The organism is Croceitalea marina (genome assembly GCF_042684265.1).
Classification (GTDB): Bacteria; Bacteroidota; Bacteroidia; order Flavobacteriales; family Flavobacteriaceae; genus Croceitalea; species Croceitalea marina.
Genome location: NZ_JBHULB010000083.1, coordinates 112,577 through 170,247 on the forward strand (window position 1 = coordinate 112,577; position 57,671 = coordinate 170,247).

Consider the following 57,671-nt stretch of genomic DNA (forward strand, 5'->3'; position numbering starts at 1 on the left):
CCTTCCCTTAAACGTTTTACTACCTGTGGGTACTTTGCCAAGAAATCCTCTTTTGGTTCTTTAGACCCCCTTATTCGGCCTTTGTACTTTCCTTTCGCTTTGGCGATGGCAATTCCCTCACGTTGACGTTCTAACATTGTCTCCCTCTCCATTTCTGAAATATTAGCCAGTACTGAAACAATTAATTTAAAAGCTTGATTAGGTTTTTTACCTACTAATGACTCAAGACCTAGATTGTCTACTTTTACAACAACCATGTTTCTCTCAAAATGTTTTAAGGTATTTAGAACATCAAGTAAGTTACGCCCCAGCCTATCGATGGAGCTTACGGATAGATAATCAATTTGCTTGTCCAAAATAAGTTCTTTACCTCTGTCCCGACGGACAAAAGGGATTGTACCGCTGCAAACATCAATAAATAACTTTTCGTCAGGGTGTTGTTTTATTAGCTGTCTTTCTAGTTTTTGGTCAGGAGTACTTACCCTAATATATCTTGCTTTCATGTGCCAAACTTAGGGAGGGTATTAAAGACACGCCAATTTATTCGATCTAGGCAAGTTTTTACTCGATCAGGTGTACGACTTTAGGGCATAGTCTAAAATTAGCCATTTAAAAGCTTTAGGGCACGAGCCATAACCTCATCATTATTAATTATGATTAAGTAAAGTTTTCCACGTGTTCTTGTCATAATTTGAGAAAGCATCTTAATTGGATGATAAAAAGGGGCTCTTGCATAACCCCTAAGGCTTAACTTATTATCTATGTATTGAAAATGATAGTCTACCACCGCTATTACCTTTTCAAACTCTTGGCCTATTACCCCATGGGCATTATCTGATAGACCTTGGGAGAACTTTTCATATTTATACTTTTCTTTTTTATCAGGGGTATAATTTATCATTATCCACCCTTGGGAGCACAGGTGTTCGATGTGGAATTTAGCGTGATCATATTCTTTAAAATACTTCAATATTACATTTCCACCTTGAATCTTGGGAACAGAGGTGTTTTGATTGAGCAAAGCTTTAATAAAGAAAGAAATCTCCTTATTGGTTCTTATGGTTTTTGTCAGTTCATATATTTTAGATTCTGTAGATTTTTTTATTTGAAGATGGTTTTTATTGTTGATTTCCCACGTCCTTAAACATTGTTCCATATCATAGGAGAATATGCATTTACCAAGGTTTTTCTTTACTTCTGTGATAACATAATCCAGTTGATTTGGATACATCCTTTGCGCCTCATCCACTATAACTATATCGTAGTCCGAAAAATTGATGCTCCAAGTTATCTTGGCAGGAACTATATTCCACCCAACCTCATCATTTAAAAGATGCTGCCCAGAATTTAAGTTAGCGCAATGAACGACTACAACTCTTCTTGACTCCTTTATATAGTCCTTAGCTATATCATATATTAATAATGTTTTTCCTGTACCCGCTTCTCCCTTAATAGACACGAAGGCTTCCTTTTCACTTGATAAATCAGCTAAGGCACTTTTTTTAATGAGTTCTTGCTGTTGAGTCAAAAAGTATTCCTCGTTTAAAAATTTATGAGAAGAATTAAAAGGGGACACTAGATAATTAGCAGGATTAAAAAGCTCATTAACATCCTCTACATGTTCAGGGTCTTGATTAAGGAGTAATTCGACCACGTCATTATTTGTCAACTCAATTACGTTATTATGTTCATCCAGAACATAAAATTTTCTCTCATCCGAAATAAAGGTTGTTTGGCTTATTTCTTTTCCCAAAAAATCAAGGTAGTATCTATTTCTTAATAACTGCTTTTTGATTTTCTCTGGAGTGCCTATTTTTTTTACTTCAATATTTACAACTTTAGTCTTTCCAAATCTTAGGAGATCAAACTCTTTACCGATTTGTGGGATGCTAAAGCCCACAACAAATCCATCATAAATGTCAACATCTCCATATATCAAACACAGTTCATTTACCATTAGTGACATGTCATCTAATTCATCAGATTTAATTGAAACAGAATGATATTTCAAATATTCTTCAAATAGAGGTCTGGCTAAATTTTGGTAAGCTTGTATAAGGGATAAAAGGTTAGTTTGAATCATTGTTAATATGAGGAAGGCTTTAAACTATACTAAAAAAGAAAAATAGATATTCAATAAATAAGGGGAGTCTTACAAAATTAGAAAAATAATAGTTTTAACATACCTTGGACTAAAAGTTTATAAAGGATATGAAATTCACATTCTCAATCTTGGATTTCTGTTGGCAATGCAATATTCCGTAATCCTTGACAAGCTAGTTTTTACAAGGATTTTCGAGGGTATGAATTATCTTGAATTGTGCCAAAAAGAATTTCTGGAATTCTTAAATGGAATTCTCTTCAAGTTTCTTAACGGATGAAATAAGCGAATTTAGGTTATTGGGAAAATTATGTTTTTTTGGGTGACCTAAATCATATGTTCTTTTCGATTCATAATCCAAAGCCACATAGAATTTTCTATCCATGTAAACAGTTTTGTTTTCAATTGGAAGATTGAATTTGATGGTCAATTTGAAAAGCCCATTAATATAGTTGACAGTAATTTCATTGAGATATTTATTTAGAAATTTTTGTTTCTCATTATATGGGTAACTTTTATGGAGCACCTTATCTCTAGCTGACCAATAGGTTCTCAAATCATCCATATTTGATAAAACCCCATTATACTTATAGCCAGTTATGTTTTCAAAGTCTTCCTCAATTTGCCCCCTTAGATTTGAGTTCATGGACAAAGCTTTGATTTGCTTATCAATATTCTTAATCTTTAAACTTACTTCCGCCTTTTCTTTTGTTATTCTTTCCTTTTCTGGTCTTAATTCTGATTCCGTCAATTCTCCTGATACTGCGAAATGAATAGCCCTACTCCATTCACTGTTAAGTTTTTCCTTTCGATTTTCAAGGGCTTTTAGTTCATTCGTTAGAAGCTCAATGTTATTTTCATAATCACCATTACGCCTATTTAGAAGACTATCTAGTAAAATCTGCCCATCTGAAATGTAAACCCAAATAAATCTTTCAATATAGCTCTTCCTAATATCTCTATTTTTACAACTACCATTTCTTTTGGTGTTGCACCTGTAAACATCCTCGTTTCTGTTATCCGACCGACCATTGTATCTGGAACCGCAATAAGAACAATATAAAAGACCGCCAAGCAAATATTTATGCCAAGTTCTTTTACCAGTGTAACTTTTAAGCTGTTCAAATGCTAAACTGGATTCATTATATGTCATTTCATCTATGATTGCCAAATGAGGGACTTCTATCTCTCTTGAAGAAATAAGCTCCCTTTTTCTATCGACTACTCTCCAGTCATTATGAGTTCTAAAACCATAGTAAAGTTTGTTGTTTAGGATTCCATAAACGGTAGTTCTATCCCATTTCTTGGAATACCTTGTTTTGTCTGGATCGTACATGGTTTGCACGCCCATATCCATTAATTTGTTAGCTATTGATGTTACACCCATTCCACCTATATGCCACTCGAACATTTTTCTGACCCATTTTGCTTGTTCTTCATCTATAGTAAGCCTTTTGTTTTCGTCAGTTGTATATCCATATGGTGCTATTCCGTGTGCCTTACCGTCATCAAAATTCTTCCTTATAGCCTGTTTTACATTTTGTTTGGTTAAATCGACGTAAAATTCACCCATAACGCCCAGCATATTATCCATGAGTTTTTCCAAAGCGTCGGCACTATTGAATTTCTTGTCTGCATAATATATGTCAACGTTATGTTTCTTACATACCATTTGGATTTCCATCTTCGGTATGTTCCCCCTGTATAATCGGAACATTTCACGACCCCAAAGTATTTTTATCTTGGAATCCTTCTTAACTATATCCTGCAATAGTTGGTACATGGCTGGACGTTCCGTAGCTGGAAGAGTTCCAGAATACCCTTCATCTTTATAAATCTGATAGTCCAGTCCCTTTGCTTTTGCAAAAGTTTTACCTTGTTCTATTTGCTGGGGTATAGAAATGTCTATATCATCTTTCTCCTGACTTATACGAGCATATATGGCCACCACGTCCTTCATATTCAAGGAATTTCATCAAGTTTGTTTGGATAAAGATAATGGATTATCTAATTTAACGGCACATTAGTAGGTTATGCTTTGGCCTCACCGATACCCTTAAATTGCATCAATTGCTTAATGGTAAGTTTTCCAAGTTCATTAAGGCTGTTTTCCGTAGCTGCCAGAATTCTTTTCGAAAGATCTACGGCACTTTCATCTCTACTACCGGATCCTATCAAAATAGCGATAAGTTCGGCATCAGATAAAACTGAACGCCCTTTTTGCACCAATTTTTCCCTAGGCTTATCATCATCTGCCCAATCTTTGATTGAAAAGGAAGTGGACTTCTTTTGCATCTGTTAAAGATAATGGGATTGTTCGAATTTAATCGCAAAAAACGATTTGACACCTAACTCTTGAGTTTGAGCTTTATACTTTGTATCTTCAAAATGAAATTTATAATACAATGAAATCACTTTTAGAGACCTATGCCTACGAAGAAATTAAAGATCGAATGGAGAAACTCAATGAAAATTCTGAGCGTTTGTGGGGTAAAATGACCGTAGGGCAAATGGCTTGGCATTGCCAATACCCTTTAAAATTGGCTATTGACAATAGAGAAAACAATTCTAAAGGAAACTGGTTTATAAAGACTTTTTTTAAAAAGTCGCTATATAACGATAAACCTTGGCGTAAAAACCTACCCACCGCCCCACAATTAAAAGCAAAAGAGCCAAAAGAATTTAAAGCTGAGTACAACAAGTTAAGAGGTTTGGTTGATGAGTTCGCAAAATTAGACTCAAGAGTAACCTGGTACCCGCATCCTGCTTTTGGCACATTTACTAAAGAACAGTGGGGGCGAATGCAATACAAGCATCTAGATCATCATTTAAAGCAATTTGGGGTTTAAGGTTTGCCCACTAACCCATAACCTCAGAGATTTCGTCGAAATTTAGACCTCCATAATTACCTGAGCTCATCAATAATAACGCTTTGTTCTCGAAATCTTGATTAAAAAGAAACCCTTTAAAAGCCTCTGGGTCAGTAAAGACCTGTAATTCCTTTTTCTGGAAGGCATCAGCTATCTGCTTTTCTGTCACTTCGTCAAGTCTTTTTATTTTAACAGCATCGGGTGAGTAAAAAACCACAGCCTCATCTGCAGCGTTTAATGCTCCCTTATACTCTTTCAAAAATTCAGCATTTAAACTACTATAGGTGTGAAGCTCCAAACACGCCAAAAGTCTTCTCTCAGGATATTGCTCTTTAACCGCATTAGTTGTGGCCTCAACTTTACTTGGCGAATGGGCAAAATCCTTAAAGGCAACACTTGTCTCATTCTCAGCAATTTTCTCCATCCTTTTTGATGCCCCTTTAAACGTGGCAATGGCCTCATAAAAGTCAAGTTCATCAACCCCCATATTTTGACATATCCATTTTGCCCCGGCTAAATTATTAAGGTTATGTTTACCAAACACCTCAATGGGCATAGGTCCTTCAGGGGTCTCTAAAAATGTAACACCGTTCTCTACACTATACTCAGGGGTTTGGTAAGGCATCTTTCTAATGGTATTCTCCGAGCTCTCTACCACTTGCTTTAAATCATGGTCTTCTTGATTATAGGTTACGCTTCCACCCTTAACAATACTATCTACAAATAATTTGAACTGTTCAACATAGTTTTCATACGTTGGAAAAACATTTATATGATCCCAAGCAATGCCGCTTAAGAGTGCAATATTGGGTCGATACAAATGAAATTTAGGTCTACGGTCTATTGGAGATGACAGGTACTCATCACCCTCTAAAACGATAAAATCGTTCTTATCAGTAAGATGAACCATACAATCAAAACCCTCTAACTGGGCCCCTACCATATAATCTACATCAATATTGTGATAATTGAGCACGTGTAAAATCATTGAGGTAATGGTAGTTTTGCCGTGGCTACCCCCGATTACAACGCGCGTCTTATTTTTAGATTGCTCAAATAAAAAATCAGGGTAAGAATATATTTTAACCCCCAGTTCTTGTGCTCTTAGCAACTCAGGATTATCTGTTTTAGCGTGCATACCTAAGATGACAGCATCTAAATTTTCATGAATTTTGTCTGGATACCAGCCAAATTGTTCTGGCAAAAGTCCTTTGTTATTCAACCTGCTTTTAGATGGTTCATAAATAACATCATCACTGCCCGTTACTTTATATCCTTTCTCTGCAAGAGCCAAGGCCAGATTGTGCATTGCAGCACCACCAATGGCTATAAAATGTATTTTCATTAAAGTTTTATTTCGGTTTAAAGATAACAAAGCCACACAGTATTTTTAATAATTCATATCTTGAAAAAAAATAAAAACATGAACTTATCAACTATACCTTCTAAAGAAATAATGCCCGGTTATCACGGCAAACTAGTCCATTCAGAATCGATGACCTGGGTTTTTTGGGATGTGGACGAAGGAGCGGAGGTACCTGAGCACCATCATATTCATGAGCAAATAATGCATGTTGTTGAGGGAACTTTTGAGTTTACTTTGGATGGAACTACAAAGACTTATGAACCCGGAGATGTTGTAATCATACCATCTAACATTCCGCATAGTGGAAAGGCCTTAACCACCTGTAAGCTCATGGATATTTTTAGCCCTGCAAGAGACGAGTACAGATAGGTTAATTACAGTACCTTACCATTAAAAATGATGATTTTGTAAATTTTGTTTAGTTTTATCGACAAACCAACAAATTTTTAACAAATGAAATCAAAAATCTTTTTAGTAGTTCGAATTTTATTAGGACTATTTGTTCTAGTATTTGGACTCAACAAGTTTTTAAACTTTTTACCCGCTTTTGAACTGACCGGAGATGCACTCAATTATTTTGGCGCATTGGCTAAAAGTCAAACACTAAACCTGGTCGGAATTGTTGAAGTGGTAGCTGGTCTTGCCCTTATTTTTAATAAATGGGGAGCTTTACTAACCGTTATTCTAATGAGTGTTTCGGTAAACGCCGTACTTTTTCACGCTACTTTAGATCCCGCTAATATTGGCCCGGCCATTGGATTGCTTTTACTGAATGTAATTACTTTAATTGGTTATAAAGATAGTTACTCGGCAATGCTGAAAGGATAAAGAACTTAATAAAAAAGCCTCTCAAATTGAGAGGCTTTTTTTATTTAAAAACTCATTCGGTCTTTAAACAGGTAAGACTGCCTTCTTGAAACTTCTACCTCATCATCATTTTGCATCGTAAGTTTTAATTTTCCATTAAACCACGGAACTACAGTAGCGATAAAATTGGTATTAACTATCTGTTGGCGATTAGCCCTAAAAAAAGAACCTTCTGGTAATTTCTCTTCAATCTGGTTTAATGATTTATATAGCATTGGTCTATGCCCTTGAAAAAATACGCGGGTATAATTACCAACGATTTCAAAATGGGAGATTTCGCCAATTTTTACCAACCAACACTGCTCTCCATCTTTTATAAAAATTTGACTGCTCTCGGTAAGCTTGGCAGAAGAACCATTTTCTTCTTCTTTAGCCGCTATCTTAGATTTTACCTTTTCAATAGCCGCAGCAAAACGCTTGTCATTGATTGGTTTAAGCAAATAGTCTAAGGCGTTATATTCAAACGACTTAATCGCATATTCATCAAAAGCGGTCGTAAAAACCGTTATGGGTACATCATCAAGCATTTCTAAAAGTTCGAAACCATCTTTCTCGGGCATATTTATATCTAAAAACAACAAATCAGGATGTGTTTTTTGTATCAACTCATAACCCAGATCTACATTTTCTGCCTCACCTATCAGCTCAATATCAGAGTGGCTTTTTAATAGCTCTTTTAACTCATTACGAGCTAAGCGCGAATCTTCAACTATTACCGCTTTTATACTCATATCTGTGGAATATTTATTTCTGCAACCACCTCTTCACCTACCTCACTAAGACTAAAGCTTGCTTTTTCTCCGTATAATAATCTTAGTCTTTGTTTGATATTTTTCAGCCCTAATTGTGTAGAATTCTCTGCAATTTGAAGCTTACCCGTATTGGAAACAAGTATATTCAAAATATCTTCCGATTTTGCTATTTGAAGTTTTATAATTCCTCCATTCTTTAAATTGGCAATACCGTGTTTTGCAGCGTTCTCAACTAAAAGTTGAATAATCATAGGCGGTATTTTTGAATCAAGCACCTTGTCATCAATATCTTTCTCAAATTGCAGCCTATCTTCCATTTGTATTTTAGATAGACTAATATAGTTTTCGACCATTTCAAGCTCATCTTTGATCGGTATCGCATCCACCGAATTTTTCGCCATGGCGAATTGTAACATTTCAGAAAGCTTTGTAATCATTTCACTAGACTTGTCAACATCTTCCAACATTAAGCCCCGAATATTATTTAGACTATTGAACATAAAATGAGGATTAACCTGCCCTCTTAAGGTATTTAACTGTGCTTCTTTTAGCGTTGCGTTTAGTTCTAGTTTTTCGAGATTGTTTTTGTTCGCCTTTAAGACCAGATTAACCCCATAGTAAATAGCGGTCCAACCAAAAATCGTAAAAAAGACATTAAAAAGGGCCAAGCCAAAGCTCATATTCTCCTTGATAAAAGCAAGCTCACTTTCCGTTCGCTCCCAAATACTTTCATAGAGATACTCTACTGAAATTACTAATCCAAAGTATGAAATACTGCATACTAAAAAGGCTCCTAGTAATTTTAGCACTTTTTTATTCTCATTAAAACTTAGGCCCACATTTTTCCTTAAGTAAGCTCTGTACAGCGAAGTTGTCAAAATACCGAGAAGTGTAGCAGTTAAAAATGAATATATCATATACTTTGTACTGAACCCGAAAGGGAAAACAAATATGAAACCATTAGTTACACCCCAACCCGCTAATTGTAATAACCAAAAAAGACGCTCTTTGTTCTTAGCTTTCATTCTTTTATTGATTTTGAACTATTAAGGGCAGATTTATCTTAATCTGAACTCCAGAATCGGTACTTCTCTTTTTAAATTCCGCAGAAGTTTTATACAATAATTTTAGACGCTGCTTAATTCTTTTCATCAATACAGTATCCAAATTAGATTCTGTAAAATCATTGTATTCTATTCTCAGTTTTAAAAAATTCGAAATTTTGTCAACATGGAATATAATATTTTTTTGCTCCTTGGATTTTGGACTATCGCTTTTAGTGCCAACCTCACAAAGATTCACCAATAGCATCGGCGGAATTTCGTGATGAAGTAAGCGTTGTTCTATATTACACCTTATATCAAGTTTAGATTCGGATATCGTTTTAATTAGGTTGGCATAGTTCTCTACAAGTTCTACTTCGTCTTTTAAACTGACCTTATTTACGTTGTTTTTGGTCAACGAATAGCGCAATACTTCAGATAATTGTGTCAGTAGCGACCTAGATTTGCTTACATCAAGAGGCATTAATGCTTTTATTCCATTAAGGGCATTTACAATAAAATCTGGGTTTAAGTGACCCCGTAATGTATTGAGCTGTGCTTGTTTGATAGACTCTTTTAGTTGAAGTTTATCTGCCCGTATTTTATTTAATCTAATAAAATACTTAATCGTCAAATAAATAACAGTCCAAACAAAAATCAAAAGTAGTGAGCCTAAATAGGTCGGGGCACTATTTTCGCCAGCAACAGGTGCCGAAATATCTAAATTCGGATTATCTAATAGTACATCCATTAAAAAGCGAGACAACCTACCTAACTGACGAGGCAGCTTTATCATTAATAATGCCGCCAAGGCCACTCCAACAATAATTTTAAATACATTAAAAAAATTGAAGTTAGCTACACTATTTGTCTTTTTTAGGTAAAATCGTAGTAGTCCCGTTGGTAAAATCCCAACAATACACATTGAAATGTAAAAAATAGTTTTCTCTATTATACCTCCATCTGTTCGCAATGTTAGAAAGACCAATAAAAAAAAGGAACCCCAACCCAAAAGCTGAAGCACCCAAAAAATCTGGTTATAATTCTTTTGTTTTAAGGTCATAAATTAAAGGTTATAGCACCAAACCAAAAAAATGTAATATGAATCCTGCGAATTTACCTAAATAGTAAAACAATAAGATGAACAAGACGGTATAAAAAACTTTCTGCAATGTTAGTATTTCCTTCTTAATCATTTAGACCTAATTGATTATGTGATATAACATTTGGCCAAAAAAATAGCCCAATCCTCCAAAGAACAAAGTAAATCCTAATAGCATCAAGGTTGACTTGATAGGACTCTTTTTTAGCGATTTTGCCTCACAAGCCATTTGTTTTCTCCCCTGCTTTGAAAAACCTAGAATAGTGAAGCCTAAACCTGACAAGCCCAGGACTAATACCTGGGCAATATCTTTTGTTAGAATTTGACTGAAAATTGCACTTAGCATGAGCATTCCTCCCGCTATCCAAAGTGAAGTTCTTGTCTTATTCATAATTAAGCATTTAAAGTTTTTGCTTTGTCTTCTTTATGAGAAACAGACAATCCGATTAAGGCAAGGCCAATGTATAAGGGAAGAAAGTTCGTCATAAGGCTATTACTTATTACATTAAATAGGCCTACTAAAAGGGTTAAAAATCCTATTATAAATACTACCTGCTTTATGTTATTAGAGTTTTTCATTGTTATGGTTTTTAATGGTTATTATTAAAGTAAAATGGCTAATACTGCTTCTATTATAAGTTTTGCAAGTGTTATCATTACTAGTTGTTTTTGTTTGATTATGAAGTAAAAGTATGCCCAAACGAATGGTTTTGAAAGTAAATTATGACCAACGGTCAAACGGACTTACCGAACGGTAATTAGCGATTACCGAATTGAAAATTGTAATGTATCTCAACAAAAAAGGGAGCCAAATGGCTCCCTTGCAACAAGTTATGGTTGGTTATTTAGTTTTTTAAAGGTGTAGGAATTTGATCCTGGCCTAAATGCTTTGCATAGAACCCCATCATAGCCTTGTATAGTGCAATTGAGTTCTCTTCTTTAGCAAAACCATGGCCTTCGTCATATTTTACCATATAAGGCACATCATAACCTTTTCCTCTAAGAGCACTAACAATCTGGTCAGATTCGTCAATATTTACTCGTGGGTCATTGGCACCCTGAACTACGAATAAAGGCTTCTTTATTTTATCTATTTGATATACCGGTGAAACTTCTTCCATGATTTTCTTTTCTTCTGCGATATCTTCGTCATACCAAATTTCTTTGATAATCTTCAAATAAGGCTTCCAATAAGGCGGAATGGTTTTCATAAAGGTGAATAAGTTGGAAACTCCCACATAATCTACACCACAAGCATATAAATCAGGTGTTTTGGTCATACCTCGAAGTACCGCATAGCCACCATGACTACCGCCGTAGATAGCTGCTTTTTTAGCATCTACCCAACCTTGGTCGATTACATATTTTAAGCCGTCTTCAACATCATCCATGGCTTTTCTACCTATTTGTTTGAAACCTGATTCCAAAAATTCTTTTCCGTAACCTCCGGAAATTCTGAAATTAACCTGTAAGGTGGCATACCCACGGCTGGCAAACAATTGCGCTTCTGGATTAAAGCCCCACGAATCTCGAATACCTTGTGGTCCTCCATGCGGATTTACAATTACCGGTACTTTCTCACCGGCCAAAGCGGCTTTAGGTAAGGTGATATAGCCATGAATTGTTAAACCATCCCTACTTTTAAAAGTAATAGGGCGCATTTCAGACATATCTTCCTCTTTTAATTGAGGCATTAAATTGTACAAAAACTTGAACTCATCTTTTTTAACGTCATAAGAATGGTATTCACCATACAAACGGTCGCTCTGTAGAAAGATCAAAAGATTATTCTCATCATCTGTAGCATCAGCTATGCTGTACTGTTTGCCCGGGAATTTAGTAGTAATTCGCTTGTGCAGTTTTTTATAAGAATCGCTCACAGGAAGAATTACACTTTTTTCACCCTCATAAGAAACAAAGTCCAGTTCGTAGCCTCTTTTTCTTGAAAGACTCATATTAGAGACGTCAAAATTTTCATTTGAAAAAACTTCCTTAATAACCTTTTCTTCCTTTAAATCATAAAGAACTATTTTAGACTTATCGCTTTCTATGTTAGACACCATATAAGCATCATGAGGATTTTCTGTGGCATAGTCAAAGTTCAATATTCCAAAAGCATCTTTCCAGCTTAAACTCTTAATTACTTCAAAACCACCTTTACCATCTTCATAATATAAGTCTTGTTCTACGCCATCCCTGATTTTTGTATAAGCTTTAAGGTTGCCGTCTTTATCAAAATTATACCCCGCAATAGGGTTCGCAGGATCATCGTTTTTGAACAATTGTTTTAGTTCTCCACTAACTACATTTACTTTAAAAGGTTCAAAAACCTGTTTATTGTTCTTATTCATCAGTACAATAATATGGTCTTTGTCTTCTTTCAAAAGGTCGGAAAACTGTGCTTGAACCCCATCAAAAGGAGTTAAATCTTTAAGATTACTACCATCTAAATTAATGGCGTAAACATGGTAATTTTCGTCACCGCCCTTGTCCATAAGGTAAACCAACCTTTCATTGTTGATCCAACCGTAACCTCTAACTAATTCTTCTTTTTCTTCGATAGCTCTTTTGGCTTCGCCGGTCGCCACATTTTTTACATAAATATGGCGCTTTCCATTTTCATCTTTCTCACGGTAAGACATGTATTTTCCGTCAGGTGAAAATCGAAAGGTGGAAGCTTTAGGTTTGGCAAAATAATCTTCAACTGTATATCTGTAATTTCCTTCATCAAGGCTTGCCAGCTTTTGCAAATCCATATCCGATGAAACCAATTCTGGATTACCGGGAATCGTTTTTACCGTTTTTTCTAAATTTAAAGGAAACTCCATTCCACCTTGATAAAAAGTGCCATTTACAGCTCCACCATCTGCAGTACCAACATACTTAATACCCGCCTGCTTGAATACGATTGTGAGTTGATTATCAGAAAATATAGTCTCATCCATAGGAATATCTGTAGCGCCTTGCGATGGGCTGTCCATTGTAGATTTTAATACCCCATCTTCATTAGATACATTAAAGATTAATGGCATCTCCATTCCTTGAACCGATAAGGTCCCTTTCCAAGAACCGGAAATATCTTGTGCATAACTGCTAACTCCTATTAGAAGGAAAACAGCCGTTGCAAATAAATTTGAAAGCTTTGTTCTCATAAATGTGTTTTTAATTGTTGAATATTTTTTAGAATGCTATATATGAGTGTATTATGAGCTCAATATGTTACATTCAGTTACATTTTGTTCAAATATATTTTGAAGTTGAACAACTACGAAGTGAATTATGGCGAACGGTAAATTGCTAAATCTAAGCGGAGAAAACTACTACTTTAAATCGGGAGGGTATTTAGAAAATGCTTTTTTGACGATATTCTTGAGCTGTTCTTCTCGATATAAGGGTGTGGTGTTCTCTTTAAAACTACTTTCTGTATCTGCCTGCCAAAAGAGTGCATTTTTGCTAGCATCTACAAAATCAAACAAAATCTGCCGCTGTACACCCGAATTACCTACAGGAATACCAATCGACAAACCACCACCCACATTTCTGCCTCCACCACCAACACCAACACCAACATTGTTCCCTGAATTTGATTGAAATACCGCACTTTTAATATTGATCAAGAATTCGGGTTCTTCGGAAAGCAGGTATCCCTTAGACTGCAAAGTGGAATCCAAAATATTCAGTAGACGTTTCTCGTCTAGCTGGCTTAAGCCAGACTGCATATCCTCAAAATAGTTGTAGGTAGTGTAGTTAGAAAAATCTGTGCCTTTATCATAATCATAGTTGACGCGAACCGCATTGCACGAAACCAAAACACACAAAATAACTATGTAAAGCAAATTCTTCATTGCAGCTGAATCTACTTAAAATTACAAATTAATAGGGTTGGTATTTTAAAAAGGGGGAATTATTCGTTTAACAACTTCCAAAGCATATCTTTCAACTCTTGTATCCCTTTTTGGGCCACTGAAGAGATAAACATATACGGTACATTTAAATCTTTATCTAAAATTGCCTTCATCTCCCCCATAAGTTCATCATCCAACATATCACTTTTAGAAATCGCAATAATCCGCTGTTTATCTACCAGTTCGGGGTTATATCTGCGCAGCTCATCCAAGAGAATTTCATACTCTTTGGTAATGTCTTTACTATCCGCAGGAATTAAAAACAACAAAGTTGCATTACGCTCAATATGACGCAAAAAGTAGTGCCCTAAACCTTTACCCTCGGCAGCACCTTCGATAATACCAGGTATATCGGCCATGACGAAACTTTGAAAATCGCGATATTCAACAATGCCAAGATTGGGTTTTAGCGTTGTAAACTCATAATCGGCAATCTTTGGCTTTGCAGAAGTTATTACCGAAAGTAGTGTTGATTTACCCGCGTTTGGAAACCCGACCAAACCAACATCGGCCAATAATTTCAATTCTAAGATTATGCTTTGTTCTTGACCAGGTATTCCGGGTTGGGCATAACGGGGCGTTTGGTTCGTTGATGTCTTAAAATGCCAATTACCGCGACCGCCCATACCACCTTCCGCTACAATTTTCTCTTCACCGTTTTCTGTTATTTCAAAAAGAATCTCATTGCTTTCGGCATCGCGCACAACAGTACCTAAAGGTACATCCATATAAATATCTTGCCCATCGGCACCACTACTTCTATTTTTACTGCCATGTTCACCATGGCCCGCCTTAAAATGTTTTTTGAACTTGTAGGTGACCAAAGTCCATAGATTACTGTTACCTCTTATAATAACATGACCCCCTCGACCGCCATCACCACCATCAGGGCCGCCCTTGGTAATATATTTCTCTCGATGTAGATGCACAGAGCCCTTGCCTCCATTACCTGAGCTTACAAAAGCCTTTACATAATCAACAAAATTACCTTCGGTCATAGTTGTATTTTAAATTCAGACTATTCGAAGTCCAAGGAATCATCAAAGTAAAATGTATAAATCAAATAGCAAGCGCAGCCTATTAAGAATACCAAAATTGTAAGAATCACCAGCAAACAACTCTTAAATGCATATTTTGGCGTTATTACTTTATCTGGCATTCCATTATAATTAAGAATTGCTTAAAGGGCGTCAATCACTTTGGCCAAACGGCCAGTAATCTCTACAATATCCCCTATTCCATTTACAGCGTGAAATTTGCCCTGTTTTGAATAATAGTCTTTTAAAGGCGCTGTCTTTTGGTTGTACTCATCAAATCGGTTACGAATTTTACTTTCATCTTGATCATCGCTACGACCACTTTCCTTTCCGCGTTCTAACAATCGAGCAACTAAAATATCATCTTCCGCTTCTAAAGCTATAGTAGCATCGACCTGCATGTCTTTAGATTCTAAAAAATTATCCAAAGCTTCCGCTTGGGCAGCTGTTCTGGGGAAACCGTCAAATATAAACCCGGCAGCGTCGCTGTTTTTTTCAACCTCATCCTTCAACATACTTATGGTTACCTCATCGGGCACCAAATCTCCTCTATCAATATAAGACTTAGCCAACTTTCCTAATTGGGTATCGTTCTTCATGTTATAGCGAAAAACATCTCCCGTAGAAATATGTTTTAAATTATACTTTTCCTTTAAAAACCCAGCTTGGGTTCCTTTACCTGCACCAGGCTTTCCAAAAAGCACTAGGTTAATCATATGGGTTTGGTTTAGTTGATATACTTCTTTTAAATTTCTGCCTAACTCATTGTAATCCAATCCGTAACCAACTATAAATCGGTTAGGGATATCGAGTCCGATATAGTCAATGGTGTACTCTCCATTATAGACTTCAGATTTATAGAATAATGAGGCGATTTTAAACTCTTTTACATTGGTTTTAGAAAACAAATGCACCAGTTGTTGCAACGTACGACCAGTATCGATGATGTCTTCTAAAATAATAACACTTCTACCTTCAATATCTTCAGAAACATCAAGCAAGGTTTCTACGATACCTGTAGAGGTCAATCCTTGATAACTGCTCAGTTTCACAAAAGACACTTCGCACGGAAATTGATATGCCTTTAAAAAATCTGCAACGAACATAAAAGACCCATTTAAGACACCTACAAAAATCGGAACTTCGTCTTTATAGTCACGAGCAATTTCATCTGCCATTTTTTGTACGGCGGCCAAAATTTCAGCTTCGCTCAGATACGGTTTAAAAAGCTTGTCGTGTAGCTTAATCAAAGTGTTCTTGTTTTTTTTAACAGTTGGCAAAGATAGCATTTTTTAGACGTGCTTTTTGCCGTAAACCTTCACCCTTTTGGGAATTCGATGTATTTTTGTTCATATTCCAAGTAGATTTAACATGCACTATTTTTCTTCGGATTTTAAACTAGGTATTCTCGGTGGAGGACAACTGGGTAAAATGCTATTGTATGAAACCCGAAAATGGGACATTCAGACCAAAGTTTTAGACACTTCAAAAGAGGCTCCCTGCAAAATTGCCTGTAATGAATTTGTGTTGGGTAGTTTGATGGACTTTGATACCGTTTACAATTTTGGAAAAGACGTAAATATCCTGACCATAGAAATCGAAAATGTAAACACCGATGCTTTAGAAAAACTAGAAGAAGAAGGGGTGAAAGTCTACCCGCAACCAAGTGCATTGCGTATAATTCAGAACAAAGCAACGCAAAAACTGTTTTATACCGACAACGACATTCCCACTTCACCATTTACTAGGTTTGCCTATACCTCAGAAATTGAGGATAGTATTTCAAATGGCGGTTTAGAGCTTCCTTTTGTATGGAAAAGTGCTCAGTTCGGTTATGACGGACAGGGTGTAAAAGTTGTGCGCTCGGTTTCTGATTTAGAAGGCCTGCCCAATGTAGAATGTATTGCGGAGCAAATGGTGAATTTCAAAAACGAATTGGCCGTAATCGTTGCACGTAGTACAAAAGGTGAAATTAAAACCTATCCCGTTGTTGAGATGGAATTTCATCCAGAAGCCAATCAAGTGGAATATGTTATCTGCCCCGCTCGAATTGATGAAAAAGTAGCACAAAAAGCACGAGAAGTAGCGCTTAAAGTGGCCGATAAAATTCAGCATGTGGGATTATTGGCCGTAGAACTGTTTCAAACACAAGAAGATACGATTTTAGTGAACGAGGTAGCGCCAAGGCCTCATAACAGTGGCCATTACAGTATAGAAGCTAGTTATACCAATCAATTTGAACAACATATTCGTGCTATTTTAGGGCTTCCCCTTGGGAATACCGATAGTAAAGTTGCGGGAGTGATGGTGAATTTGGTAGGCGCAGAAAACCATACCGGAAATGTGGTCTATGAAAACATAGAAGAGATTATTCAATTAGACGGTGTAACCCCTCATATTTATGGAAAGAAACAAACGAGACCTTTTCGTAAAATGGGACATGTGACCATCGTAGATGAAGACATGACGAGGGCAAGGGAAGTTGCTCAAAAAGTAAAAGAAAAAATTAAGGTAGTATCAAAAGGCTAGTAAATCCCTGTTTCAGGGGTATTAGTGACCCAAGACAAAGCATATTTTTTTGCATGAAATTTAGTTTTATGAATATTGGAAAACGTTATCGACTAGAAGAAAAATTCAATAAGGCCGATCAAGACTTAAAGGCAGGAAAAATAGAGGCAGCTGTAGAGGCATTTGAAGCTATTTTAAAAGAAGACCCAACATTCGGAAAAGCCTATAACCATTTAGGCTGGGTCTTTGAAACCAAGGTAAGAGATTTTGAAAATGCCGAAAAAAACTACAAGTTAGCGCTAGAACATAGCCCGGCATATACAGCTGTATATAAGAACTATGCTATACTTTTATCTACTTTGGGAAGATTTGATGATTTAAAATCACTTTTGGAGAAGGCCAAAGATATTCCTGGAATGGATAAATATACGCTCTACAACGAATACGCCATCATGTATGAACAATTGGAAGAGTACAATATGGCTGTTAATTATTACCGAGATGCCGCAAAAGCTACTATGAATGACAAAATTATGAGAGCCGCTATGGACTCCATAGAACGATGTAATATAAAAATGAGTCTTTAATAACTTAAAAAATGAGCAAAGTAGCCGTAGTAATGGGCAGCACCAGTGACCTTCCGGTCATGCAAGATGCCATTGATATTCTAAAAGGTTTTGATATAGAAGTTGATGTTGACATCGTTTCTGCACATAGAACCCCAGAGAAATTGTTCGATTTTAGTAAAAATGCCCATAAAAATGGGTATGCTGTTATTATTGCCGGTGCTGGTGGGGCCGCACATTTACCGGGAATGGTCGCTTCACTGTCTCCTTTACCCGTTATTGGGGTTCCGGTAAAAAGCTCTAACTCAATTGATGGGTGGGATTCTGTGCTTTCAATTCTACAAATGCCAAGTGGTGTTCCGGTAGCTACCGTAGCACTTAATGGCGCAAAGAATGCAGGTATTCTGGCAGCGCAAATATTAGGGGCCTCTGACAAATGTGTGCTGGATAAGGTTGTTTTATATAAAGAAGGCCTGAAACAGAAAGTAATTGATGGGGCAAAGTCCTTAAATAAGTAAGTATGAAAAAAATCATTTTCTTTTTGATGCTCGTGTTTTTGTCATGTCAATCCGAACGAAATGTTGAGGAAATAAAATTGACCAAACCCACAATGGTCTCTATTTCTCCAGATAGCATTGCTTTGAATGAGTTACAAGAAAAGTGGGACGCAGAAGACTTTATGTCTGTTATAGACGACGTTATGTGGTATCATAGCGAACTAATGATGGTGGTGGATAGTTTTGATATTGAACAACTTAATACCGAAAAGAGAAAGATAAAATTAATAGGAGGTGAAAATTATTGGCAGATCGATATGGACACCACTGAACTGAAATGGCGATATATTTATTTTGATGGTTCAGATTTTTTAGAAAGAGATGCAATCACCATGAAAGACCTTCTAAGCGAGAATTAAAAATTTCAACTTAAAACCTAATGCACAACCCACTTCTTAAACCTTTTGAACAGGCCCCTTTTTCGCTAATAAAAAATGAACATTTTAAGCCTGCCTTTGTAGCTGCAATCGAAGAAGCTCGTAAAGAGATAGATGCTATAATTACGAACAAAAATGCACCAACTTTTAAAAATACAATCGCTGCGCTAGATTATTCAGGATATCAATTAGATAGGGTGTCAAGTGTGTTTTTTAATTTAAACTCTGCAGAAACCAATGAAGAAATTCAAAAAATAGCGCAAGAAGTTTCTCCCCTATTATCAGAATTCAGTAATGATATTACACTAAACGAAGAGTTGTTCAAACGTGTGAAAACAGTTTATGATCAACGTGAAAAATTAAATTTAACCGTTGAAGAAAGTACACTTTTAAGTAAGCGCTATAAAAGTTTTAGTCGCAACGGAGCCAACTTGTCTGACGACAAAAAGAAGCGTCTTCGTGAAATCGATGCAAAACTTGCCAAGCTCAAATTAAAATTTGGTGAAAACATTTTAGCGGAGACCAACAAATATCAAATGCACCTCACCAATGAATCAGATTTGGACGGACTGCCCGAAGGTGCGAAAGAAGCCGCTACGCAATTGGCCAAATCAAAAGAAAAAGATGGATGGCTAATCACTTTAGATTACCCAAGCTATATTCCCTTCATGAAATATGCTAAAAATCGTGAGCTTCGAAAAGAGCTTTCTATGGCTTTTGGCAGTAAGGCATTTAAAAATGATGCGCTTGACAATCAAGAGAATGTCCTGAAAATTGCCAATTTAAGGCATGAGCGCGCCAATCTGTTAGGGTACAAAACTCACGCCCATTTTGTTTTGGAAGAACGTATGGCAGAAACTCCAGAAAAAGTAACTTCTTTTTTAGATGAATTGCTCACTAAAGCAAAACCAGCGGCCCAAAACGAATTTTACGAACTCGAACAATTTGCTAAAGATTTAGATGGAATTGAACGTTTACAAAAATGGGATGGCGCTTATTATTCTGAAAAGCTCAAACAAAAACTTTTTAATCTTGATGATGAAAAGCTCAAACCTTATTTTAAGCTTGAAAATGTCATAGCCGGGGTATTTAAAGTGGCCGAAAAATTATTCGGACTAACTTTTAAAGAGGTTTTTAATGTAGACAAGTATCATGACGAGGTAAAGACCTATGAGGTTTACGACGATAAAAACAACTTTATCTCCCTTTTTTATGCAGATTTTCATCCAAGACCGGGCAAACGAGGTGGCGCGTGGATGACTTCTTTTAAGTCACAGTTTCGAAAAAATGGAGAAGATAGCAGACCCCATATTTCAAATGTTTGCAATTTTACACCTTCAACGGCAACAAAACCATCCTTATTGACCTTTAATGAAGTAACCACCCTCTTTCATGAATTTGGTCACGGATTGCACGGCATGTTGGCAAATACAACTTACCCAAGTCTTTCGGGAACATCGGTTTATTGGGATTTTGTTGAGCTCCCCAGTCAGGTGTTGGAAAATTGGTGCTATGAAAAAGAAGCACTGGAACTCTTCGCTACCCACTATGAAACAGGTGAGTTAATACCGATGGAATTGGTTCAAAAAATAAAAGCATCTGCTGCTTTTCAAGAAGGTATGGCCACACTGCGCCAAATCAGTTTTGGAAAGTTGGATATGGAATGGCATGCAAAAAATACTTCTAAAATAAAAGATGTAAAAGTCTTTGAGAACAAAGCTTTCGAAGGAACCCAATTATATCCAGATACACCAGAAACATGTATGAGCACGGCATTTGCACATATTTTTCAAGGCGGATATTCCTCCGGCTATTATAGTTACAAATGGGCAGAAGTTTTAGATGCCGATGCCTTCGCCTACTTTAAAGAGCACGGTATATTTAATAAGTCGATCGCTACAAAGTTTAAAGAACATGTACTCTCAAAAGGCGGGACTGAAAACCCGATGACCCTATACAAACGTTTCAGGGGTTCTGAACCTAAGATTAAAGCTTTGTTAGAAAGGGCAGGCCTATTAAGTGTTTAAAACTTATATTGTTAACACTTACCTAAAATTTAAGACTGTGAACATTCTGTGATTTCTTTACGAGTCATTTGTTTTAAAATGATTGTTTAATCAATTACATTTGAATCTCCAATGAAAAATATGCCAGCACACGAACTTCATCCGGAAACTTGGGTCGATCAATACGCGGATTATCTTTTTAATTATGCCGTATCTAGAGTAAGCGACTCTGAAATTGCCAAAGACTTGGTACAAGAAACCTTTTTTGCCGGGTTAAAATCTGCAAAAAACTATAAGGGTGATGCTGCGGAACGCACATGGTTGATTGCCATCCTCAAAAGAAAAGTAATCGATCATTATAGAAAAATCAATTCTAAAAAAGGTAAGGCTGAAGTGCGAATGAACTACAACAGCTCAAGTGAAGAAAGTGAGGGCGATTGGCTAGAGGAGCGTGTTGCAGACCCTTTTAGCAAAGGTGGAGATGATACAATTGAAAATGAAGAACTGGGTCTGGCTATACAAGATTGCCTTTCAAAATTACCCAAAAAACAGTCTTTGGTATTCACCATGAAAACGATTCAAGGTATAAGCACGGAAGATATTTGTAATGAGTTGGGAATAAATCCGTCAAACCTTTGGGTAATGATCCATAGGGCCAGAACCGCCCTTATGGGATGTATGAATCAAAATTGGTTTTAAAATATGAAAATATCTTGCGATAAAGCGGCGGAAATTTGCACCAAAAGTCAGTATGAGGAAGCTTCTTGGTGGCAAGTTTTAAAGCTTAAACTTCACATATCATACTGCAAAAGCTGTGCAAAGTTCTCTGCTAAGAACGCGAAGTTTACCTCCTTATGTGAGTCAGCAAAATTAGAGGCTTTAAAAGAAAAGGATAAAGAGTCGATGAAAGAGGCGCTTAAAAAACAGTTATAGCATAGTTATCAATCCATTTCCTTTTTTGAGCAATCGATTCTAAAGGCTTCTATTTTTAAATTTAGAATTGCTTGAGTTTTAAGAAGGAAATACCCATTCAGCATATAATTATCTCATAAATCAATCAGCGAAGAAATAGTGTTTAAACTTCAGTTAGCGTCCACTAATTCAAAATAACGTAGTTCATATTTCTGCTCGTATAGCTTACCTACCTTAAAATCTGAACTAAACATAGATTCGTAAACGGCATCTTTTGTGATTTCACCATTATCTGGCCCAATTTTGTCTTGAATCAGCATTTTAATTTCATCTTCAGCAAGCCCTTTTCTAATAAAACTATTGCTAAAGTCATGGGGTTTCACTTGTTCGTAGAATGCCTTCGTACATCTAAAGAGAAGTTGATTTCCATGTAGTTCATAGCCTTCTAAAGGAAGTGTATTGTTTGTTTCATCGTTTCTAAGATAATAGGTAGCTCCATTTTTTTTCAGCACCAATAAAGGTGGAATTTCAGTGCTACTAGAAGCGTTATTTTCTGCGCTAAAACCAGTATAAGAAGAAAGGCTTTCCACAATACGCTTTGCAAAGTCGTAGCCAAAATCTATTTTGTTAAAGGTAGAATCGTTTTGGGCCACAAGTATTGAAGGGCAGTTTAGCGTAAAGCGATATTCATAGCCATCGCTGTTCGTTTCCGTAATTCTTGCAATAAAAATATCTGACTTATCATTTAAAGAATCTCTCATCCGATCATAAACCGCTCTTGTCTCATATATCGATTTTAATTCTACCGGTCTGCCATGCTTACGAAGATCTCCGATTTCAAAAGTTTTAAAACTTCTGGCCAATTTTGCATCAATCAACTTATTAAACCTGTAGACGCGCAGCCCGTGATAACCACCACCCTCGCCAGGGAGATAGTTCATCCAACTTATTTTTAATTTAATTTTATCTTGATTTGTTTTTAAAACCTCACCATCATCAATCAAAACATAGGGTTTTTTATCATCTAGAATAAGGGCGTAGCCTTCTTCAGAAAGGTCAACATCTTTTAAAAAAGCTGTCTTTCTACCAGACTTTAATTTTTCGACAGAGCCATTAATTTCTTTCTTTAATAATGATGTGCAACCCTTAACCAACAAAAATATGATTACGAGTACACTAAGAATTATTAGTACGGTTTTTAGTTTCATTATTTTATTTATTCCGATAGCAAATTTTAATGTAATCCATTTTACAAGTACTTTCTTGCTTTTAAAAACTTGACCATCTTAGGATGGATTTCATGTCTTGGTAATTTACGGATGGGCTTTGTTTTTGCTCCATTTTTAGCTAAAAAGGAGACCATTTCGACATTATTTTGCATCACTGCCGCACAAATTGGGGTTCTTTTAAAGTTCATGATGGAACCTGACTTTATTTCAATATTCGCCCCTTCATCTAAAAGAAATTGTGTCAATTCTTTACTTCCTGTTTCCACTGCGACTTGAAGAATACTTTTTCTATTGCCGCTAATGCGGTCAACTTGAGCCCCGAGACCAATTAGATATTTCATCATAGCTATATTTTCATTCTCACAGGCCGCCATTAGCGGTACTAAGCTCATAGCATTATCTGACTCAACAAAATTGATGTCGGCTCCATAGCGCAAAAGACAATCAATCAGCTCTTTGTTTTCTTTTGCAACTGCTATGGCCAAAGGAGAACCACCAATGGTTACAAAGTTAGGAGACACCCCTTTTCGCAAATAGTCTTCAATAGTATCTATATTGCCTGCATAGGAGGCTTGCCATATTTCACGATTTATATCTTTTAGCTCTTTCTGGGAGTAATTAGTCTTTTCTTGAGTTATCGCTACCGGTTGAATTGATTTTTCAGCTTCTTCCTTTTTGGTGACAGGCCAAAAAACAGAAACATCCTTATCGTGTTGATTAGATTTTAGATAGGCCAAACTTCTCTCAAAATACTTTTGTACCGATTTATCTAGATAATCTTTATAACCTTTTACAGCTTCCTTTTTTTTAAGCGATAACGAAGCCATAGCGTAAGCACTTATCTGCTCGGGTAGATAGCCTTGACTTTGCATTTGCCAGCCGAAACCATCACCTTGCCCCGATCGAAATTGAAACTTGGCATTAGCAATAAAGATTCCGAAACCAAAAGCGATTGCAGTAAGATCTGTAAGGTATTCGTCATTTTCAAGTATACGATGCTCCCCCAATAATTTTTCATGTGCCAATTCATGACTGATGGTGGCAATTAGACTTTCAGGATGTTTCAATTGTCCTTTTTCAATTCTAATAATAGCCTTCCCTCCTTTTTTTTGAAAGGTACCTGCAGCACCGGAAGACCTTCCCAAAATATCGGCCGAAGTGCTTAACAGGGTGCCATCATCCAAATAACGATTTTCTTCCGAATAAAACTCAAGTAAAACTTTTTCGTTAGAAATATTCATTACATCTAGGCAACGCTCAAAAACAAATAGGGCATCCGCTTCAGTACCATCAAAATCAACACCAAAAAAGTCTCTGGTTGGAGTTACCGTAGAAATATTAAGCAAAAAGGCTTCCCCAAGACTTTCTTTTAAAAAAGTAAGGGATTCTTCTACCCAAAGCTGGTCTTCAAGAGTAATCGGTAATTTTGGTTTTCTTTTCCAAAACATGAAGTGGTAATTTTAAAAAAGTTACAACAAAAGCATTACAACGATATTTGCTCTATTGCCGCCTCAAGCTCTGCAATCCCTTTGTTATCTTCTGCTCTCAAGAGCATAGTTAACCCAAAACCGTTCATCAAAGTCAAGTAATAATGTTCTTTATATTTTGTTTTATTGTCTAATCTAACACCTGTTAATTTGTAAAATGTAGTACCTCCAACACGTTCTTTTTGGTATTCATCAGAATCTAAAGTAACTGTTGAATTTGCATTAGACTCTTTAATAGTCTGGTCAATATAATCTTCCAAAGTATTAATTACATTCCCTTCTACTGCATTTAGATTTTCTGCAAACAGAAAAATTGTTGGATTATCTTTTTGCCCCAACGCAATGTCTTTTTTATTGAGCATAAACAGATATGAATTTTTTACTTCACCATGCGGGATTGCCATACGCTCCTTTATCTTGTAAACGCGTTGGGCAAATGACGTAAAATCTGGTTTGTTGGTCTTAGTCCATTGTTCAGCAAAATTATCATCATAGTGCCAATCTTTTGGAATTTCCCATTCCATTCCAAAAAACTTATTGATATAAACACCTTCTTGTACCAATCCCCAATCAAAATTATCACGAACTTCATTACAACTAACACCTATAAAAAAGATTGCCAACGATAAGATTACTTTAAAATTTTTCATATTTACTTTTTAAATTTTGGTTGAAATTAAAATTTAGATTATTGCAGAAAATCACTGAAAACCATGAAATTTCGACTACTTTCTACGGAGAATTCTTCATATTAACTAATCTTCATTAAAAATTAGCCTTTAGGGCACCTCAATAAAATATTTTTCTTCTAAAGCCTCTTCTTGCCAAAAACCTTTTTCAAAAACCCAGTATGGGCGGTCTTGATATAGTGAACGATAATCTCCCCAAGAATATTGAAAGAAGTACTCTTCTTGTTTGTCTACAATAAAAACACTGCCGAAAAGATAGGCAGAGGTAGTTCCACTAACTCGACCAGTATGCAATTCTACCTTCTCAACTGTAATTGAAGTACCCACAGGGATTTCTGCTATAATTTTCAATTCAGAATTCATTCCGAAACCAGTGCCATCTTCGAGATGATAATTGTAGTCTTCATAAACCGTAGGAGTTGGGTATTTGAGAATCTGTGTTTTTACTTTGGTGGTGATTTTTTGTTTAGTAATTTCCTCAAAAGGTGCTTCATTGGAGACATCTCTCTTTTTGGTCCTAAAAACCAAATAAAATGACGTAATCACAATGCCAACCGTAAGAACAAAGGCAATACTACAACCAACTACAATTTTCTTCATTTCTATCTTAAGCCAGGCCCACCAATAGTGGATTTCACAAACTTGTCAAACTCTTTTCTAAAAAGCGTTTTATCAATTTTATCCCTAAGTGATGAACATTCATTTATCTGTTTTACCACTCATAGTTTAAACCTATTTGACCCACAATGCTATGGGCAACTAAAATTGATATTTTGGCTACTTTCTTCATGGTCTTACATTTGATCTAAAAGCTGCTGTTTTTTGGCTTGAAATTCTTCTTCCGAAATCAAGTCATCCTCAAAAAGCTCTTTTAATTCTTTTAATTTTGAACGGACATCTATTTTTTCAGGTGGTTTTTGCTGTTGCCCCATTGTGTTGCCCATATTCATTCCTGCGAACATACCCATAGTAGCGCCAGCTGCTCCTTCATTTTTAGCTGCATCTCGCATCGCCTTTAATTTCTGAAGTTCTGCAAAATCTACCCCAGCAATGTTAGCCGCTTTAACATCTGCTTGCACATTGCTTATTTCGCCAATTCGTTGGTTGGTTTCTTTATCAAAAGAAGTTCCCTCTATTCTAAAGTCCAATAATTTAAATCCAAGGTCTTCAAAAATTTGAACCGATTTTAATTGCGCTTCTTTTGCGATCAACTCTATATTAGAATCTATTTCTGCAAATGAGAATTTTGCGTTTGCCAAGTAGTTCGATATCGGTTGAGTAATTCTGGAAAGAAAAATCTCTTGCAGCTCATCAACAAAATAATCTAATTTACCGGACAAAACGTTTACAAAAAAGCTTTTAGGCTCGGTGATTCTTATAGAATAATTACCAAAACCCCTTAAATTTACCGGAAAGCCATAAACTGGATCATTATAGGTTATCGGTATGCGCGTGCCCCAACGAATATTCAACATGTCGGACCTACGGTAAAACCATATTCCCGTCTTATGCTCGCTTTCAAAAGCGTTCATAAACTTTTTAATGGTTGTCCAAAAAGGTTTGTTGCTCGTTTTTAAATCATGTATGCCTTCTTCTTCAAACACACCTTCAACCTTACCTTCATAAGTGAAAATACAGCCCTGGCCGGGTTGTAAAATTATTTTTGACGCATTCTTCAACTCGTCTCCCCTATCTGTAAATTTGTAGAAAAGCTGAAAATCTCTTGGGTTCTCCCATTGGATTACCGAACGCATTTGATTTTTTAAATTCATACTTGTTAATTTAGAAGGATGGATTTCTTTTTCTTAAAAATCGATATCATCCGCTAGGTCCACGGCATCGTTTTTATAGTGTTCTTTCCAGTGTTTATCCCATTTATCGATTGCGCCAGAAACTTCTTTATAACGTTCCATATATTCAGGGCTGGTATGATGAAAATCAGAATTAGCGTAGCTACTATAATGCATACTCAACTGGCTCCAATCATGAAGGTTTAAACCATACTCTTCTAATACCGTAACCGCATCAATACCATGTTCAGAGGCAACGGACTGGTGACTAAAAATCTTTTGGTAGGTATCAAAATCCGGTGCTTTTTGTAAAAGACTATCTATTGATGAACCCGCATCTTGAGACACACCTGCAAACTTTCCAACTTTAGGATTGGTAAAAAATCCACTATAGACCGTCGCCATATTCATATCTTGAGCCATAATATCCCCCAATTTGCCGGCCCATTCGTCATTGGTCTTTTGCCATACCGGTAACTCTAACCCTAAAATTTCGCAGACTTCTTCTGCACTCATGCCTTGTGCTATATTACCACAGGCAGCTCCCCAATCTTCAAAAGTTACTCCATTAATTGCTTCCATATTTTAAATCTATTTTGTTTGTATTTCTTTATAATTTTCAAATTCTTGTCGTTTTCTCTCCATATCTTGCTCAAGTCTATCAGCCGCATCGGCATTAAGGTTTATCCGCTCTTTAAAAAAACTCTCCCAATAGGCAAAATAGGCGTCTTCATAAGTTGACCAATAGGCCTCCGGTGCTTTTCCTCTATACTCTTGAATCGCATTTACTGCTCTCTGCATTTTTTCAAAGCCTTTATTCATTCTCATAGCTGCAATATTGTCTACGATACCCCACCCTATCTTAACGAATTTAGTTTCGGGTTCAATTGTGTTCACGGCATTGCAGTAAGTACACGTAATGTATTGCGCCCTAAAAATATTCTTCTGAATCTCTATATCTGCATCACATTGAGCGCATTGCGCCTTCTTGTCGGCTATCTGAATTGCGTGATCGTAAAATAATTGCGATAATTCACCTTCCAATTTTCGCTGAAACTTTTCTAACGCGTCAATAAGTTTATGCCTAAGATCATAAGCCTTATCACTTTCATCGCTCGCAAAATCTCCAACAGCCTCCATTGCGGGACCGACTTTGGCATCCCAGGTTTCATCTATCTTTTCAATGAGACTATACATTTGGGCTTTCATACCGCCCCATGAACGCATTACCGTTTGATATTCATAATCGGTTTCTACCAATTGCTCTTTACAGGCTTCTTCGGCATATCTAAGCGAATCGTTAAAACGTTCCTCTATTTTAAATAAGAATCCATCCCACCTTTTTACGAGTTCTTCTTGTGTTGCCATAATTAAGAATCTGCATTAAAACTGCTTACATTTTCCATAAAGCTGGTTTTACAATAATCGCATTTGACCAAGTTTGTATTTTTCGGTCTTGGAGCCCCACAAGTGGAACAGCTTTTTGAGGCAGCACCTGTTTCAGTGCGCTGCCCTTGGCTGTGCATCTGACTTTTAGATTCTTCTGCGTTCTTAGTGATTTTTTTAAACGGGTTGGACATTTATACGGTTCTAATTGAAATGCAAATTACATTGCGTGAAAACTTTACACATCCCTGTATTCGGGGTTTATACAAAATATACTAACGGGCAAATTATCAAACTTGTGTTTTAATGCTGTAGTAAAATCAAAAAAAGAGGTAACACTCCACCAAGTGGTACTTCATTAACGAACCTTATCGAAGAATTTAATACAAGTATTTGTTCAAATCAAAATACTTAAAGAGACATTTTTTGATGAAGAGTGAAAAACACTTAATGAAATCGTTTTGTGTTTCAGCAAGTTCTAACTAAAAATCAGAATAGTTTTTCTGTAAAAACTAATATCCCTAAATAAAGCAAAGGAATCCCTTCTACCCAAAAAGAAGAAAAGTAGTTGGTTTGTTCTTTTGTTGTTTTTTTTAGTACGACCAAGAGTACTAGTGAAAGTAACAAGTCGATAACTATAATTTTAATACTGATACTGTCCTTAAAAAACAGTAGAACGGCATAGAATACGGTTAGTACATATCCTACAGTTTTGGTTTTTTCTACGCCTATTCGTTGAGGCATGGTTTTTAATTCTGGCTTGTCAAATTTTAAATCCCTTATCTCAAAAGGTAAGAGCAAAATCAAGACTAAAAGAAAACGCTGCAGCAATAAAATGCCTATATCCCAAGTAACTTTTATATCATTATCGACTAAGGGGAGTACTACGGTACAGCCCATCCAGACCAAAGCGACCAAAAAAGTCTTAAGACCAGCTAAACTTCTTAGGTTTTTTGCTTTAGGTAATAATGGAATGGCATAAAGAACCGAAACCCCTAGTAGCGTCATTATCGCAAACCAAAGGTTATAACCCAATTGTAGAAAAAAATATGCCGAAAAAGCAAAAGCAAGAAAGCTAAACCCTTGGATTAGTTTATGGTATGGATTTGAAACAATCAGATACTTTTCGGCCTCCACCCCATACTTTATAAAGTTGTAGCACACAATAGTACCAAAAAACAGAAAACTTGCAAGCTGCCAATTTGTTGAAGTTTCAATGATTTGCAGGGTAGAAAAATATAAAGTGACAACAGCCAAAGCCACATGTATACTAGCATCTAAATAAAAGTCGAAAGCTTGTCTTAAAAAGCGCATTAAACAAAATTAGACAAACTAACATTAAGGTTCATTTCCGGTTAAAAACTTTGCTTTCTTGAAGAATGTAAATAGCTATTTTGATAGAATTAATACCTAATTTTGTGGACTTTATTTGATAAAAGATGAATACAGACGCATTTGCTTTACGCCACATTGGTGTTCAAGAGAAAGATTTAAAAAAAATGTTCGAAATCGTTGGAGTCAATGATTTAGACGAACTTATAAATGAGACCATTCCTGAGGATATTAGACTCAAAGAACAACTAAATCTTCCTGAGGCGGTAAGCGAGCATGAGTTTTTGACGCTGCTTCAAAATTTATCGAATAAGAACAAGGTATTTAAATCATACATCGGTCTAGGTTACCATGAAAGTTTGACCCCTTCGGTGATTAAAAGAAACATTCTTGAAAACCCGGGATGGTATACAGCCTACACACCATACCAAGCTGAAATTGCACAAGGAAGACTGGAAGCTTTACTCAACTACCAAACAATGGTATGTGATCTTACAGGCATGGAACTGGCCAATGCATCTTTATTGGACGAAAGTACGGCAGCCGCTGAAGCAATGACCATGCTTTTTGATGTTCGCACAAGACAGCAGAAAAAAGAGGGTGTTTTAAAATTCTTTGTTTCAGAGGAAATATTGCCACAAACGCTCAGTCTATTGGAAACCCGTTCTACTCCGCTGGGAATTCAGCTCGTTATCGGAAATCATGAGAATTTTAAATTTGAAAAAGATTTTTATGGAGCTATTTTACAATATCCTGGCAAACACGGCCAAGTCCATGATTACAGTGACTTTGTAAAAAAAGCACAAGAAAATGAAATTAAAGTTGCTGTAGCAGCGGATATCTTGAGTTTGGTATTGTTGACACCACCGGGAGAATGGGGTGTTGATGTGGTAGTAGGTACTACACAGCGTTTTGGTATTCCATTAGGCTATGGTGGCCCACATGCTGCATTTTTTGCCACGAAAGAGGCCTATAAACGTAATATACCAGGACGTATTATTGGAATGACCAAAGATACAGACGGCAACCCTGCCCTAAGAATGGCACTACAAACCCGTGAACAGCATATTAAAAGAGATAAAGCAACTTCAAATATTTGTACCGCTCAGGTTCTTCTTGCGGTAATGGCAGGAATGTACGCTGTCTATCATGGCCCAGAAGGATTAAAATATATCGCAAATAAGGTACATACAAACACCAAAAAAGTAGCTCAAAAACTTGTTGATTTAGGTTTTGAGCAATTGAATTCCAACTATTTTGATACTTTAGAAGTTAAAGTAGGTACAGTTCATTCACTTCGTACTATCTCAGAATCAAAGGGAATAAACTTTAACTATATCGATGATGAGACAATTTCTATCTCATTGAACGAAGCGTTTTCCGACAAGGACATCAAGCCATTAATTTCATGTTTTAGTGATTCACAACGCCTAGATGAAGATAATGACAACGAAACCTATAAAAATGTTATTCCCGAAGGTTTAAAACGTACCTCGTCTTTTCTACAACAACCTGTCTTTAATGCCTATCACTCTGAAACTGAGTTGATGCGCTATATCAAAAAACTAGAACGCAAAGATTTAGCGTTGAACCATTCCATGATTTCATTGGGCAGCTGTACAATGAAATTGAATGCAGCTTCTGAAATGTTACCGCTAAGCTGGGCAAATTGGGGAAATATTCATCCGTTTGTACCATTAAACCAAGCTGAGGGTTATCAATTGGTGCTAAAGGAACTTGAAGAGCAGCTTAATGTAATTACAGGTTTCGCAGCCACTTCATTACAGCCGAATTCTGGTGCACAAGGAGAATATGCAGGGTTAATGACCATTCGCGCTTATCATGAGTCGCGAGATGAGGCACATCGTAATATTTGTATTATTCCTGCTTCGGCGCATGGTACAAATCCAGCATCGGCTGTAATGGCAGGTATGCAGGTAGTCGTTACGAAAACAGATGAAAGAGGTAATATAGATGTGATAGATTTAGAAGAAAAGGTAATCGAGCACTCCAAAAACCTAGCGGCATTAATGGTTACATACCCCTCTACCCATGGTGTTTTTGAATCTTCTATCAAATACATTACCCAATTGATACATGACCATGGCGGTCAGGTTTACATGGATGGCGCGAATATGAACGCACAGGTTGGTTTGACTAATCCAGGAATGATCGGAGCAGACGTTTGCCATTTGAACCTACACAAAACCTTTGCTATCCCCCATGGAGGAGGTGGTCCAGGGGTCGGTCCTATTTGCGTTGCCGAGCAATTAAAGCCATTTTTGCCTTCAAATCCTTTAGTAACAACTGGCGGAGATAAAGCGATTACCGCCATATCAGGAGCTCCTTGGGGTAGTGCACTTGCCTGTCTCATTTCATATGGCTATATTAAGATGCTTGGTGCCGCAGGAGTTACCGACGCTACGAAAATTGCCATCCTTAATGCTAATTACATCAAAGAACGCTTAAATGGCAAGTTTGACGTGCTTTACACAGGCGAAAAAGGACGCGCTGCACACGAGATGATTATCGACTGCAGACCTTTTAAAGAAAATGGTATCGAGGTTACCGATATTGCCAAACGTTTAATGGATTATGGCTTTCATGCACCAACGGTTTCCTTCCCGGTTGCAGGTACAATTATGATAGAACCCACCGAAAGTGAAGGTTTGGCAGAATTAGATCGTTTTTGCGAAGCAATGCTATCTATTCGACAAGAAATTGATGAGGCAATACTAGAAAATCCAAACAATGTTTTAAAAAATGCGCCACATACCTTAGAAATGGTGACATCTGATAATTGGGATTTCCCGTATAGTCGTCAAAAAGCGGCATATCCGTTAGATTTTGTTAGTGAAAATAAGTTTTGGCCAACTGTTAGACGTACAGATGAAGCTTTTGGGGATCGTAATTTGATCTGTACTTGTACCCCAATAGAAGCGTACGCAGAAGTCTAGTCAAAGTGCTGTTTTAAAGTATTTTAGCCTGTTCTATTGAAAAAAGAACGGGCTTTTTTCTTATCACTTTTTACCAAAACTTTTGTTGAGTATCGTATGAAATATTATGCATGCATAACAACTCCTGTTTCTTTTTAACTACCTTGTGCAGTACACTAATATTAGCATACGCTTATACTAACCATATATGAAAATAGGAATAACGGGCACTGGTAGTTATCTACCGGAAATTGTCACTAAAAACGATGACTTTTTAAACCATCGGTTTTTAGGTCGGGATGGTAGTGAGTTTGAACATCCAAATGCTACCATTATAGAAAAATTTCAAGCGATAACCGGTATTGCAGAAAGGCGTTATGCCAAACCGGAATTAAAGACCTCAGACCTTGGTTTTCTTGCTGCTGAAAAGGCAATTGAAGATGCCGGAATCGATAAAGAAGAACTTGATTATATTATTTTCGCCCATAACTTCGGCGATGTTACCCATGGCAAAATACAAGGTGACACCCTACCTTCTTTGGCCACTCGTGTAAAACACTTATTAAAGATTAAAAACACCTCCTGCGTTGCCTATGACATGCTTTTTGGTTGCCCTGGCTGGATCGAAGGCGTCATACAGGCAAAAGCCTTTATAAGAAGTGGCATGGCAAAAAAATGTTTGGTCATTGGTGGTGAAACCCTATCTCGAGTAATAGACCCACATGACCGTGACAGTATGATATACTCCGATGGCGCTGGCGCCTGTATTTTAGAAGGTGATAGCAGCTCAGGAGAAATTTTAACCCATGCATCCCAGACCCACGCAAATGGTGAAGCCTACTATCTTTATTTTGACCGCACTTATGATCAAGAGGGTTGTGAAGATACCCGGTATATAAAAATGGATGGTAGAAAAATATATGAATTTGCTTGCACACACGTGCCTCAAGCAATGGCCGACTGTTTGAACAAGAGTGACGTAAGTATCGATGAAGTGAAAAAGATATTTATTCACCAGGCCAATGAAAAAATGGATCAGGCTATAATAAAAAGGTTTTACCGCTTATATGGTAAAGAAACACCCACAGAAGTGATGCCGATGATCATTCAAGAAATGGGTAATAATTCTGTCGCTACCGTGCCTATTTTGTTCGATAGAATTCGTAAAGGTAAAGTAGAAAATCATGGAGTAGAGAAAGGAGATCTTGTTATATTTGCAAGTGTTGGCGCTGGTATGAATATCAATGCCATTGTTTACAGATATTAAATGTACGAAGGCAAATACCCGCATAAGCGATACAGAATTACACTAGATTTCTTAAAAAAACACGTAAGCACAGATGAGTCTATCTTAGATTTGGGTGTTGAAAATCCTTTTTCAGAGATTATGAAAAAGGAGGGTTTTCAAGTAGAAAATACCCAAGGTGAAGATTTAGACCTTAGTTTTGATGAAGTAAGAAATTCAAATGCAAAAGTGGTCACCGCTTTTGAAATCTTCGAACATCTCGTTGCCCCCTTTAATGTGCTTAGAGAAATCAAAGCGGACAAGATAGTTGTAAGCATACCCATGCGATTATGGTTTTCATCCGCATATAGAAGCAAGACCGACCCATGGGACCGACATTACCATGAGTTTGAAGATTGGCAATTCGATTGGTTGCTAGAAAAGGCGGGGTGGAAAATTATAGATACGGTAAAGTGGACCAATCCAACTAAAAAAATTGGGTTTCGTCCTATTCTGAGGTACTTCACAAACAGGTACTACATGGTTTACGCCGAAAGAAGCTAAACTAGTCATTTCGAAATGAGTAAAACGATTGAGAAATCTATGTGAATAGGTTTAGATTTCTCACGTTTGTTCGAAATGACTCAAGTATTTTTTTGGTATTTGTAGTTTCTTTTGTCATTCCTGCGGAAGCAGGAATCTATTTGTAACTTTGAATTCCGCTTTAAACACGGAATAACAGAACATGAAGATTTCTATTATCATCCCTGCCCATAACGAAGCGAAATTTCTAAAAGCCTGTTTAACTTCCTTTGTTGAGCAGACCGAAAAACCCAATGAACTTATACTGGTAGATGACAACTCATCAGATACCACGTTTGAAATAGCGTCATCATTTGCTCAAAAACATTCATGGATTAAAGTATTGCAGCGTAATAGTAGTGATAGCCACATTCCCGGTAAAAAGGTGATAGATGCGTTCTATTTCGGATTTCAGCATGTTTCTGAATATGATTTAATAGCAAAATTTGATGCCGATATTATATTGCCGAAAAATTACTTTGAACTGATGAAGCGTCATTTTCAGAGCAACTGGAAGCTTGGTATGTGCGCCGGGCTTTTGCATATTGAAAAGAATGGTAAATGGGTTTATGAGAATATTGCCGATAAGCATCACATCCGCGGCCCCATAAAACTGTACCATAAAGCTTGTTTCAACAAAATAGGTGGTTTACGACCGGAAACGGGCTGGGATACCGTAGATGTTTTATTGGCAAAATATCACGATTTTGAGACATTTACAGATGAGTCTTTAGTGGTAAAACATTTGCGCCCAACTGGTCATGGCTACAGCGTTAAAAATTACAAAGCGAAGGGCCAAGCGCTGTATAAAATGCGTTATGGTATTGTTCTGGCTAAAATAGCACTATTAAAAATGGCACTTCAAGCAAGGAATCCAAAACTATATCTTCAAGGTATTTTGAGCTTTTTAGGAGCTTGGCTGAAAGGCAAAAAGCCACTTGTAAGCAAAGCTGAAGGAAAATTTATTAGACATCTTCGTTGGAAAGGTGTATGGAGAAAATTATTTTAATTTTAAGCCTTTAATAGCTATATGATTATTGATTATATATAGTTGTCGCACACAATTTAAAAATGCAAATTTCAAAAAATAGACTTTACGGATTAAGCTTTGTTGATGTCCAAAACGATAACGATTTACCATTGGCGGTAAAAATGGTAAAAAGAAATGAAGTTGATGGGATTGCATTAAGCTTTATTAAAAACTGGCCTGAAAATGATGTTGATATAATTTCTGAATGCCCCAACATCAAGTTTCTTTTCATACATTATGCTCCATTTAATTTTTCAGTGGTTAATCAGCTGAAAAACTTAGTCCAACTCGGAATTGATAATGATGACCGGGATGAAATTATCTTTTCAAATAAGCCCGAACTTAGAAGTGTATTTGTTAATTGGCGACCAAAGCGGAAATCGCTTTTTAAATGTACACAATTGGAAGATTTATGGATTGGAAAGTATACAGGTAAGAATCTATCACTTTTTAAAAATTTTTCTAATCTAAAAAGCTTAAGAATAAATACAGGTTCTATTACTAGTTTGGAAGGTATTGAAAATCTAACAAGCTTAGAAAACCTTTATTTGGCACAAACCACAAAATTAGAGGATATTTCAGCTATTCAAAGTCTTTCAAACCTCAAGTCTTTGACTATTCACAATTGCAAAAGATTAAAAAATATTGAATTGGTAAATAAACTGAGTAATCTGGAATATTTGAATATTATGGGTACAACTCCAAAAAACACTGTACAAAAAAACCTATAAACAATACGACTCTAGTCTTAGTCGTAGACCTTTCATATATTTATAGGTATGTCAAAATCCAAAAGATTTGCTCTGTGCATAACGGAAAGTAAACACTAGTTTGCTTCCGTCTGATTATAGCTAAAGCGTGATGTCAAATACATCTTTGCTCTTAAAACCTCTAATCCAAAACCTCAAGAATAGGCTTTCCGGTAGTTCCATTAGGGAAAGCAATCCCTAACATAGCGGCTACGGTTGGCGCAATATCTGGTATTTCCGTTCTATTGACCGTACTTCCCTTTTTTATTCCATTTCCATAAAACAACAAGGGCACATGGGTATCATAAATCATAGGAGATCCATGCGTAGAACCCATTCTGGGATAGGATATATGAGCTGGCTTAAGCACAAATAAGATATCTCCAGAACGTTTTTGGTGCCAACCATTCTGTAAAATATACGGAATACCTTTGGTATACTCATTTTGCCACATTTGGTAACCTGTGAAGGTTTTATCCATATCGTCATAACTCAATAATTCTTGTGCGATTTCTTCCTGCACCTCATCCAAATCTATATCTAGATTTGCAACTACCTTTGTATCTAGAAAAACTTGGTTGTTACTTATGTTCTTGATCAAATCCGTTGTGCCATACGTGTAGGTCAAAAACTCGTTTAATTTGGTTTTGGTTTCTTTCCAATCTAAATAACCTGCAGGTATTTTTTGGTCGCTCAAATAAGCAGGAACATTGATAGCTCCATGATCTGCAGTTAAGAACACGGTATATTTTCCGGCTCCTACTTTAGTGTCTAAAGCATTTAGAAGTCTTGCCAAATCCAAATCCAACCTTAAATAGGCATCTTGAACCTCTTTGGAATTTACCCCAAATTTATGACCGATATAATCGGTGCTAGAATAACTGATCGCTAAAAAATCTGTTATGTTATCTGTTCCCAAACTTTCTTTTTCCAAAGCTTCGAGAGCAAAATCCGTTGTGAGGCTATTTCCCCAAGGGGTATACTTAATAATTTCAAAATCTTTGGTCTTATCTAAAAGATTGGGGGTACTATGCGGAAAAGTCGGCGTAGTTTCTGTTTCGAACAAACCTTCATAATTATTGTTGTCAACACCACTTTCAACATAAAGGTTAATGTCCTTTATGGTTGTCCAAGCTTTTTTGTAGCTCTGTATTTTACCAGATGCATTAAAATCATCCACCCACTTTGGCAAGGTATTCATATAATACGAACTGGTAATCCACTTACCTACATCATCCCCTTCAAACCAATAGGCCGCATTCGCCGTATGCCCTCCAGGAAGTACCGCTCCCCTATCTTTTAAGGCAATTGCAATGGTTTTACCGCGCATCTGGGTATGCAATCGCAATTGGTCAGTAATTGTAGTTGTAAGCATGCGATGGGGTGACATTTTACCGGCATCAGAAGTAGTTCCTACAGAATTATAACTATCGTCCGATGCACAATATACGCTAGCATCTTTTTCTTTATCGTACCAATTATTACCAATAATACCATGTGAACTCGGGCTAGCACCCGTATATACCGATGTATGCCCTGGACCCGTGCTTGTCGGGGCATAGTTAAAATGATGATTTTTTGCATTAAATCCTTGTTCTGCCAAACGTCTGAATCCGTCTGATCCATAATGATTCCAAAATCGCGTTAAATAATCATAACGCATCTGATCTACGATGATGCCAACAACCAACTTAGATGCATCGGTAGTTTCAACGGGAGTAGTCTTTTTGTTTTTCTGTTTTCGTTGCGCATCAAGCTTTAAGCAGAAAATTAAAAGTAAAAAGGTGACGAAATAGGCATAATTTTTCATTGGTACCAGTTATTTAGCATGCAAAGCTATTGAATTCTTATGTTCAAAAAATTAAATCAAGGTTAAATACCATTCAATATTACTATTTTTACGTTTCTAAGTAGATAACCGTTCATGAATTACATCGCTGCCATTGGCAAGTACTTTATTATGGTAGGTGAGGTCTTTAAAAAGCCCACCAAATGGCGCATAATGAGGTCTTTAATTTTAAAGGAAATCGATGAATTGATATACGGTTCAATGGGCATTATCATATTTATTTCTTTCTTTATTGGCGGGGTCGTTACCATACAAACGGCATTGAATTTGAACAGTCCGCTAATTCCGAAAAGTCTTATCGGTTTTGCCACTAGGCAGTCTGTAATATTAGAATTCGCCCCTACTTTCTGTTCAATTATTATGGCGGGTAAGGTAGGCTCTTATATCACATCAAGTATCGGAACCATGAGGGTTACCGAACAAATCGATGCCCTTGAGGTAATGGGGGTCAATTCCTTAAACTATCTCGTCTTTCCAAAAATTATTGCCATGCTTCTTTATCCGTTTGCCATCGCCATTGCAATGTATGTTGGCATTTTTGGTGGATGGGTAGCTGGGGCTTTTGGCGGTTATGCCCCAAGTGGGGAATTTGTGAAAGGGCTCCAACTAGATTTTATTCCTTTTCATATTACGTACTCCTTCATAAAAACATTGGTTTTTGCCTTTGTTATTGCAACTGTACCTTCTTTTCATGGCTTTTACATGAAAGGTGGTGCCTTAGAGGTTGGAAAAGCAAGTACTACGGCATTTGTTTGGACGAGTGTGGTCATTATCATTCTAAACTATATTATAACCCAATTACTACTCGGATGATTGAAGTCGAAAACTTACATAAATCATTTGGTGAAGCCCATATCTTAAAAGGGATTAGCACAACCTTTGAACAGGGCAAAACTAATTTGGTTATTGGGCAAAGTGGTTCGGGGAAAACAGTTTTTCTAAAATCGCTTTTAGGTCTTTTTGAACCTGAACAAGGTAAAATCTGCTACAATGGAGATTATTATTGGGACTTAACCTCTGCAGAACAAAGGGACCTTAGGCAACAAATGGGGATGGTTTTTCAGGGTAGCGCCCTGTTTGATTCTATGACAGTTCAAGAAAATGTGATGTTTCCGATGGATATGTTTACCAAACAAAGCAAAGGAGAAATGCAAGACCGTGTTGATTTTGTATTGAAACGGGTAAATCTCATTGATGCCCACGAAAAATACCCTGCTGAAATATCAGGAGGTATGCAAAAAAGGGTTGCCATCGCGAGGGCCATTGTAATGAATCCAAAATATCTGTTCTGTGACGAACCCAATTCAGGTCTTGACCCAAAAACCGCAATTTTAATAGACAACCTTATTCAAGAAATCACACAAGAGTATAATATCACCACTGTAATCAATACCCATGATATGAATTCCGTTATGGAAATTGGTGAAAAAATTATTTTTTTAAAAGATGGTTATAAAGAATGGGAAGGCACGAACAAAGAAATTTTTAAGACCGATAATGAGGCGGTGACGAACTTTGTATACTCTTCTGAATTGTTCAAAAAAGTTCGTCAAATGTATATTGAAGAGAGGAATTAAAATTCAAGTTCAAACTCAAGAATAAAGTTCAAGAGCAAAATTTGTCATACTGAGCGCAGTCGAAGTACTTAGTAAGCTATTTCAATTCGCTTACTCGAATTGTACTATCCTTTACCCTTATTTTCAGCCAATCAGTGATTCTTTTTATATCTTCTTTTCGCTGCTCCTCCGTTAAACCTTCTTTTAATTTCACTTCAAAAAAGGAAATGGTGTCCATTTTATTAAAGTCAGTTTGAACGCGATTCGAAAATCCTATCCCAACCAAAGATGTATAGTTCACCTTGGCCTCTGCCGTAATTTCTTTAAACGGAATATTTCTAGCTGCCAACTTTCCATAGCTTGCAATTTCCTCCTCTAAAAACCGAATACGTTCATCTTTAGTCAGCAGTTCCGCTTTCTTAGACTCGTACAATTCGTTAACATAATTAAAGCGCTGTTCAGAATCGTCACGGCCTCCTTGTAACACTCTTAAGTCTGCATCAACCAAACGGTTGTATTTGCTCTTTTTATTTCTCCAAGTACTTATAATATTCTCTGGAACCTCTTCGGTACCTAAAATAGCAACCTCTAAATACGAGCCTAGGTCTTTGTCATAATGCACATCGGTCAAATCATTTTCATAGCGCCCGTTTCCTTTAAACTCGTAAACCTCAACGGTATCGGCCAAAAATTCTTGGGCTTGTTTTCTGAATAGTGATTCTTGAAGCACATTGTAAAAAGTAAATCCTGCCGGTATCATTACCGCTAATCCGATAATAGAGGCAATTCGAGCAATCAAACGTCTTCTTTTGGAATTTGCATAGCGTACCATGGGGAACCGCAAGTACTTAATAACCAAGAAAGTAGCTAAAGCAATAAAAATGGTATTAATAGTAAATAGATACATGGCGCCCAAAGCATACAAAGGCTTACCTATGGCCAATCCAAAACCTACGGTACATAATGGTGGCATTAAAGCCGTTGCAATTGCCACACCAAAAATTACGCTGGCAATGGTTCCTTTTTTTGCTCTAGCAATGACCAAAGCCAAGCCACCAAAAAAAGCAATCAAAACATCTCTAATATCAGGTGCTGTTCTGGCCAATAACTCAGATGACTCATCCCTGAGCGGAAAGATGTAAAAAAATAAAAAGGCAGTCAACACACTAAGCACGACCATTACGCTAAAGTTTTTAAGCGAGCGCCGTAACATATCAATATCATTAATAGCAAGTGATAAGCCCATTCCCAGAATCGGACCCATAAGTGGTGAAATAAGCATGGCCCCGATAACTACTGCGGTGGAGTTTGCATTTAACCCAATTGAGGCGATAAAAATGGAACATATCAAAATCCAAGAAGTATGCCCCTTAAAGGGAATATCGGCGATAATGGATTCTTTAGTAGTGATAGGATCGGTATTACTTCTAATCTCGAGCAATTCGAACAAAAACTTTCTTCCACTACCTAAAAGACCTTTAAAGTCTTTTTTTACTTCTTGCTCTGCGGCTTCTGAAGCAGCTTCTTTATCTTCAAATAGGTTTTCACTCATAAACTATGCGTATTGATCTCCGAATTTATCTTGAACCTGACCTCGAATCTTTTTGATATCCTGTTCTTTTGATTTTGGATAAATTAATAAAACATCGTCTTTATCCACGATTATATAATCTTCCAAACCATCTATAACAACTATTTTACCTTTATTGGTCCTAATCATATTTCCCTTAGCGTCTTCCAAGAGGGTCTGACCATTCACCACTGCGTTTTGATTTTGGTCCTTATCCAGTTTTTCATAAAGCGCTCCCCAAGTACCTAAATCATTCCAATCAAAGGTAGCTGGCAAAGTATAAATAGCTTTGGAGTTTTCTAAGATAGCATAATCTATAGAGATGTTTTCGGCTTTTGGGTAATTTTCAGCGATAAAGTCTTGTTCCTCAGCTGTGTTATAACAACTCAGTCCATTTTCAAAAAGCTTAAATTGTTCTACTTGATATTCTTTAAAAGCATTAACAATTGTATTTACTCCCCACATAAAGATCCCTGCATTCCAAAGAAAATTTCCTTGTGCGAGAAAATCCTTTGCAGTTTCAAGGTTCGGTTTTTCTCTAAACTGAGCTACTTTTTTAATCTCAGATGGAGCTTCTTTTTCATACTCTATATACCCAAAACCCGTATTAGGGTATGATGGTTGTATTCCTAAAGTACATAACACTTCCTCTTTTTCACACTTATCAAAGCATGCTTTTACGTCATTTTCAAAAGCTTGTTCATCTTCAATCCAATGATCACTTGGCGCAACAATCATAACCGCATTAGGATTCATTTTTTGAATTTTCATTGCCGCATACAGAATACACGGAGCTGTATTCCGCATGGCAGGTTCCAATACTACCTGTTCTTGCTTTACTTTTGGCAATTGCTCCAAAACCAAATCATTATAACGTTCATTGGTTAAAATTAAAATGTTTTCTGTAGGTATAAACCTATTTAAACGTGAAAACGTTTTTTGAATAAGCGTATCACCCGTACCCAACATATCATGAAACTGTTTCGGGTTGTTCGTTGTACTCACAGGCCAAAAACGAGATCCAACGCCACCTGCCATTAATACTGCGTAATAATTATTGTTCATACTTGAATATTTTGTTTTAAAAACGTAATATTTTTCTTATTTATTATAATTTATTTTCTTTCATACTATTACATCTTTCTATTCGTTTGTTTAATGACACTATTAATGTTCAATTAATGCAAAGAAGAAAATTCTTAAAAGGATTAACAACCATATTTGGGTTTACAACCATCGCGGGATTATACTCTTGGCAACTTGAGCCATTTTGGTTAGAATTTGTTAAAGTAAAAATGTCTATTGCTAACATTCCTAATAAATTAATCGATAAAACTTTGATGCAAATTAGTGATATTCATGTTGGTCCAAAAGTAGATTTTAATTATTTGGTAGATTCATTAAACAAAGCACAAGCTTACCAGCCAGATTTTGTAGTTTATACTGGCGACTTTATTCATTATGAAGATGAAGAGACACTTGTGAGTCTAAGAAAATGCATGAATTATGCCCCAAAAGGTAAACTAGGTACTCTAGCAATTTTAGGTAATCATGATTATGGGGAAGAGTGGGTAGATGATAAAATTGCAGATACAATTACTGGTATTTTAGAAGAAAAAGGGATTATAGTTCTAAGAAATAACTGTAAAAGAATTAATGGTCTTAATTTTATTGGTGTAGATGATTGCTGGGGTACAAATTTCAACCCTAAAAAAGCTTTAAAAAATTACAATCCAAATGAAGCCACTATTGTTCTTTGTCACAATCCAGATGTTTGTGACTTAGATATATGGAACGATTACAATGGATGGATTTTATCTGGTCACACTCACGGAGGACAATGTAAAATTCCTTTTATTAAAGCTCCTGTTCTTCCTGTTAAAAACAAGGATTTTGATAAGGGCATAAAAAAACTTTCTGGAGGAAGAACACTATACATTAACCGCGCACTGGGTCATCTTTACCAGGTAAGATTTAATGTTCGTCCAGAAATCACCATCTTTAAACTAGCTTAGTTCACTTGTTCAACTTCGGCATTGGGCTGAAAAAGATATAACCTGCCTGTTGCTATCTCTACACACTCATACCGCTTAACTCTTTTATTTCCCCTTTTAAAAAGTTTTCCATTATGAATTCTAAAGGTACTACCTAAAGGCAATTCAAAAACATAAGAATGCTCCCGTTCTTCTATATCAAAAGTCTTTAAAGCAATGGCAAGTTTTGCATCTGTACTGCTGCTGGCTTTTGGGTTCTTGAAATGATTGGCTATTACAGGTAAAAGTTTGGTCGGAAATATTTCGGGTCGAATAAACGGCAGCATTAATTGTTGAAAGGTACGTTTCCATTCTAGCCCATGCGGTTTTATTCGCCTGCCGAACTTCTCAAATGCGACCAAATGTGCAATTTCATGTACTAACGTAATTAAAAATCGATATTTATTTAGCGAGGCGTTTACGGTAATTTGGTGCATCCCGTTGGGCATCCTTCTATAATCGCCATGCCGTGTAACCCTATGGTTTACAATTTTTAAATGAACTCCATTCACCTTAATCAAATCAAAGCAGGGTATAACCGCTCTCTCAGGTAAATATTTCTGTAGCACATCTTCCACGACAACAAAAATAGTAGTTTCCTATAGACTCCATATTTTTAAAATTTAAAAACCGAAGAACTTTTTTTGAATTCTGTATTTTTAAAAAAAGTTTTGGCATGTTCAAAAGAATTTCCTTCAACGTTATCCTTTGTCTAATTCTATCGGCTTGCTCAAAAGAAAAAGAAAGCGGCATAAGTGACCTTTTAATAGATGTTCCAAATATTCAGGGGAAACAAGAATATCTGGCATCACCTTTTGTTACTGCAGGTAATAGAGTTTATATGGTTGGCCATCAAGATGGGTCGTTTCCTGATTTAGGATGGCATATTAAAGGTGAAATGGGTGGTGTTTGGAATCATCCCATTAAGCTCATGGACGGATTTGATATTCTGCTAAACTGGGATGATGATTCATATGTTCTAAACCAAGCTGATTCTTTTACCAATTACCCTTTTGCCAATAAACATGATTTTTCCATTGCAGATAAGGCTTTGAAGATAGGGCGATGGCAGTTCGTGCCCGATGATACAGAAGGAATTGCCATTCAACTAGAAATTTATAATGAAGCCGAAACAGTACAAAATTTTGAGCTGGTTTTTACCGGGCATTCAGATTTAAGACCAACTTGGTTGGGTGAACGAACCAATATGATTAATGGTCAAGACGAACCAAGTTATAGTTCTAAAATTAATGGCTGGGTCGTGAAGGACAAAAACAACCCTTGGTACGTTTGTTATGCAGCTTTAGATAAACCAGAACAAAAGTTTAGCTCTAAGCTAAATCAAGAAAAACTAACCTCATCGAATACCTTAAGCTACAAAGTCCGAATTCCAAAGAGGGGTTCTAAAATCTTAACATTTAGTATTGCCGGCTCTTATACTTCAGAAGACGAAGCTATTAAAACATTAAAAAAAATACAGCATAACCTTCCAGAACTAATTGAAGCAAAAAAGAATAGATACAAAGCACTGGCAAATCAAACCAAGCTTACTATCCCTGATGAAAAATTAGAGCAAACTTTTGAATGGCTAAAATACAACTGTGATTGGCTCGTGCGTTCCGTGCCTGAAATCGGAACCGGAATTACAGCGGGCATTCCCGATTATCCATGGTGGTTCGGAGTAGATAGCGAATATGCCTTACAGGGTTATATGGCTGTTGGACAAAGAGATGCAGTGTACAACACCATTAAACTGTTAGATAGTGTTTCTGAAGCCGTAAACGGAAACGGAAAGATTATTCATGAAATGTCTACCAATGGAGCCGTTTTTAATAAAGGCAATATAAATGAAACCCCACAGTTCGCCTCCTTAATTTGGAGAATATACCAATGGAATGGCGATAAAGCATTCTTAGAAAAGTATTTTCCCACTATAGAAAAAGGATTAAAATGGTTGATGGATGCCAATGATCTGGACAAAAATGGTTTTCCTGAAGGTTTCGGGATGATGGAAATTCATGGGCTAGATAGTGAAATGATAGATGTTGTCGTATATACACAAAAAGCATTTGCAGATGCATCTAAAATGGCCGATGAACTTGATAAAACTAGCTTGGCGAACACCTATGAAGCAATAGCAGCTAACTTAAAGGAAAAAATCAATAGTGAGTTTTGGTCTAAAGATTTTAATTCTTATGCCGATTTTATTGGTACAGATAAGCAAACATTACATTTAATAGAAGATGCCATTGTTAGAGCAGACACGCTAAATAAACCTTGGGCCATCAATGAAATGGAGCAAACAAAACAATTCATTTTAAATAATCCATCTAATAAACCTAGACCTTTTGTGCTGCATCATAATTGGGTAGTGAATACGCCAATGGAAATGGGTATTGCCGATAACGACAAAGCTTTAAAAGCACTGAAAACTGCAAAGCGATTTGTAAATCCGTTTGGTGTTTTTGTAACAGGTATAGATAGAGATGAATCTACGGGTTCTGATGATGGCGCTTTTAAAGCCCCTCCCGTTTTTTCCTATACAGGCGCAGTGATGACGTTGCCAACTGGAGTTTCTGCCATAGCAGAAAATAATTACGGTAGACCTAATGAAGCATTGAACTATTTAGAACGAATGACACGTTCCTTTAGCTATGCTTTACCAGGGAGTATGTATGAGGTTTCCCCAGATTTTGGAATGATGACGCAAGCATGGAACATCTACAGCTATGCCTACCCTATTGTTCATCAGTTTTTTGGTATTCAACCAAATGCCGCTAAGAAAGAAATTACGATTAGGCCTCAAATGCCAGATAGCTGGAACAAAGCCTCTTTGGAAAATATTGAAATTGGTAACAATAAAATTTCAATATATTATTGGAAAGGCCCTAAAAGTTTGACTATAAGAACGATACAAACTAATTGGGATTGGTCTCTAAAAGTGGAATTACCAAAGGATTTTAAAAATGCCGGGCTTGTGGTTACACAAGGAGAACAAATAGAAGCAAATGCTGATAAATTTATTGTTTCTTCCAGAAATGGGGAAATCGATGCTTCAATATATTTTGAAGAAGCAACTAACAACAATTCAAAGACAAATGATTAAGAAAAGAATTTTATATGTCCTATATGGTCTTGTAATTATTCTGGGTTGCTCTACTTCTAAATTTAAATCGAGTTGGACGAAACCAATTGCCCCAGAAACATTCACTACCAAATTTGAAACATCAAAAGGTGATTTTTTGGTTAAAGTAGAGCGAAAACTTTCTCCCAAAGCAGTAGACCGTTTTTATCAGTTGGTAAAGACAAAATACTTTAATAATATTCTGTTTTACAGGGTTAATCCAGGATTTGTAGCGCAATTTGGTGGTAATGACAGCCTAATTTATACTAGTTGGAACCGTTATAAAATCCCTGATGAGCCAGTACTACAAGGCAATGATAAAGGAACATTGAGTTTTGCACGAGGTGATAAAGAAAGCAGAGGTACAGACTTGTTTATTAATCTAAGGGATAACAATAGACTAGATACCTTACATTATAATGATGTAACGGGCTTTCCTACTTTTGGGAAAGTAACCAAAGGTATGGAAGTACTTGAAGCCTTGTATTCTGGTTATGCAGATACTACTATGAATAACTTGGACTTAATGTTTAAGGATTTAGATGCCTTTATTAAAAAGTACCCAAAGTTGGATACTATTTATAAGGTTGAATTCTTAAAATAAAGGCCTTATAACTTTAGATTTACTGTTCTCTGTTGCATATCTTTAGAACGCATATAAGAGAAACAAACAACTTTGCTAAACCCCAGCCTAGGTTGGCGTGCATTATACTCCTTCAAAAGACAACTTAACTAATCGTAAAACAGAGTTTACTAATTCCCAATAGTTAAATTGAGTTTAATCATATAATCTTTATAAAACCAAAGTTTTATAACAATGAAAAAATATCAAATTTTAATTATAACTCTAGTAATAATAATCTTACAGTGTGCTTGCAAAAATGAAAACAATTATGAAAACGATACTGAACTTTGTGAATTGCTTTCCAAAATGACCGATGATGACCAAAAAATCAGGAACATGGATTTATTGCAAAATGGAACTCAAAAACAAAAGGATTCCTTATGGAAAATTCAAAAACTAATTGATGGACGAAATACGGAACTTCTCTTAGATATAACAAAAAAACGAGGTTGGGTATCAAAAAATAGCTTGAACTGTGAAAAATATATGGCGCCTGTTGTGATTTTTAGGCATACACCAGAAAAATATTTCAATGAAGTAAAAGAAATAATAGACAAAGAATTCCAAAATGAACGTTTAGATGGACTTAATTACGAATTCATTAATGACCATCTTAATGGTAGACCAGGCTTTAATCTGGAAATAATCGAAAAATAAAGTGTTACACCAATAACTATGATTAATGTGGGTTTGGTACTTAATCCTAAGTTTGGGTATATTTTAAAAGTCCGCAAAAAGATTTTGCCATGTGCTTGGCCGAAAGTAAACGCCAGTTTGCTCTCGGGCTGTTCATAGCTAAACCATTAAGGCGTACTATTACTTACCTGCAACAACTTACCATTATAATACTTATTCCCAGTTAAGGCAAAATCCTTAATATATGCTGCCATTTCCAATGCCGTAGTTGGTGCTTTATACCCCGGGAAAGCTTCTTCTAGCATTTCGGTTTGTACAGCACCAAGGGCTAACACGTTAAATGACGGTCCGGTTTCTTTAAACTCTTCTGCCCAAAGCTCAGTTAACGTAATTACAGCTGCTTTACTAGAACTATATGCCGCTAGCCCTGGAAACTTCATGCTGCCTTGTACTCCACCCATGGAGCTTATGGTTACCACATGAGCCTCTTTATTCATTTTTGGGAGTAGTATTCTCGTCAATTCGGCAACCCCAAAAACATTTACTTTATACACCTTTTCAAATTCTTCTGTAGTAGTATCTGCAAAAGGCTTGTTTAAAAGACTACCTGCATTGTTGATAAGCACATCAACTGTTTTCCATTCTTGTATAAACTCGGTTACCTTTTTATAGTCTTCAATTTTCCCTAAATCAAAAGAAAAGGCAGTAATATTTTTATTGTTTAAGTCTAAAATTGGCTTAGCATTTCTAGATAATGCTAATACCTTATGACCTTCTTCAGCAAAGAGCTTTGCCATTTCAAAACCTATCCCCCTGCTGGTACCTGATATTATAATGTTCTTAGACATAATTTTTTATTCCTACGAAGGCAGGAATCTATTTTATCCCCTCCGTCCTGACTTTACAGTCAGCACACCTCCCCTTATCAAAGGGGAGGAGCCTATATTAATTTAGTTTTACTTCTTGAGTTGCGGCATTAGAAATACCCTCTACAACTGGCAGCATTTTATTTACCATACTTGCCATATGCGTAAAATCCATAATCTCATTTTCATCCCCAACTTTATGGTAGTGGTTAAAATTAGTAAAGTCGAAAGTGCAGAACGTATGAGAAGGCACATTAAACTCTTTATGGAAATCGTAATTATCTGAACGTTGGAATAGGTTATACTCCTTAGCTGTTGGTAAAAATCCGATTAACTTTTTACCTGCGTATTTGTTGCTTACCTCAGCAAGATTAGACATTTCATACCCACTAATATATAATTCATAATCTTTACCAACTAAAGGAACACCTGTCATTTCAAAATTCAACATCGTATAGAGATTTAAATCTGCCTCTTTTAATTTTTTTGCCAAGTGCCTTGAACCTAAAAGTCCTTTCTCTTCGGCACTAAAAAGCGCAAAAATTAAACTGCGTTTATTGGTTTTATTTTTTCCAAAATAACGTGCCATTTCCATAACAGTAGTAGTTCCCGAGGCATTATCATTAGCACCATTGGCAATAGCATCACCGTTTTCTTCTTTGATAATTCCTATATGGTCGTAATGCGCACCAATAAGAATATACTCCCCTTTTAAACTAGGGTCATTCCCTTCAACTATGCCGACTATATTATAAGAGGTTTTTTCAAAATTTGATAAAGTGTCCCTGTAAGAGTCAAAATAAGGAGCAACACCATTATCCTTAAAGTGTTTTTCGATGTATTTAGCAGCTTCCTCAATTCCCTCACTACCAGAATCACGACCTTTTAAATCATCTGAAGCTAAAAAGTTCATAATATCACCAATCTTAGCAGCATTTGTAAAGCCAGGTGTTTCTTTTGGCATTTGCGCCTTTAAACCATCCGGACCAGCAGGTTCGGCCGTTTGCACATTATCTGGATTGGTTTCCACTATTTTGGTAGACCCGCAAGCCGTGGCCAATAGTAGGCTTAAAAAACTTATAGCTATTTTCATGTTCTATTTTTTTGATGTGTTTAAAGATAAAAAAAGCATTCGCCATGGACGAATGCTTTTACTATTTTGATTACAACTCTAGATTAAGCTAGCATTGTTACAGGGTTTTCCAGATATGCCCTTAAAGTCTGTAAAAATTGTGCCCCTGTAGCGCCATCAACAGTTCTATGGTCGCATGCTAGGGTAACTTTCATCGTATTACCAACTACTATTTCCCCATTTTTAACTACAGGTTTCTCTACAATAGCTCCTACAGATAAAATAGCAGAATTAGGTTGGTTTATTATTGAGGTAAACTCTAAAATACCAAACATACCAAGATTAGAAACCGTAAACGTACTGCCCTCCATCTCGGCAGGCGTCAACTTTTTGTTTCGTGCCCTAACTGCCATATCTTTAACAGCACTGCCAATAGTAGTTAAGTTCATTTGATCTGTAAACTTTAAAACAGGTACTACAAGACCATCATCTACTGCAACGGCCACACCAATATGAACATGGTGATTAAATCGGGTAGTATCATTGTTCCATGTAGTATTTACCTGCGGATGTTTCTTTAATGCCATTGCACAAGCCTTTAGTACCATGTCGTTAAATGAAACCTTTGTTTCGGGCAAGCCGTTTATTTGCGCTCTTGAAGCTTTGGCATTATCCATATCCACTTCAATAGTCAAGTAATAATGTGGCGCACTAAATTTAGATTCGCTCAAACGCTTGGCAATTACCTTACGCATTTGCGAATTTTTAACTTCTTCAGTCCCTTCTTCACCAACTGGCAAATTGATAGGTGCCGCGGCAATAGCAGGTGCTGAACTTACAGCAGCAGATGCTGTGGTTGTTGGCTGACTTGAAGCGCTTGGTTGATAATTTTCAACATCACGCTTTACAATTCTGCCATTATCACCAGAACCTTTTACATTTGAAAGGTTGATTCCCTTATCCGACGCTATCTTTTTTGCTAATGGGGAAGCAAAAATACGCTGCCCATCTGTAGTTATAGAAGTTTCAACAGCTACTGCTTCTGCTTTTGGCTCTTCAGTTGTAGCTGCTTCTTTTTTAGTTTCTTCTTTTATTCCTCCCGAAGGTTTTGCATTTAAAACGGCGTTAACATCTGTACCTTCTGGGCCAATAACGGCCAATAAGGAATCTACCGGAGCCCCCTCACCTTCTTGAATACCAATATACAGTAAGGTGCCTGAATAGAAGGATTCAAATTCCATAGTGGCTTTATCTGTCTCTATTTCAGCAAGAATATCGCCTTCTTCCACAGTATCTCCAACTTTTTTCAACCAAGATGCAACGGTGCCTTCTTCCATGGTATCGCTCAGACGAGGCATCGTAATGATTTCCACCCCTTCGGGAACTTCTCCTACACCCGCCTCAGTACTTTTTTCGGCAACCTCTTCAACCTTATCTTCAATTTTTTCAGGCGTAGTTTCCGATTTACTTTCTCCAGAACCGTTTAAAAGTGCAGAAATATCTTCACCTTCTTCACCTATGATGGCCAAAAGCGAATCTACTGGTGCACCGTCTCCTTCTTCAATTCCGATATGTAGCAAGGTTCCTTCATGAAAGGATTCGAACTCCATCGTAGCTTTGTCCGTTTCAATTTCGGCCAAAATATCACCTTCCTCAATTTTATCACCAACATTTTTGAGCCACTTCGCCACGGTACCTTCTTCCATGGTGTCACTCAACCGGGGCATATTGATTACTTCTGCCATTTAGCTTATAGTTTATGTTGTAAAAATGGATAATCTTCTTGTTCATAGACCATATCGTACAATTGTTGTACTGGTGGAAAATCTGATTCTTCAGCAAATTTCTCACATTCAGAAACTAGGTCTTTAACACGCTTATCAATAATTTTTAAATCATCTTCAGAGGCATATTTCTTTTCTAAAATCACATCTTTCACCTGAGTGATGGGATCTATCTTCTTGTATTCTTCAACCTCATCTTTAGTTCGATAGTGCTGGGCATCTGACATTGAATGACCTCTATAACGATAGGTTTTCATTTCTAAAAATGTTGGTCCACCGCCTGTTCTTGCACGTTCAATAGCCTTATCGACTTCTTTTGCAACTGAAACAGGATCCATGCCATCTACTGGGGCACATGGCATTTCATAACCTAATCCTAATTTATAAATATCCGTAGAGTAGGATGTTCTCGCTACCGAAGTACCCATTGCATATCCATTGTTTTCACAAATAAATACAACCGGCAACTGCCAAAGCATTGCCAAGTTGAACGCCTCATGCAATGAACCTTGTCTTACGGCACCATCACCCATATAACATAAAGTAACATTATCACGTTTAAAGTATTTATCGGCAAATGCAAGACCGGCACCTAAAGGAATCTGACCACCAACAATACCATGACCACCATAAAAACGATGCTCTTTTGAAAAAATATGCATGGACCCCCCCATACCTTTAGAGGTACCCGTGACCTTACCGTATAATTCTGCCATGACCTTTTTTGGGTCAACACCCATACCTATAGGTTGCACATGATTTCGGTAAGCCGTTATCATTCTATCTTTATTCAAATCCATTGCGTGCAATGACCCTGCAAGAACAGCCTCTTGACCGTTGTATAAATGTAGAAATCCTCTAACTTTTTGCTGAATGTAAACCGCAGCAAGCTTGTCTTCAAACTTGCGCCAGAACAACATGTCTTCGTACCACTTTAGGTATACCTCTTTCGTGATTTTTTTCATTAAATAATGATGTTAAATGAAGTTCCCTATCATAAGGGAAAAACAAAAATACATATATATCTGTTTTTGGGAAACAAATGATTTAAGAATCCCCTAAAAAAGAATTATTAAAGGCCAAGGGAAGTAATTCAGCGATTGAATTGCATTTATAAATTTTTCCTTTTTCTCCTCGCATTAAAATTGTGATCGGCGTTTTCTGTTTTTGCTCATATTCTGCAATTGATTGCCTACAATTACCACAAGGGCCAGCAGGGGTATCGACAACATAATTTTTTGAGGTAGCGGTTATTGCCATCGAAATTATTTTTTGGTTGGGAAAACGTGCCCCTGCCTGAAAAATAGCGACCCTTTCGGCACACAGACCCGATGGATATGAGGCATTTTCTTGATTGTTTCCAATGACTATCTCGCCGTTTTCCAAGAGTATCGCTACCCCAACTTGAAAGTTGGAATATGGTGCATAGGCATTAGCCCTTGCCTCGGTCGCTTTATAAAGTAAGTCTTGCTCCTCTTTGGACAATTCATCTTCAGCATTGTAAATACTGAGCTCAAATTCAATCTTTTTTTTCTCCATTCTTCATAAACCTATCCCCTAAAAATAACAAAACCCCAACGTTATGTTAGGGTTTTATATCAAATTATAGCATTAATCTTTTAATCGTTGTAGAATTCTTCGCCAAAATTAAAAGTAAGCGAAAAACGTAAGGTATTTTCAAGTGGGTTTCTAACTTGTGCCGTAGAGAAAAGGTAGGACAAATCTATTTGAGCAGATTTAAACTTAAAGCCCGCACCTATCGTAGCAAACTGCCTAGAACCTTTTACCGGACTTTCATTAAAATATCCGGCTCTTAACATAAAGGCATCTTGATATCTATACTCTGTACCTAAAGACCAAGTAACTTCTTTTAGCTCTTCGCTAAAACCGTCTGGCGCATCACCAAATGACTCGAACACTCCGCTAAAAAAACTTATGTTTTGATAGATGTCATTATCAGCACTATCAATTACGCCATCGCCATTAAAATCACGCGGTGTCGGCACTAACAATTTATTAAATTCAGAGTAGATACCAACAACATTATCGGCATCAAGAATAAAGTCAAAACCCGCACCAAACCTTAAATTGGTGGGTAAAAAGTTTTCTTGCCCCCCTTCATCATATTGTAATGAACCGCCGAGATTAGAAATGTTAAAACCTGCGCGCCATCTACCGTCAAAATTATTGTAGGCAACTTCCCTTGATTGAAAGAAACCGGCAATATCTACTGCAAAAGCATTTGCGGCTTGAGAGTCTTGGGTGCCATCTTGTAATCTAAGATTAGAACTTATGAATCTACCCCCGACTGCCATTGAAAACGTTTCACTCAATTTTAAGGAGTATGAGCCATCTATGGCAAATTCATTGGGTTTTACAAGCGTACCTTCTTCGTTTATAGTCTGTCTCAACTCAATTTCGCCTAGACTAAAATACCTAATGCCAACTGCAAAGGCACTTGTTTCATCAAGCTTGTTCGAAAAAGTTGCGGATAACAAACCGATATCTGAAACTACATTTTCCAAAAATGGCGTATAACTGGCACCAATCATAGATTTTCTCTCAGAAAATGCATATTTAGCCGGATTCCATTGTTGTGAAAAGGCATCAACAGAAGTGGCAACGCCCATATCACCCATACCAGAAGCTCTGGCATCTCCAGAAATAGTTAAAAACGGAACTGCCGTAGTAATTACCCTTTCTTGCTGTGCAGAAACTTTAACAACGCAAATAAGCGTTATCAAAACGATTAATTTTTTCATTCTTTCTCGTTATAAAGTTGTAAGTTTTTATACTTTAAAAACCAGTTCTCGCCCAGAGAACCATTTAACATATTATACAGAAACGCTCTTTTTTATAAATTCTTGTTCAAGAAAGTCCTTTTTAGACCAAATACATTCATGTACACAAATAAAGTGAACGTTAAACCCAGATACTACGCATACTATAATTGATTTTACGTCGTTATTGTGGTAGTAATAAAATCGAAAAAAATTAACTGAAAGTTTTTCTCGGGATATAAAATATTGTGTCCATCTTTTCGTTTTATTGCCTGAAGTGATATTAAATCAAATAAAATTGAAGTAGCCGAATACGTTTTCGGTTTATCGAACTCAAGTCCTAATTATGAAAAAACACTTAGTAAAAGTTGTACTATCCAGTGTGGTTGTAGCGGTAAGTTTTTCAAGTTGCAAAAACTCATCTTCTTCGTCTAAAAATGTTTCGAGAGCAACTGGATGGAAAATTAATGCCAAAGATGGCGGTTTTCAATACAACTCTGATTTTAAAGAACAAGAAACTCCTCCGGGAACGGTCTTTATAGAAGGTGGTACTTTTACCAAGGGGCAAGTTCAAGATGATATTATGCATGATTGGAACAATACCCCAACCTCTCAACATGTGCAGTCTTTTTACATGGATGAAACTGAGGTAACCAATAAAATGTACATGGAATATCTAGATTACCTTAAAAAGGTATACCCTCCAGAAAATCCTATGTACGCAAATATTTACAAAGGTGCATTGCCAGACACATTGGTTTGGAGAAACCGCTTAGGTTTTAACGAAACAATGACCAATAACTATTTGCGCCACCCCGGGTATGCAGAATACCCTGTAGTTGGTGTTAATTGGATTCAGGCAACGCAATACGCAGAATGGAGAACCGATAGAGTAAACGAATACAAACTTGCCCAAGAAGGTTTTATTGAAGAAGATGCTTTATATGGGGTACTTAACGGTGAAGTAGATGGTACTTTTAGTACTGAAGCCTACCTTAACAATCCAGAATCTGTATATGGAGGTCAAATCGATTCACTTCAAGGAAAGCAGAAAAAAGATTCTATAAATAGTTTTGCAAAAAGAAGTTCAGGTATTATTTCTCCTGAATATAGATTGCCAACTGAGACCGAGTGGGAGTATGCCGCGCAGGCACTTATTGGCACTCGTGAGTACAACAATTATAGAGGTCGAAAAAAATATCCATGGGAAGGTGATTACACCAGAAATGGACAACGTGTAGGTCGTGGCGATCAATTGGCAAACTTTAAGCAAGGAAAAGGTGACTATGGCGGTATTGCCGGATGGTCAGATGACGGAGCTGATATCACAGGTCAAGTGAAATCATATAAGCCAAATGATTTTGGTCTTTATGATATGGCCGGTAACGTTTCGGAATGGGTTGCCGATGTTTACAGACCAATAGTTGATGACGAGATAAGTGATTTCAACTATTATAGAGGTAATATTTACACGAAAAAAGCGATCGGTGAAGACGGAAAAGTTCAAATTATTAGAGATTCTGTAGTTTTTGACACCTTACCTAACGGAAAAGTTGTTGCTGTAAACCTTCCAGGTGAAATCAAAGAAGTTCCGGTTGATGAGCAAGAAACTTATTTAAGAACTAACTTCTCATCTAGTGATAACAGAGGTTATAGAGATGGTGACCCAGGTTCTTCAAGATTCTATCAAAGATTTAGTGATGACGAAGAAGATAATAGAAAAATGTACGATTCTCCTAAGCATAAAGTGGAGCGTGATTCTACAGGTAAAATTTTACGTCAGTATGATACTTCTAACTATAGAACTTCCTTAATCAATGATGAGGTTCGGGTATATAAAGGTGGTTCATGGAGAGATAGAGCATTTTGGTTAGACCCGGCACAACGTCGTTACTTACCACAATATATGGCAACCGATGATATTGGCTTTAGATGCGCTATGTCAAGAGTAGGTTCTAAATCAAAGTCCAAGAACAAAACAGTAAGACATAAGAAATCGAAATAATTAGATTTTTATTATAAAGTAAAAAGCCTTGATCTACCATCAAGGCTTTTTTTTATCTTCGATTTATGAATGTGACCGAGCTACATAAACTGTTCTTACAGTTTCCTGAAATATCTACAGACACAAGAAAAATAACTCCCAACTGCATATTCTTTGCGCTTAAGGGGTCTAATTTTAATGGTAACAAGTTCGCTGAAGAGGCTTTAAAAGAAGGTGCTTCTTATGCCATAGTTGATGAGGTAGATTATCAGACTTCAGAAAAGACGATTCTCGTTGACAATGTTTTAGAAACATTGCAAGAATTGGCTACTTTTCATCGTAACTATTCGAAAACCAGAGTAATCTCACTAACTGGCAGTAATGGAAAAACAACTACGAAAGAGCTCATTAATCTCGTACTCTCAAAAAAATATAAAACCATTGCCACTAAAGGAAATTTAAACAATCATATCGGTGTTCCATTGACCCTTCTTTCCATTAAAGAAGATACAGAATTGGCAATAGTAGAAATGGGAGCCAATCATCAAGGAGAAATTGCCTTTTTATCTGGATTGGCCCAACCAGATTTTGGGTACATTACCAATTTTGGAAAAGCCCATCTAGAAGGTTTTGGGGGAGTTGAAGGGGTCATTAAAGGAAAAAGTGAGTTATTTACCTATCTCATCGAAAATGATAAGCGCATTTTTTTAAATGCAGATGATGCCATTCAAAAGGAGAAATTGGCTACTTACATTAAAAAATTTGGTTTTAGCCAGACTGACTCAGTATATTATCAAATAGAGTTGCTTAGTGCTTCTCCATTTGTTCAAATAAAATTCGAAGACCTAGTAGTAAATACCAACCTTATTGGGGCTTACAATTTTCACAACTGTTGTGCGGCAATTTTAATGGGAAAATACTTCAACGTTCCTCCTAATGAAATCAAGGTAGCTCTTGAATTTTATAACCCTGACAACAACCGTTCGCAATTGATGAAGAAGAACGGACATGAAATAATCTTAGATGCCTATAATGCCAACCCGACCAGCATGATGGCGGCTCTTGAGAATTTAAGTTTAATAGAATCTTCACAGAAAACCCTTTTTTTAGGTGATATGTTCGAGCTCGGCGAAACGGCAAATGAAGAACATCAGTCTATAGCCGATTATGCCCAGAAACTAGGATTTAAAGATGTTTATTTAGTTGGAGAGAACTTCTTTAAAGTCAATACCACTTTTCAAAAATTTAAATCATTCGAGAAGCTTAAGTCATACCTAGTTGATACAAATTTACCAAAAAGCACCATGCTTATAAAAGGCTCAAGGGGCATGGCCCTAGAACGTATTTTAGAGCTGCTCTAAATGCTAAACTTTACTAAAAATTACTTT

The 57,671-nt window shown here is 36.6% G+C and carries 55 protein-coding genes and 1 pseudogene (1 of these 56 cut by a window edge); 23 read left to right on the forward strand and 33 right to left on the reverse strand.

The annotated features are described in order from the left end of the window. The 4 genes and pseudogenes from ACFSQJ_RS19365 to ACFSQJ_RS19380 all read right to left on the reverse strand — a co-directional run. Nucleotides 1-503, reverse strand: the 5' portion of a protein-coding gene (locus tag ACFSQJ_RS19365; protein WP_377768567.1) for a recombinase family protein. It extends 82 nt beyond the left edge of the window; 503 of the gene's 585 nt are visible here — the first part of the coding sequence; it begins with the start codon at nucleotides 501-503; the stop codon falls past the left edge of the window. A 98-nt stretch (nucleotides 504-601) separates the two neighbouring features. Then, nucleotides 602-2,083, reverse strand: coding sequence for a DNA/RNA helicase domain-containing protein (locus ACFSQJ_RS19370; protein WP_377768568.1), 1,482 nt, complete (start codon nucleotides 2,081-2,083; stop codon nucleotides 602-604). Nucleotides 2,084-2,345: 262 nt separating this feature from the next. Further along, nucleotides 2,346-4,061, reverse strand: a complete 1,716-nt coding sequence (locus ACFSQJ_RS19375; protein WP_377768569.1) for a recombinase family protein — start codon at nucleotides 4,059-4,061, stop codon at nucleotides 2,346-2,348. Between the two features lie 74 nt (nucleotides 4,062-4,135). Next, nucleotides 4,136-4,396: pseudogene (locus ACFSQJ_RS19380) on the reverse strand (UPF0758 domain-containing protein); the annotation flags it as partial. Between the two features lie 110 nt (nucleotides 4,397-4,506). Here ACFSQJ_RS19380 and ACFSQJ_RS19385 point away from each other — a divergent pair. Beyond that, a complete protein-coding gene (locus ACFSQJ_RS19385) occupies nucleotides 4,507-4,950 on the forward strand; it encodes a DUF1569 domain-containing protein (protein WP_377768570.1) in 444 nt (147 codons plus the stop codon). A gap of 10 nt (nucleotides 4,951-4,960) precedes the next feature. Here ACFSQJ_RS19385 and ACFSQJ_RS19390 read toward each other — a convergent pair whose 3' ends face one another. Continuing rightward, complete coding sequence (locus ACFSQJ_RS19390) at nucleotides 4,961-6,316, reverse strand: UDP-N-acetylmuramate--L-alanine ligase (protein ID WP_377768571.1); 1,356 nt, start codon at nucleotides 6,314-6,316, stop codon at nucleotides 4,961-4,963. Nucleotides 6,317-6,394: 78 nt separating this feature from the next. On the opposite strand from ACFSQJ_RS19390, the gene ACFSQJ_RS19395 reads away from it, so the two are divergent. Beyond that, nucleotides 6,395-6,706: a cupin domain-containing protein gene (locus tag ACFSQJ_RS19395; RefSeq protein WP_377768572.1), complete on the forward strand. Its 312-nt coding sequence runs from the start codon at nucleotides 6,395-6,397 to the stop codon at nucleotides 6,704-6,706. An 84-nt stretch (nucleotides 6,707-6,790) separates the two neighbouring features. Beyond that, nucleotides 6,791-7,165, forward strand: coding sequence for a DoxX family membrane protein (locus ACFSQJ_RS19400; RefSeq protein WP_377768573.1), 375 nt, complete (start codon nucleotides 6,791-6,793; stop codon nucleotides 7,163-7,165). A gap of 44 nt (nucleotides 7,166-7,209) precedes the next feature. Here ACFSQJ_RS19400 and ACFSQJ_RS19405 read toward each other — a convergent pair whose 3' ends face one another. The 9 genes from ACFSQJ_RS19405 to ACFSQJ_RS19445 all read right to left on the reverse strand — a co-directional run bounded on the left by ACFSQJ_RS19405 (nucleotide 7,210) and on the right by ACFSQJ_RS19445 (nucleotide 16,293). After that, the gene (locus tag ACFSQJ_RS19405) at nucleotides 7,210-7,935 is read right to left on the reverse strand and encodes a LytR/AlgR family response regulator transcription factor (protein ID WP_377768574.1); all 726 of its coding nucleotides are present in this window, start codon (nucleotides 7,933-7,935) and stop codon (nucleotides 7,210-7,212) included. Beyond that, nucleotides 7,932-8,981 (reverse strand): sensor histidine kinase, encoded by a 1,050-nt coding sequence (locus ACFSQJ_RS19410; RefSeq protein WP_377768575.1) that lies wholly within the window; start codon nucleotides 8,979-8,981, stop codon nucleotides 7,932-7,934. The genes ACFSQJ_RS19405 and ACFSQJ_RS19410 overlap by 4 nt, the downstream gene beginning before the upstream one ends. Nucleotides 8,982-8,985: 4 nt before the next feature. Continuing rightward, the gene (locus ACFSQJ_RS19415; protein ID WP_377768576.1) at nucleotides 8,986-10,062 is read right to left on the reverse strand and encodes a sensor histidine kinase; all 1,077 of its coding nucleotides are present in this window, start codon (nucleotides 10,060-10,062) and stop codon (nucleotides 8,986-8,988) included. A gap of 139 nt (nucleotides 10,063-10,201) precedes the next feature. Continuing rightward, nucleotides 10,202-10,492 carry a hypothetical protein gene (locus ACFSQJ_RS19420; protein WP_377768577.1) on the reverse strand — a complete coding sequence of 97 codons (291 nt, stop codon included), beginning with the start codon at nucleotides 10,490-10,492 and terminating at the stop codon, nucleotides 10,202-10,204. 2 nt (nucleotides 10,493-10,494) lie between these two features. Continuing rightward, nucleotides 10,495-10,680 (reverse strand): hypothetical protein, encoded by a 186-nt coding sequence (locus tag ACFSQJ_RS19425; protein WP_377768578.1) that lies wholly within the window; start codon nucleotides 10,678-10,680, stop codon nucleotides 10,495-10,497. Nucleotides 10,681-10,946: 266 nt separating this feature from the next. Beyond that, nucleotides 10,947-13,253 (reverse strand): S9 family peptidase, encoded by a 2,307-nt coding sequence (locus tag ACFSQJ_RS19430; RefSeq protein ID WP_377768579.1) that lies wholly within the window; start codon nucleotides 13,251-13,253, stop codon nucleotides 10,947-10,949. 168 nt (nucleotides 13,254-13,421) lie between these two features. After that, nucleotides 13,422-13,946: a DUF4136 domain-containing protein gene (locus ACFSQJ_RS19435; protein ID WP_377768580.1), complete on the reverse strand. Its 525-nt coding sequence runs from the start codon at nucleotides 13,944-13,946 to the stop codon at nucleotides 13,422-13,424. 59 nt (nucleotides 13,947-14,005) lie between these two features. Continuing rightward, complete coding sequence (obgE, locus tag ACFSQJ_RS19440; protein WP_377768581.1) at nucleotides 14,006-15,004, reverse strand: GTPase ObgE; 999 nt, start codon at nucleotides 15,002-15,004, stop codon at nucleotides 14,006-14,008. 182 nt (nucleotides 15,005-15,186) lie between these two features. Continuing rightward, nucleotides 15,187-16,293 (reverse strand): adenylate kinase, encoded by a 1,107-nt coding sequence (locus ACFSQJ_RS19445; RefSeq protein WP_377768582.1) that lies wholly within the window; start codon nucleotides 16,291-16,293, stop codon nucleotides 15,187-15,189. A 121-nt stretch (nucleotides 16,294-16,414) separates the two neighbouring features. Here ACFSQJ_RS19445 and ACFSQJ_RS19450 point away from each other — a divergent pair, with 121 nt between their 5' ends. The 7 genes from ACFSQJ_RS19450 to ACFSQJ_RS19480 all read left to right on the forward strand — a co-directional run bounded on the left by ACFSQJ_RS19450 (nucleotide 16,415) and on the right by ACFSQJ_RS19480 (nucleotide 21,990). Then, nucleotides 16,415-17,572: a 5-(carboxyamino)imidazole ribonucleotide synthase gene (locus ACFSQJ_RS19450; protein WP_377768583.1), complete on the forward strand. Its 1,158-nt coding sequence runs from the start codon at nucleotides 16,415-16,417 to the stop codon at nucleotides 17,570-17,572. A 68-nt stretch (nucleotides 17,573-17,640) separates the two neighbouring features. Next, nucleotides 17,641-18,138, forward strand: a complete 498-nt coding sequence (locus ACFSQJ_RS19455) for a tetratricopeptide repeat protein (protein WP_377768584.1) — start codon at nucleotides 17,641-17,643, stop codon at nucleotides 18,136-18,138. 11 nt (nucleotides 18,139-18,149) lie between these two features. Continuing rightward, nucleotides 18,150-18,635 (forward strand): 5-(carboxyamino)imidazole ribonucleotide mutase, encoded by a 486-nt coding sequence (gene purE / locus ACFSQJ_RS19460; protein WP_377768585.1) that lies wholly within the window; start codon nucleotides 18,150-18,152, stop codon nucleotides 18,633-18,635. Nucleotides 18,636-18,637: 2 nt separating this feature from the next. Then, entirely contained in the window at nucleotides 18,638-19,033 is a 396-nt protein-coding gene (locus tag ACFSQJ_RS19465) for a hypothetical protein (protein ID WP_377768586.1), read from the forward strand. A gap of 20 nt (nucleotides 19,034-19,053) precedes the next feature. Then, a complete protein-coding gene (locus ACFSQJ_RS19470) occupies nucleotides 19,054-21,078 on the forward strand; it encodes a M3 family metallopeptidase (RefSeq protein ID WP_377768587.1) in 2,025 nt (674 codons plus the stop codon). Between the two features lie 120 nt (nucleotides 21,079-21,198). Then, a complete protein-coding gene (locus tag ACFSQJ_RS19475; RefSeq protein WP_377768588.1) occupies nucleotides 21,199-21,756 on the forward strand; it encodes a sigma-70 family RNA polymerase sigma factor in 558 nt (185 codons plus the stop codon). Between the two features lie 3 nt (nucleotides 21,757-21,759). Further along, nucleotides 21,760-21,990, forward strand: coding sequence for a hypothetical protein (locus tag ACFSQJ_RS19480; RefSeq protein WP_377768589.1), 231 nt, complete (start codon nucleotides 21,760-21,762; stop codon nucleotides 21,988-21,990). Nucleotides 21,991-22,139: 149 nt separating this feature from the next. Here the strand turns inward: ACFSQJ_RS19480 and ACFSQJ_RS19485 are convergent, their stop codons facing one another. The 9 genes from ACFSQJ_RS19485 to ACFSQJ_RS19525 form a co-directional block, all read right to left on the reverse strand. After that, nucleotides 22,140-23,177 carry a hypothetical protein gene (locus ACFSQJ_RS19485; protein WP_377768590.1) on the reverse strand — a complete coding sequence of 346 codons (1,038 nt, stop codon included), beginning with the start codon at nucleotides 23,175-23,177 and terminating at the stop codon, nucleotides 22,140-22,142. Nucleotides 23,178-23,218: 41 nt separating this feature from the next. Next, complete coding sequence (locus tag ACFSQJ_RS19490) at nucleotides 23,219-24,646, reverse strand: ankyrin repeat domain-containing protein (protein WP_377768591.1); 1,428 nt, start codon at nucleotides 24,644-24,646, stop codon at nucleotides 23,219-23,221. Nucleotides 24,647-24,681: 35 nt separating this feature from the next. Beyond that, nucleotides 24,682-25,335, reverse strand: a complete 654-nt coding sequence (locus ACFSQJ_RS19495) for a hypothetical protein (protein ID WP_377768592.1) — start codon at nucleotides 25,333-25,335, stop codon at nucleotides 24,682-24,684. A gap of 129 nt (nucleotides 25,336-25,464) precedes the next feature. Next, nucleotides 25,465-25,974 (reverse strand): hypothetical protein, encoded by a 510-nt coding sequence (locus ACFSQJ_RS19500; RefSeq protein ID WP_377768593.1) that lies wholly within the window; start codon nucleotides 25,972-25,974, stop codon nucleotides 25,465-25,467. Nucleotides 25,975-26,168: 194 nt separating this feature from the next. Next, the gene (locus ACFSQJ_RS19505) at nucleotides 26,169-27,146 is read right to left on the reverse strand and encodes an SPFH domain-containing protein (RefSeq protein ID WP_377768594.1); all 978 of its coding nucleotides are present in this window, start codon (nucleotides 27,144-27,146) and stop codon (nucleotides 26,169-26,171) included. 33 nt (nucleotides 27,147-27,179) lie between these two features. After that, nucleotides 27,180-27,746, reverse strand: coding sequence for a DUF6620 family protein (locus ACFSQJ_RS19510; protein WP_377768595.1), 567 nt, complete (start codon nucleotides 27,744-27,746; stop codon nucleotides 27,180-27,182). Between the two features lie 9 nt (nucleotides 27,747-27,755). Continuing rightward, a complete protein-coding gene (locus ACFSQJ_RS19515) occupies nucleotides 27,756-28,532 on the reverse strand; it encodes a hypothetical protein (RefSeq protein ID WP_377768596.1) in 777 nt (258 codons plus the stop codon). Between the two features lie 2 nt (nucleotides 28,533-28,534). Continuing rightward, on the reverse strand, nucleotides 28,535-28,744 hold the full coding sequence (locus ACFSQJ_RS19520) for a hypothetical protein (RefSeq protein WP_377768597.1): 210 nt from the start codon (nucleotides 28,742-28,744) through the stop codon (nucleotides 28,535-28,537). A gap of 295 nt (nucleotides 28,745-29,039) precedes the next feature. Next, nucleotides 29,040-29,864 (reverse strand): hypothetical protein, encoded by an 825-nt coding sequence (locus ACFSQJ_RS19525; RefSeq protein ID WP_377768598.1) that lies wholly within the window; start codon nucleotides 29,862-29,864, stop codon nucleotides 29,040-29,042. Nucleotides 29,865-29,989: 125 nt separating this feature from the next. Here ACFSQJ_RS19525 and gcvP point away from each other — a divergent pair, with 125 nt between their 5' ends. From gcvP to ACFSQJ_RS19550, 5 genes are all read left to right on the forward strand, one after another. After that, entirely contained in the window at nucleotides 29,990-32,839 is a 2,850-nt protein-coding gene (gene gcvP / locus ACFSQJ_RS19530; protein ID WP_377768599.1) for an aminomethyl-transferring glycine dehydrogenase, read from the forward strand. 187 nt (nucleotides 32,840-33,026) lie between these two features. After that, complete coding sequence (locus ACFSQJ_RS19535) at nucleotides 33,027-34,085, forward strand: 3-oxoacyl-ACP synthase III family protein (protein WP_377768600.1); 1,059 nt, start codon at nucleotides 33,027-33,029, stop codon at nucleotides 34,083-34,085. After that, nucleotides 34,086-34,607, forward strand: coding sequence for a methyltransferase (locus tag ACFSQJ_RS19540; protein WP_377768601.1), 522 nt, complete (start codon nucleotides 34,086-34,088; stop codon nucleotides 34,605-34,607). Between the two features lie 181 nt (nucleotides 34,608-34,788). Next, complete coding sequence (locus ACFSQJ_RS19545) at nucleotides 34,789-35,634, forward strand: glycosyltransferase (protein ID WP_377768602.1); 846 nt, start codon at nucleotides 34,789-34,791, stop codon at nucleotides 35,632-35,634. 62 nt (nucleotides 35,635-35,696) lie between these two features. Beyond that, nucleotides 35,697-36,386, forward strand: coding sequence for a leucine-rich repeat domain-containing protein (locus ACFSQJ_RS19550; protein ID WP_377768603.1), 690 nt, complete (start codon nucleotides 35,697-35,699; stop codon nucleotides 36,384-36,386). 160 nt (nucleotides 36,387-36,546) lie between these two features. On the opposite strand, the gene pafA is transcribed toward ACFSQJ_RS19550, so the two are convergent. Beyond that, nucleotides 36,547-38,214: an alkaline phosphatase PafA gene (gene pafA, locus ACFSQJ_RS19555; protein ID WP_377768604.1), complete on the reverse strand. Its 1,668-nt coding sequence runs from the start codon at nucleotides 38,212-38,214 to the stop codon at nucleotides 36,547-36,549. 114 nt (nucleotides 38,215-38,328) lie between these two features. Between pafA and ACFSQJ_RS19560 the strand changes: the two genes are divergently transcribed. Next, on the forward strand, nucleotides 38,329-39,066 hold the full coding sequence (locus tag ACFSQJ_RS19560) for an MlaE family ABC transporter permease (protein ID WP_377768605.1): 738 nt from the start codon (nucleotides 38,329-38,331) through the stop codon (nucleotides 39,064-39,066). Next, the gene (locus ACFSQJ_RS19565) at nucleotides 39,063-39,830 is read left to right on the forward strand and encodes an ABC transporter ATP-binding protein (protein ID WP_377768606.1); all 768 of its coding nucleotides are present in this window, start codon (nucleotides 39,063-39,065) and stop codon (nucleotides 39,828-39,830) included. Before ACFSQJ_RS19560 ends, ACFSQJ_RS19565 begins: the two co-directional genes overlap by 4 nt. A gap of 76 nt (nucleotides 39,831-39,906) precedes the next feature. Here ACFSQJ_RS19565 and ACFSQJ_RS19570 read toward each other — a convergent pair whose 3' ends face one another. Beyond that, the gene (locus ACFSQJ_RS19570; protein ID WP_377768607.1) at nucleotides 39,907-41,361 is read right to left on the reverse strand and encodes a DUF389 domain-containing protein; all 1,455 of its coding nucleotides are present in this window, start codon (nucleotides 41,359-41,361) and stop codon (nucleotides 39,907-39,909) included. 3 nt (nucleotides 41,362-41,364) lie between these two features. Beyond that, nucleotides 41,365-42,444, reverse strand: a complete 1,080-nt coding sequence (locus tag ACFSQJ_RS19575) for a mannose-1-phosphate guanylyltransferase (protein ID WP_377768608.1) — start codon at nucleotides 42,442-42,444, stop codon at nucleotides 41,365-41,367. A gap of 116 nt (nucleotides 42,445-42,560) precedes the next feature. Between ACFSQJ_RS19575 and ACFSQJ_RS19580 the strand changes: the two genes are divergently transcribed. Next, entirely contained in the window at nucleotides 42,561-43,394 is an 834-nt protein-coding gene (locus ACFSQJ_RS19580) for a metallophosphoesterase (RefSeq protein ID WP_377768609.1), read from the forward strand. Here the strand turns inward: ACFSQJ_RS19580 and ACFSQJ_RS19585 are convergent. Beyond that, on the reverse strand, nucleotides 43,391-43,990 hold the full coding sequence (locus ACFSQJ_RS19585) for a SprT-like domain-containing protein (protein WP_377768610.1): 600 nt from the start codon (nucleotides 43,988-43,990) through the stop codon (nucleotides 43,391-43,393). The two genes, ACFSQJ_RS19580 and ACFSQJ_RS19585, sit on opposite strands and share 4 nt — an antisense overlap. Nucleotides 43,991-44,088: 98 nt before the next feature. Between ACFSQJ_RS19585 and ACFSQJ_RS19590 the strand changes: the two genes are divergently transcribed. From ACFSQJ_RS19590 to ACFSQJ_RS19600, 3 genes are all read left to right on the forward strand, one after another. Continuing rightward, nucleotides 44,089-46,518 carry an amylo-alpha-1,6-glucosidase gene (locus tag ACFSQJ_RS19590; RefSeq protein ID WP_377768611.1) on the forward strand — a complete coding sequence of 810 codons (2,430 nt, stop codon included), beginning with the start codon at nucleotides 44,089-44,091 and terminating at the stop codon, nucleotides 46,516-46,518. Further along, a complete protein-coding gene (locus ACFSQJ_RS19595; protein WP_377768612.1) occupies nucleotides 46,511-47,140 on the forward strand; it encodes a peptidylprolyl isomerase in 630 nt (209 codons plus the stop codon). Before ACFSQJ_RS19590 ends, ACFSQJ_RS19595 begins: the two co-directional genes overlap by 8 nt. Nucleotides 47,141-47,353: 213 nt before the next feature. Beyond that, a complete protein-coding gene (locus tag ACFSQJ_RS19600) occupies nucleotides 47,354-47,818 on the forward strand; it encodes a hypothetical protein (RefSeq protein ID WP_377768613.1) in 465 nt (154 codons plus the stop codon). 146 nt (nucleotides 47,819-47,964) lie between these two features. Here ACFSQJ_RS19600 and ACFSQJ_RS19605 read toward each other — a convergent pair whose 3' ends face one another. The 6 genes from ACFSQJ_RS19605 to porV all read right to left on the reverse strand — a co-directional run bounded on the left by ACFSQJ_RS19605 (nucleotide 47,965) and on the right by porV (nucleotide 54,281). Further along, on the reverse strand, nucleotides 47,965-48,645 hold the full coding sequence (locus tag ACFSQJ_RS19605) for an SDR family NAD(P)-dependent oxidoreductase (protein ID WP_377768614.1): 681 nt from the start codon (nucleotides 48,643-48,645) through the stop codon (nucleotides 47,965-47,967). Between the two features lie 97 nt (nucleotides 48,646-48,742). Beyond that, nucleotides 48,743-49,756, reverse strand: coding sequence for a M28 family metallopeptidase (locus ACFSQJ_RS19610; RefSeq protein WP_377768615.1), 1,014 nt, complete (start codon nucleotides 49,754-49,756; stop codon nucleotides 48,743-48,745). 83 nt (nucleotides 49,757-49,839) lie between these two features. Beyond that, nucleotides 49,840-51,480 carry a pyruvate dehydrogenase complex dihydrolipoamide acetyltransferase gene (locus ACFSQJ_RS19615; protein WP_377768616.1) on the reverse strand — a complete coding sequence of 547 codons (1,641 nt, stop codon included), beginning with the start codon at nucleotides 51,478-51,480 and terminating at the stop codon, nucleotides 49,840-49,842. 5 nt (nucleotides 51,481-51,485) lie between these two features. Beyond that, nucleotides 51,486-52,484: a pyruvate dehydrogenase (acetyl-transferring) E1 component subunit alpha gene (gene pdhA / locus ACFSQJ_RS19620; protein ID WP_377768617.1), complete on the reverse strand. Its 999-nt coding sequence runs from the start codon at nucleotides 52,482-52,484 to the stop codon at nucleotides 51,486-51,488. Nucleotides 52,485-52,566: 82 nt separating this feature from the next. Beyond that, complete coding sequence (gene cdd, locus ACFSQJ_RS19625) at nucleotides 52,567-53,058, reverse strand: cytidine deaminase (RefSeq protein WP_377768618.1); 492 nt, start codon at nucleotides 53,056-53,058, stop codon at nucleotides 52,567-52,569. An 80-nt stretch (nucleotides 53,059-53,138) separates the two neighbouring features. After that, nucleotides 53,139-54,281, reverse strand: a complete 1,143-nt coding sequence (gene porV, locus ACFSQJ_RS19630; RefSeq protein ID WP_377768619.1) for a type IX secretion system outer membrane channel protein PorV — start codon at nucleotides 54,279-54,281, stop codon at nucleotides 53,139-53,141. A gap of 364 nt (nucleotides 54,282-54,645) precedes the next feature. Between porV and gldJ the strand changes: the two genes are divergently transcribed. Together gldJ and ACFSQJ_RS19640 are read left to right on the forward strand one after the other, a co-directional pair. Then, nucleotides 54,646-56,304 (forward strand): gliding motility lipoprotein GldJ, encoded by a 1,659-nt coding sequence (gldJ, locus tag ACFSQJ_RS19635; protein ID WP_377768620.1) that lies wholly within the window; start codon nucleotides 54,646-54,648, stop codon nucleotides 56,302-56,304. Between the two features lie 65 nt (nucleotides 56,305-56,369). After that, nucleotides 56,370-57,644 (forward strand): UDP-N-acetylmuramoyl-tripeptide--D-alanyl-D-alanine ligase, encoded by a 1,275-nt coding sequence (locus ACFSQJ_RS19640; RefSeq protein WP_377768621.1) that lies wholly within the window; start codon nucleotides 56,370-56,372, stop codon nucleotides 57,642-57,644. The last annotated feature ends 27 nt before the right edge of the window (nucleotides 57,645-57,671 follow it).

Excerpts from the sequence above, each read along its gene's own strand:
- ACFSQJ_RS19590 (WP_377768611.1), top strand. The coding sequence starts at position 44,089 with ATGTTCAAAAGAATTTCCTTCAACGTTATCCTTTGTCTAATTCTATCG.
- ACFSQJ_RS19570 (WP_377768607.1), bottom strand. The coding sequence starts at position 41,361 with ATGAGTGAAAACCTATTTGAAGATAAAGAAGCTGCTTCAGAAGCCGCA.
- ACFSQJ_RS19605 (WP_377768614.1), bottom strand. The coding sequence starts at position 48,645 with ATGTCTAAGAACATTATAATATCAGGTACCAGCAGGGGGATAGGTTTT.
- ACFSQJ_RS19450 (WP_377768583.1), top strand. The coding sequence starts at position 16,415 with ATGCACTATTTTTCTTCGGATTTTAAACTAGGTATTCTCGGTGGAGGA.
- ACFSQJ_RS19375 (WP_377768569.1), bottom strand. The coding sequence starts at position 4,061 with ATGAAGGACGTGGTGGCCATATATGCTCGTATAAGTCAGGAGAAAGAT.
- ACFSQJ_RS19425 (WP_377768578.1), bottom strand. The coding sequence starts at position 10,680 with ATGAAAAACTCTAATAACATAAAGCAGGTAGTATTTATAATAGGATTT.
- ACFSQJ_RS19495 (WP_377768592.1), bottom strand. The coding sequence starts at position 25,335 with ATGAAAAATTTTAAAGTAATCTTATCGTTGGCAATCTTTTTTATAGGT.
- ACFSQJ_RS19500 (WP_377768593.1), bottom strand. The coding sequence starts at position 25,974 with ATGAAGAAAATTGTAGTTGGTTGTAGTATTGCCTTTGTTCTTACGGTT.
- ACFSQJ_RS19535 (WP_377768600.1), top strand. The coding sequence starts at position 33,027 with ATGAAAATAGGAATAACGGGCACTGGTAGTTATCTACCGGAAATTGTC.
- ACFSQJ_RS19610 (WP_377768615.1), bottom strand. The coding sequence starts at position 49,756 with ATGAAAATAGCTATAAGTTTTTTAAGCCTACTATTGGCCACGGCTTGC.
- ACFSQJ_RS19455 (WP_377768584.1), top strand. The coding sequence starts at position 17,641 with ATGAATATTGGAAAACGTTATCGACTAGAAGAAAAATTCAATAAGGCC.
- ACFSQJ_RS19420 (WP_377768577.1), bottom strand. The coding sequence starts at position 10,492 with ATGAATAAGACAAGAACTTCACTTTGGATAGCGGGAGGAATGCTCATG.
- ACFSQJ_RS19395 (WP_377768572.1), top strand. The coding sequence starts at position 6,395 with ATGAACTTATCAACTATACCTTCTAAAGAAATAATGCCCGGTTATCAC.
- gldJ (WP_377768620.1), top strand. The coding sequence starts at position 54,646 with ATGAAAAAACACTTAGTAAAAGTTGTACTATCCAGTGTGGTTGTAGCG.
- ACFSQJ_RS19615 (WP_377768616.1), bottom strand. The coding sequence starts at position 51,480 with ATGGCAGAAGTAATCAATATGCCCCGGTTGAGTGACACCATGGAAGAA.
- ACFSQJ_RS19515 (WP_377768596.1), bottom strand. The coding sequence starts at position 28,532 with ATGGCAACACAAGAAGAACTCGTAAAAAGGTGGGATGGATTCTTATTT.
- ACFSQJ_RS19580 (WP_377768609.1), top strand. The coding sequence starts at position 42,561 with ATGCAAAGAAGAAAATTCTTAAAAGGATTAACAACCATATTTGGGTTT.
- ACFSQJ_RS19520 (WP_377768597.1), bottom strand. The coding sequence starts at position 28,744 with ATGTCCAACCCGTTTAAAAAAATCACTAAGAACGCAGAAGAATCTAAA.
- ACFSQJ_RS19430 (WP_377768579.1), bottom strand. The coding sequence starts at position 13,253 with ATGAGAACAAAGCTTTCAAATTTATTTGCAACGGCTGTTTTCCTTCTA.
- ACFSQJ_RS19545 (WP_377768602.1), top strand. The coding sequence starts at position 34,789 with ATGAAGATTTCTATTATCATCCCTGCCCATAACGAAGCGAAATTTCTA.
- ACFSQJ_RS19435 (WP_377768580.1), bottom strand. The coding sequence starts at position 13,946 with ATGAAGAATTTGCTTTACATAGTTATTTTGTGTGTTTTGGTTTCGTGC.
- ACFSQJ_RS19505 (WP_377768594.1), bottom strand. The coding sequence starts at position 27,146 with ATGAATTTAAAAAATCAAATGCGTTCGGTAATCCAATGGGAGAACCCA.
- pafA (WP_377768604.1), bottom strand. The coding sequence starts at position 38,214 with ATGAAAAATTATGCCTATTTCGTCACCTTTTTACTTTTAATTTTCTGC.
- ACFSQJ_RS19370 (WP_377768568.1), bottom strand. The coding sequence starts at position 2,083 with ATGATTCAAACTAACCTTTTATCCCTTATACAAGCTTACCAAAATTTA.
- ACFSQJ_RS19465 (WP_377768586.1), top strand. The coding sequence starts at position 18,638 with ATGAAAAAAATCATTTTCTTTTTGATGCTCGTGTTTTTGTCATGTCAA.
- ACFSQJ_RS19575 (WP_377768608.1), bottom strand. The coding sequence starts at position 42,444 with ATGAACAATAATTATTACGCAGTATTAATGGCAGGTGGCGTTGGATCT.
- ACFSQJ_RS19385 (WP_377768570.1), top strand. The coding sequence starts at position 4,507 with ATGAAATCACTTTTAGAGACCTATGCCTACGAAGAAATTAAAGATCGA.
- ACFSQJ_RS19490 (WP_377768591.1), bottom strand. The coding sequence starts at position 24,646 with ATGTTTTGGAAAAGAAAACCAAAATTACCGATTACTCTTGAAGACCAG.
- cdd (WP_377768618.1), bottom strand. The coding sequence starts at position 53,058 with ATGGAGAAAAAAAAGATTGAATTTGAGCTCAGTATTTACAATGCTGAA.
- gcvP (WP_377768599.1), top strand. The coding sequence starts at position 29,990 with ATGAATACAGACGCATTTGCTTTACGCCACATTGGTGTTCAAGAGAAA.
- ACFSQJ_RS19485 (WP_377768590.1), bottom strand. The coding sequence starts at position 23,177 with ATGAAACTAAAAACCGTACTAATAATTCTTAGTGTACTCGTAATCATA.
- ACFSQJ_RS19540 (WP_377768601.1), top strand. The coding sequence starts at position 34,086 with ATGTACGAAGGCAAATACCCGCATAAGCGATACAGAATTACACTAGAT.
- purE (WP_377768585.1), top strand. The coding sequence starts at position 18,150 with ATGAGCAAAGTAGCCGTAGTAATGGGCAGCACCAGTGACCTTCCGGTC.
- ACFSQJ_RS19475 (WP_377768588.1), top strand. The coding sequence starts at position 21,199 with ATGCCAGCACACGAACTTCATCCGGAAACTTGGGTCGATCAATACGCG.
- ACFSQJ_RS19640 (WP_377768621.1), top strand. The coding sequence starts at position 56,370 with ATGAATGTGACCGAGCTACATAAACTGTTCTTACAGTTTCCTGAAATA.
- porV (WP_377768619.1), bottom strand. The coding sequence starts at position 54,281 with ATGAAAAAATTAATCGTTTTGATAACGCTTATTTGCGTTGTTAAAGTT.
- ACFSQJ_RS19400 (WP_377768573.1), top strand. The coding sequence starts at position 6,791 with ATGAAATCAAAAATCTTTTTAGTAGTTCGAATTTTATTAGGACTATTT.
- ACFSQJ_RS19480 (WP_377768589.1), top strand. The coding sequence starts at position 21,760 with ATGAAAATATCTTGCGATAAAGCGGCGGAAATTTGCACCAAAAGTCAG.
- ACFSQJ_RS19595 (WP_377768612.1), top strand. The coding sequence starts at position 46,511 with ATGATTAAGAAAAGAATTTTATATGTCCTATATGGTCTTGTAATTATT.
- ACFSQJ_RS19410 (WP_377768575.1), bottom strand. The coding sequence starts at position 8,981 with ATGAAAGCTAAGAACAAAGAGCGTCTTTTTTGGTTATTACAATTAGCG.
- ACFSQJ_RS19390 (WP_377768571.1), bottom strand. The coding sequence starts at position 6,316 with ATGAAAATACATTTTATAGCCATTGGTGGTGCTGCAATGCACAATCTG.
- ACFSQJ_RS19600 (WP_377768613.1), top strand. The coding sequence starts at position 47,354 with ATGAAAAAATATCAAATTTTAATTATAACTCTAGTAATAATAATCTTA.
- ACFSQJ_RS19565 (WP_377768606.1), top strand. The coding sequence starts at position 39,063 with ATGATTGAAGTCGAAAACTTACATAAATCATTTGGTGAAGCCCATATC.
- ACFSQJ_RS19405 (WP_377768574.1), bottom strand. The coding sequence starts at position 7,935 with ATGAGTATAAAAGCGGTAATAGTTGAAGATTCGCGCTTAGCTCGTAAT.
- ACFSQJ_RS19525 (WP_377768598.1), bottom strand. The coding sequence starts at position 29,864 with ATGCGCTTTTTAAGACAAGCTTTCGACTTTTATTTAGATGCTAGTATA.
- ACFSQJ_RS19415 (WP_377768576.1), bottom strand. The coding sequence starts at position 10,062 with ATGACCTTAAAACAAAAGAATTATAACCAGATTTTTTGGGTGCTTCAG.
- ACFSQJ_RS19510 (WP_377768595.1), bottom strand. The coding sequence starts at position 27,746 with ATGGAAGCAATTAATGGAGTAACTTTTGAAGATTGGGGAGCTGCCTGT.
- obgE (WP_377768581.1), bottom strand. The coding sequence starts at position 15,004 with ATGACCGAAGGTAATTTTGTTGATTATGTAAAGGCTTTTGTAAGCTCA.
- ACFSQJ_RS19560 (WP_377768605.1), top strand. The coding sequence starts at position 38,329 with ATGAATTACATCGCTGCCATTGGCAAGTACTTTATTATGGTAGGTGAG.
- ACFSQJ_RS19470 (WP_377768587.1), top strand. The coding sequence starts at position 19,054 with ATGCACAACCCACTTCTTAAACCTTTTGAACAGGCCCCTTTTTCGCTA.
- ACFSQJ_RS19550 (WP_377768603.1), top strand. The coding sequence starts at position 35,697 with ATGCAAATTTCAAAAAATAGACTTTACGGATTAAGCTTTGTTGATGTC.
- pdhA (WP_377768617.1), bottom strand. The coding sequence starts at position 52,484 with ATGAAAAAAATCACGAAAGAGGTATACCTAAAGTGGTACGAAGACATG.